Source organism: Stenotrophomonas maltophilia complex sp. Om-AH-Sm3 (assembly GCF_059337855.1).
The window spans coordinates 338934-395546 of record NZ_JBYBLQ010000002.1; the positions used below are offsets into that span (position 1 = coordinate 338934).

General features: G+C 68.2%; 54 protein-coding genes (2 of these 54 running past the window's edge). 11 read left to right on the top strand and 43 right to left on the bottom strand.

Going from position 1 to position 56613, the window contains the following annotated elements:
- On the bottom strand, nucleotides 1-585 hold the 5' portion of the coding sequence (locus AC10QF_RS04240; protein ID WP_494541800.1) for an NAD(P)/FAD-dependent oxidoreductase. The gene continues 321 nt to the left of window position 1, outside the view; the window shows 585 of its 906 coding nt (coding positions 1-585); the start codon lies at nucleotides 583-585; its stop codon lies off the left edge, out of view.
- Entirely contained in the window at nucleotides 575-1030 is a 456-nt protein-coding gene (locus tag AC10QF_RS04245) for an Rrf2 family transcriptional regulator (RefSeq protein WP_065177851.1), read from the bottom strand. The genes AC10QF_RS04240 and AC10QF_RS04245 overlap by 11 nt, the downstream gene beginning before the upstream one ends.
- Before the next feature lie 183 nt (nucleotides 1031-1213).
- Here AC10QF_RS04245 and AC10QF_RS04250 point away from each other — a divergent pair, with 183 nt between their 5' ends.
- Nucleotides 1214-3334: a methyl-accepting chemotaxis protein gene (locus AC10QF_RS04250; RefSeq protein WP_494541801.1), complete on the top strand. Its 2121-nt coding sequence runs from the start codon at nucleotides 1214-1216 to the stop codon at nucleotides 3332-3334.
- A 245-nt stretch (nucleotides 3335-3579) separates the two neighbouring features.
- Nucleotides 3580-4389, top strand: a complete 810-nt coding sequence (dkgB, locus tag AC10QF_RS04255) for a 2,5-didehydrogluconate reductase DkgB (RefSeq protein WP_494541802.1) — start codon at nucleotides 3580-3582, stop codon at nucleotides 4387-4389.
- Between the two features lie 114 nt (nucleotides 4390-4503).
- Here the strand turns inward: dkgB and AC10QF_RS04260 are convergent, their stop codons facing one another.
- A complete protein-coding gene (locus AC10QF_RS04260) occupies nucleotides 4504-5211 on the bottom strand; it encodes an alpha/beta fold hydrolase (RefSeq protein WP_353076081.1) in 708 nt (235 codons plus the stop codon).
- Between the two features lie 136 nt (nucleotides 5212-5347).
- On the opposite strand from AC10QF_RS04260, the gene AC10QF_RS04265 reads away from it, so the two are divergent.
- Nucleotides 5348-5728, top strand: coding sequence for a YbjQ family protein (locus AC10QF_RS04265; protein WP_494541803.1), 381 nt, complete (start codon nucleotides 5348-5350; stop codon nucleotides 5726-5728).
- 55 nt (nucleotides 5729-5783) lie between these two features.
- Here AC10QF_RS04265 and AC10QF_RS04270 read toward each other — a convergent pair whose 3' ends face one another.
- The gene (locus AC10QF_RS04270) at nucleotides 5784-8510 is read right to left on the bottom strand and encodes a bifunctional acetate--CoA ligase family protein/GNAT family N-acetyltransferase (RefSeq protein WP_005420272.1); all 2727 of its coding nucleotides are present in this window, start codon (nucleotides 8508-8510) and stop codon (nucleotides 5784-5786) included.
- 136 nt (nucleotides 8511-8646) lie between these two features.
- Nucleotides 8647-10017 (bottom strand): magnesium transporter, encoded by a 1371-nt coding sequence (gene mgtE, locus AC10QF_RS04275; RefSeq protein WP_005420274.1) that lies wholly within the window; start codon nucleotides 10015-10017, stop codon nucleotides 8647-8649.
- A gap of 343 nt (nucleotides 10018-10360) precedes the next feature.
- Here mgtE and AC10QF_RS04280 point away from each other — a divergent pair, with 343 nt between their 5' ends.
- Nucleotides 10361-12139, top strand: a complete 1779-nt coding sequence (locus tag AC10QF_RS04280; RefSeq protein ID WP_065177846.1) for a monovalent cation:proton antiporter-2 (CPA2) family protein — start codon at nucleotides 10361-10363, stop codon at nucleotides 12137-12139.
- Between the two features lie 132 nt (nucleotides 12140-12271).
- Here the strand turns inward: AC10QF_RS04280 and AC10QF_RS04285 are convergent, their stop codons facing one another.
- The 27 genes from AC10QF_RS04285 to AC10QF_RS04415 form a co-directional block, all read right to left on the bottom strand.
- Nucleotides 12272-15610: an ankyrin repeat domain-containing protein gene (locus AC10QF_RS04285; protein ID WP_005420279.1), complete on the bottom strand. Its 3339-nt coding sequence runs from the start codon at nucleotides 15608-15610 to the stop codon at nucleotides 12272-12274.
- Nucleotides 15603-15863, bottom strand: a complete 261-nt coding sequence (locus AC10QF_RS04290; RefSeq protein WP_065177845.1) for a YcgL domain-containing protein — start codon at nucleotides 15861-15863, stop codon at nucleotides 15603-15605. Before AC10QF_RS04290 ends, AC10QF_RS04285 begins: the two co-directional genes overlap by 8 nt.
- A gap of 160 nt (nucleotides 15864-16023) precedes the next feature.
- Nucleotides 16024-16464: a hypothetical protein gene (locus AC10QF_RS04295; RefSeq protein WP_005420284.1), complete on the bottom strand. Its 441-nt coding sequence runs from the start codon at nucleotides 16462-16464 to the stop codon at nucleotides 16024-16026.
- A 59-nt stretch (nucleotides 16465-16523) separates the two neighbouring features.
- Nucleotides 16524-17762 carry a beta-ketoacyl-ACP synthase gene (locus AC10QF_RS04300; protein ID WP_005420285.1) on the bottom strand — a complete coding sequence of 413 codons (1239 nt, stop codon included), beginning with the start codon at nucleotides 17760-17762 and terminating at the stop codon, nucleotides 16524-16526.
- Nucleotides 17762-18493: a 3-ketoacyl-ACP reductase FabG2 gene (locus AC10QF_RS04305; RefSeq protein ID WP_111174844.1), complete on the bottom strand. Its 732-nt coding sequence runs from the start codon at nucleotides 18491-18493 to the stop codon at nucleotides 17762-17764. Before AC10QF_RS04305 ends, AC10QF_RS04300 begins: the two co-directional genes overlap by 1 nt.
- Nucleotides 18490-18945 carry a hotdog family protein gene (locus AC10QF_RS04310; protein ID WP_005420287.1) on the bottom strand — a complete coding sequence of 152 codons (456 nt, stop codon included), beginning with the start codon at nucleotides 18943-18945 and terminating at the stop codon, nucleotides 18490-18492. Before AC10QF_RS04310 ends, AC10QF_RS04305 begins: the two co-directional genes overlap by 4 nt.
- Nucleotides 18942-20126, bottom strand: a complete 1185-nt coding sequence (locus AC10QF_RS04315; RefSeq protein WP_111176009.1) for a beta-ketoacyl-ACP synthase — start codon at nucleotides 20124-20126, stop codon at nucleotides 18942-18944. The genes AC10QF_RS04310 and AC10QF_RS04315 overlap by 4 nt, the downstream gene beginning before the upstream one ends.
- Nucleotides 20123-20680 carry a DUF3261 domain-containing protein gene (locus tag AC10QF_RS04320; protein ID WP_005420289.1) on the bottom strand — a complete coding sequence of 186 codons (558 nt, stop codon included), beginning with the start codon at nucleotides 20678-20680 and terminating at the stop codon, nucleotides 20123-20125. The genes AC10QF_RS04315 and AC10QF_RS04320 overlap by 4 nt, the downstream gene beginning before the upstream one ends.
- A complete protein-coding gene (locus AC10QF_RS04325; protein ID WP_069138858.1) occupies nucleotides 20668-21918 on the bottom strand; it encodes an NAD(P)/FAD-dependent oxidoreductase in 1251 nt (416 codons plus the stop codon). The genes AC10QF_RS04320 and AC10QF_RS04325 overlap by 13 nt, the downstream gene beginning before the upstream one ends.
- 52 nt (nucleotides 21919-21970) lie before the next feature.
- Nucleotides 21971-24325, bottom strand: a complete 2355-nt coding sequence (locus tag AC10QF_RS04330; RefSeq protein WP_494541804.1) for an MMPL family transporter — start codon at nucleotides 24323-24325, stop codon at nucleotides 21971-21973.
- Nucleotides 24318-24941, bottom strand: coding sequence for a LolA family protein (locus AC10QF_RS04335; protein WP_170944939.1), 624 nt, complete (start codon nucleotides 24939-24941; stop codon nucleotides 24318-24320). The genes AC10QF_RS04330 and AC10QF_RS04335 overlap by 8 nt, the downstream gene beginning before the upstream one ends.
- Before the next feature lie 2 nt (nucleotides 24942-24943).
- Nucleotides 24944-25375, bottom strand: coding sequence for an acyl-CoA thioesterase (locus AC10QF_RS04340; protein ID WP_014038931.1), 432 nt, complete (start codon nucleotides 25373-25375; stop codon nucleotides 24944-24946).
- The gene (locus AC10QF_RS04345; RefSeq protein WP_032954644.1) at nucleotides 25362-26912 is read right to left on the bottom strand and encodes an HAL/PAL/TAL family ammonia-lyase; all 1551 of its coding nucleotides are present in this window, start codon (nucleotides 26910-26912) and stop codon (nucleotides 25362-25364) included. The genes AC10QF_RS04340 and AC10QF_RS04345 overlap by 14 nt, the downstream gene beginning before the upstream one ends.
- Nucleotides 26902-27843: a lysophospholipid acyltransferase family protein gene (locus AC10QF_RS04350; RefSeq protein WP_005420301.1), complete on the bottom strand. Its 942-nt coding sequence runs from the start codon at nucleotides 27841-27843 to the stop codon at nucleotides 26902-26904. The genes AC10QF_RS04345 and AC10QF_RS04350 overlap by 11 nt, the downstream gene beginning before the upstream one ends.
- A 1-nt stretch (nucleotide 27844) precedes the next feature.
- On the bottom strand, nucleotides 27845-28615 hold the full coding sequence (locus AC10QF_RS04355) for a glycosyltransferase family 2 protein (RefSeq protein ID WP_111128546.1): 771 nt from the start codon (nucleotides 28613-28615) through the stop codon (nucleotides 27845-27847).
- Entirely contained in the window at nucleotides 28605-30290 is a 1686-nt protein-coding gene (locus AC10QF_RS04360) for an ApeI family dehydratase (protein ID WP_494541805.1), read from the bottom strand. Before AC10QF_RS04360 ends, AC10QF_RS04355 begins: the two co-directional genes overlap by 11 nt.
- On the bottom strand, nucleotides 30283-30834 hold the full coding sequence (locus AC10QF_RS04365; RefSeq protein ID WP_049416044.1) for a COG4648 family protein: 552 nt from the start codon (nucleotides 30832-30834) through the stop codon (nucleotides 30283-30285). The genes AC10QF_RS04360 and AC10QF_RS04365 overlap by 8 nt, the downstream gene beginning before the upstream one ends.
- A 22-nt stretch (nucleotides 30835-30856) precedes the next feature.
- Nucleotides 30857-31114 (bottom strand): acyl carrier protein, encoded by a 258-nt coding sequence (locus AC10QF_RS04370; RefSeq protein ID WP_005420312.1) that lies wholly within the window; start codon nucleotides 31112-31114, stop codon nucleotides 30857-30859.
- Between the two features lie 17 nt (nucleotides 31115-31131).
- Nucleotides 31132-31389 carry a phosphopantetheine-binding protein gene (locus AC10QF_RS04375; protein WP_005411610.1) on the bottom strand — a complete coding sequence of 86 codons (258 nt, stop codon included), beginning with the start codon at nucleotides 31387-31389 and terminating at the stop codon, nucleotides 31132-31134.
- Nucleotides 31376-32173 carry a lysophospholipid acyltransferase family protein gene (locus AC10QF_RS04380; RefSeq protein WP_005420313.1) on the bottom strand — a complete coding sequence of 266 codons (798 nt, stop codon included), beginning with the start codon at nucleotides 32171-32173 and terminating at the stop codon, nucleotides 31376-31378. The genes AC10QF_RS04375 and AC10QF_RS04380 overlap by 14 nt, the downstream gene beginning before the upstream one ends.
- Nucleotides 32166-32909, bottom strand: a complete 744-nt coding sequence (locus tag AC10QF_RS04385; RefSeq protein ID WP_053498347.1) for a beta-ketoacyl synthase chain length factor — start codon at nucleotides 32907-32909, stop codon at nucleotides 32166-32168. Before AC10QF_RS04385 ends, AC10QF_RS04380 begins: the two co-directional genes overlap by 8 nt.
- Nucleotides 32910-33125: 216 nt before the next feature.
- A complete protein-coding gene (cydB, locus tag AC10QF_RS04390) occupies nucleotides 33126-34139 on the bottom strand; it encodes a cytochrome d ubiquinol oxidase subunit II (RefSeq protein ID WP_065177835.1) in 1014 nt (337 codons plus the stop codon).
- 1 nt (nucleotide 34140) lies between these two features.
- Nucleotides 34141-35538, bottom strand: coding sequence for a cytochrome ubiquinol oxidase subunit I (locus AC10QF_RS04395; RefSeq protein WP_065177834.1), 1398 nt, complete (start codon nucleotides 35536-35538; stop codon nucleotides 34141-34143).
- 209 nt (nucleotides 35539-35747) lie between these two features.
- Nucleotides 35748-35963 carry a hypothetical protein gene (locus AC10QF_RS04400; protein ID WP_494541806.1) on the bottom strand — a complete coding sequence of 72 codons (216 nt, stop codon included), beginning with the start codon at nucleotides 35961-35963 and terminating at the stop codon, nucleotides 35748-35750.
- Nucleotides 35960-36604 (bottom strand): RNA polymerase sigma factor, encoded by a 645-nt coding sequence (locus AC10QF_RS04405; protein WP_065177832.1) that lies wholly within the window; start codon nucleotides 36602-36604, stop codon nucleotides 35960-35962. Before AC10QF_RS04405 ends, AC10QF_RS04400 begins: the two co-directional genes overlap by 4 nt.
- 36 nt (nucleotides 36605-36640) lie before the next feature.
- Nucleotides 36641-36970 carry a hypothetical protein gene (locus AC10QF_RS04410; protein WP_005414880.1) on the bottom strand — a complete coding sequence of 110 codons (330 nt, stop codon included), beginning with the start codon at nucleotides 36968-36970 and terminating at the stop codon, nucleotides 36641-36643.
- Between the two features lie 70 nt (nucleotides 36971-37040).
- Nucleotides 37041-37493: a DUF4279 domain-containing protein gene (locus tag AC10QF_RS04415; RefSeq protein WP_134955931.1), complete on the bottom strand. Its 453-nt coding sequence runs from the start codon at nucleotides 37491-37493 to the stop codon at nucleotides 37041-37043.
- Between the two features lie 161 nt (nucleotides 37494-37654).
- On the opposite strand from AC10QF_RS04415, the gene AC10QF_RS04420 reads away from it, so the two are divergent.
- The 5 genes from AC10QF_RS04420 to hemF all read left to right on the top strand — a co-directional run bounded on the left by AC10QF_RS04420 (nucleotide 37655) and on the right by hemF (nucleotide 43668).
- Complete coding sequence (locus tag AC10QF_RS04420) at nucleotides 37655-40024, top strand: S9 family peptidase (RefSeq protein ID WP_494541807.1); 2370 nt, start codon at nucleotides 37655-37657, stop codon at nucleotides 40022-40024.
- The gene (locus AC10QF_RS04425; protein WP_005420325.1) at nucleotides 40021-40440 is read left to right on the top strand and encodes an NUDIX hydrolase; all 420 of its coding nucleotides are present in this window, start codon (nucleotides 40021-40023) and stop codon (nucleotides 40438-40440) included. Before AC10QF_RS04420 ends, AC10QF_RS04425 begins: the two co-directional genes overlap by 4 nt.
- Nucleotides 40441-40470: 30 nt before the next feature.
- Nucleotides 40471-41031 (top strand): hypothetical protein, encoded by a 561-nt coding sequence (locus tag AC10QF_RS04430; protein ID WP_032954647.1) that lies wholly within the window; start codon nucleotides 40471-40473, stop codon nucleotides 41029-41031.
- A gap of 69 nt (nucleotides 41032-41100) precedes the next feature.
- Entirely contained in the window at nucleotides 41101-42717 is a 1617-nt protein-coding gene (locus AC10QF_RS04435; protein ID WP_494541808.1) for a hypothetical protein, read from the top strand.
- Between the two features lie 54 nt (nucleotides 42718-42771).
- Nucleotides 42772-43668, top strand: coding sequence for an oxygen-dependent coproporphyrinogen oxidase (hemF, locus tag AC10QF_RS04440; protein ID WP_069138869.1), 897 nt, complete (start codon nucleotides 42772-42774; stop codon nucleotides 43666-43668).
- A 36-nt stretch (nucleotides 43669-43704) separates the two neighbouring features.
- Here hemF and AC10QF_RS04445 read toward each other — a convergent pair whose 3' ends face one another.
- Both AC10QF_RS04445 and polA read right to left on the bottom strand, forming a co-directional pair.
- Complete coding sequence (locus AC10QF_RS04445) at nucleotides 43705-44184, bottom strand: DUF421 domain-containing protein (RefSeq protein ID WP_053498330.1); 480 nt, start codon at nucleotides 44182-44184, stop codon at nucleotides 43705-43707.
- A 327-nt stretch (nucleotides 44185-44511) separates the two neighbouring features.
- The gene (gene polA / locus AC10QF_RS04450) at nucleotides 44512-47286 is read right to left on the bottom strand and encodes a DNA polymerase I (RefSeq protein ID WP_164262473.1); all 2775 of its coding nucleotides are present in this window, start codon (nucleotides 47284-47286) and stop codon (nucleotides 44512-44514) included.
- 98 nt (nucleotides 47287-47384) lie between these two features.
- On the opposite strand from polA, the gene AC10QF_RS04455 reads away from it, so the two are divergent.
- The gene (locus AC10QF_RS04455; RefSeq protein ID WP_005420332.1) at nucleotides 47385-47669 is read left to right on the top strand and encodes a DUF2782 domain-containing protein; all 285 of its coding nucleotides are present in this window, start codon (nucleotides 47385-47387) and stop codon (nucleotides 47667-47669) included.
- Between the two features lie 145 nt (nucleotides 47670-47814).
- Here AC10QF_RS04455 and AC10QF_RS04460 read toward each other — a convergent pair whose 3' ends face one another.
- The 9 genes from AC10QF_RS04460 to rpmB form a co-directional block, all read right to left on the bottom strand.
- Nucleotides 47815-48261, bottom strand: coding sequence for a universal stress protein (locus tag AC10QF_RS04460; protein ID WP_005420335.1), 447 nt, complete (start codon nucleotides 48259-48261; stop codon nucleotides 47815-47817).
- A 191-nt stretch (nucleotides 48262-48452) separates the two neighbouring features.
- Complete coding sequence (locus AC10QF_RS04465; protein ID WP_069138874.1) at nucleotides 48453-49007, bottom strand: hypothetical protein; 555 nt, start codon at nucleotides 49005-49007, stop codon at nucleotides 48453-48455.
- 105 nt (nucleotides 49008-49112) lie between these two features.
- Complete coding sequence (locus tag AC10QF_RS04470; RefSeq protein ID WP_494541809.1) at nucleotides 49113-49439, bottom strand: low molecular weight protein tyrosine phosphatase family protein; 327 nt, start codon at nucleotides 49437-49439, stop codon at nucleotides 49113-49115.
- Nucleotides 49440-49556: 117 nt separating this feature from the next.
- Entirely contained in the window at nucleotides 49557-51749 is a 2193-nt protein-coding gene (uvrD, locus tag AC10QF_RS04475; protein ID WP_005420345.1) for a DNA helicase II, read from the bottom strand.
- 9 nt (nucleotides 51750-51758) lie between these two features.
- A complete protein-coding gene (locus tag AC10QF_RS04480) occupies nucleotides 51759-53180 on the bottom strand; it encodes an FAD/NAD(P)-binding protein (protein ID WP_494541810.1) in 1422 nt (473 codons plus the stop codon).
- A 45-nt stretch (nucleotides 53181-53225) separates the two neighbouring features.
- A complete protein-coding gene (gene cls, locus AC10QF_RS04485; protein ID WP_032960652.1) occupies nucleotides 53226-54644 on the bottom strand; it encodes a cardiolipin synthase in 1419 nt (472 codons plus the stop codon).
- Nucleotides 54645-54769: 125 nt separating this feature from the next.
- Nucleotides 54770-55018 carry a hypothetical protein gene (locus AC10QF_RS04490; RefSeq protein ID WP_032960654.1) on the bottom strand — a complete coding sequence of 83 codons (249 nt, stop codon included), beginning with the start codon at nucleotides 55016-55018 and terminating at the stop codon, nucleotides 54770-54772.
- Nucleotides 55019-55533: 515 nt separating this feature from the next.
- On the bottom strand, nucleotides 55534-55701 hold the full coding sequence (gene rpmG, locus AC10QF_RS04495) for a 50S ribosomal protein L33 (protein ID WP_169411268.1): 168 nt from the start codon (nucleotides 55699-55701) through the stop codon (nucleotides 55534-55536).
- A gap of 10 nt (nucleotides 55702-55711) precedes the next feature.
- Entirely contained in the window at nucleotides 55712-55948 is a 237-nt protein-coding gene (gene rpmB, locus AC10QF_RS04500) for a 50S ribosomal protein L28 (RefSeq protein ID WP_005411638.1), read from the bottom strand.
- Between the two features lie 281 nt (nucleotides 55949-56229).
- Between rpmB and AC10QF_RS04505 the strand changes: the two genes are divergently transcribed.
- A protein-coding gene (locus AC10QF_RS04505) for a glycosyltransferase (protein ID WP_494541811.1) crosses the window boundary here: on the top strand, nucleotides 56230-56613 show its beginning. 831 nt of this gene lie beyond the right edge of the window; the window shows 384 of its 1215 coding nt (coding positions 1-384); the start codon lies at nucleotides 56230-56232; its stop codon lies off the right edge, out of view.

Sequence of the window (56613 nt, forward strand, 5' to 3'; positions counted from 1 at the left end):
CACCGGCGACGTCTCGATCCGCACGCCACGCTGCTGCATGGCAGCCCGTTCCTCATCGGTGATCGGCAGGCCCTGGCTGAAGAAGGTGACATTGCCCCAGTCGGCAAACAGCGGCGCCTTGCTGGCGGACATCGGATGCCCGCCAAGCAGCCCGATGGCGCCACCGCCCACTTCGTAACCGTGGCAATAGGGGCAGTGCAGCACGGTGCTGCCCCAGCGCTCGGCCAGCCCGGGCAGCTCCGGCAGCTGGTCGGCGATACCGCTTGCCAGCAGCAGCTTGCGCGCGGCGAGCACCTGCCCATCGGCGGTTCGCACTTCCACACCCTCTGCGCCGGCGGTGGCCTGCACTGCCTCGGCATGCACCCAGCGCACGCTGGGGTAGTCCAGCAGCTGCTGGCGCGCGGCCTTCAGCAGCTCGGCACCGCTGATGCCATCCAGCCCCAGCACCCCGTGCGAATGGCTGGCGAAACGATTGCGCGGCAAACCGGCGTCGATGACGGTGACCGGGCGGCGGGCACGGGCCAGGATCAGGCCCGCAGCAATGCCGGCATAACTGCCGCCGACGATGAGCACATCAGGATTCATGGTGACCTTCCAGGGAGCGGTGATGGGCGAGGTGGCGGGCGAAGTCGGCGCCGAGCTTGTCCAGTGTGGTCGCCCGCAGGCGCTGTTCGAGCAAGCGCTGTGCTTCGCGTGCACCCTCCAGCAAAGCGCTGTTGACCAGCTGCTGGATCGGGCAGCCGCCGCCGGAATCGCGGGCGCCGACCTGCACCAGCGGTGGTGCGCCCACAGCCAGATAGATGTCATGCAGGGTGATCGTTGCAGCATCACGGGCCAGGTGGCTGCCACCGCCATGGCCACGGGCGCTGCGAACCAGGCCCGCCCTGTGCAGCTGCGCCAGCAGACGGCGGATCACCACCGGATGGGTCGGCAGGCAGGACGCCAGCTGCTCGGAGGTGCGCGGGCCGTCCTGGCCGACCAGATGCGCCATCACGTGCAGGGCGTCGGAGAGCGGGTTCGCGGTCTTCATGTAACTACGATAGTTACATTTATATCCCCTGTCCAGGGTCCACATTTGTTCCATACGGACACATTTGTCCTATGAAACAGTTCCTTCACATCACTAAACGAAACGCTAATGTGATTTACGTCGCACTTCAGCGGGAGCTTGGCGGGTCGATACCGCAATGCCCCTTCCCGAGAGTGCTTCCCCATGAATGCGTCTGTCCGTGCTCCGCGCCTGCAGTCCAAGCTGCTCGGCGCGGTGTCTGTTGGCTTGGCCGTGGTCCTGCTGTGCGCGCTGGCTGGCCTGGCCTCCGCCTGGTTCAAGTTGTCCACCGAGGTTCCGCCCGAAGTCACGCACAGCCGCGACGCCGAACGCCTGCAGCGTGAGTTCCGCGGCCAGGTGCAGGAATGGAAGAACGTGCTGCTGCGTGGTCACGACGACGCGTTGCGTCAGCGCCATCTGGACGCCTTCGACAACGAAGGCCGCCTGGTCGAACGGCTGGCCAAGGGCCTGGTGACCAGCCCGGACGCGCGCACGCGTGAACTGGCGCAGGCGTTCATCGGCCTGCACGCGCAGCTGCAGCAGGACTATCACGCGGCGCTGCAGGCATTTGCCGCGGCCGGCTACGATCCCGCCGCCGGCGACACCCTCGTGCGCGGCAAGGACCGCGCGGTGGCGACCGCACTGGATGCATTGAGCACGCATGCCACGCAGGTGGCCGAAGCGGCGCTGGCGGCGCGTTCGCAGCAGGCGCGGCAGACCCTGCTGCTGTGCGCGTCACTGACGGTGCTGGCCGCCGTGCTGTTGCTGATCGGCTTGGCCTGGTGGCTGCGGCGCGCGGTGGTGCAGCCGGTACTGGCGGTGGAAGCCGCTGCACGCGCAGTGGCTGCCGGCGACCTGCAGCACGTGGTGCAGGTGCGCAGCCGCGACGAGATCGGACGCCTCGCCCAGGCGATGCAGGCGTTGCAGTCCACGCTGCGCGGCGTGCTGGATGCACAGGCCGCGATGGCCCAGGCGCACGAGGCCGGCACGATCAGCCATCGCATGGACGCCGCTGCCTTCCCCGGCGCGTTCGGCACCATGGTGGCCGACTGCAACACGCTGGTCGACGCGCACATCCGGGTGAAGATGCGCGCGATCTCGATCATGGGCCGCTACGCCGTCGGCGACCTCAGCCAGGACATGGAACGCCTGCCCGGCGAGAAGGCAGTGATCACCGAAGCGCTGGATGCGGTCAAGCACAACCTCGGTGCGATCAACGGCGAAATCCGCCGCCTGGCCGAAGCGGCGGCCGCCGGTGACTTCAGCCAGCGCGGCGACAGCGCGCGCTTCGAGCATGACTTCCGCGCGATGGTCGATGGCCTGAACCGCCTGATGCAGACCACAGAACTGAACCTGGGCGAAGTCTCAACGATGCTGCGCGCGATCGCCGATGGCCGCCTCGGTGCACGCATGCACGGTGATTTCCAGGGTGTGTTCGCGCGTATCGCCGGCGATGCCAATACCACCGCCACGCAGCTGGCGACCATCGTCAACGACATCAAGCACGCCTCCGGCAACATCCACACCGCCGCCGCGGAGATCGCCGCCGGCAACAATGACCTGTCGCGCCGTACCGAGCAGCAGGCCGCCAATCTGGAAGAGACCGCGGCATCCATGGAAGAGCTGACCTCCACCGTGCGCCAGAACGCCGAACACGCGCGCCAGGCCAACCAGCTGGCGATCGGTGCACAGGGTGTCGCCTCACACGGTGGCAGCGTGGTCGGGCAGGTGGTGGCGACCATGGGTGCGATCGAAACGTCGTCGCGGCAGATCGCCGAGATCATCAGCGTGATCGATGGCATCGCGTTCCAGACCAACATCCTGGCGCTGAACGCTGCGGTGGAAGCGGCACGCGCCGGTGAGCAGGGCCGCGGATTCGCGGTTGTCGCCAGCGAAGTGCGCACCCTGGCGCAGCGCTCTGCGGCGGCGGCAAAGGAGATCAAATCGCTGATCGAGGCGTCGGTGGAACAGGTCGGTGAGGGTGCGCAGCGCGTGCGCGAGGCCGGTGACACCATGGCCGAGATCGTCGCCTCGGTGCAGCGCGTGACCGACATCATGGCCGAGATCTCTGCGGCGTCGCAGGAGCAGAGCGCAGGCATCGAACAGGTCAGCCAGACGGTGATCCAGATGGACGGCACCACCCAGCAGAACGCCGCGCTGGTGGAAGAAGCCAGCGCCGCGGCGCGCAGCCTGGAACAGCAGGCGAACCGGTTGATCGATGCGGTCGATGTGTTCGATCTGTCGGCCACGGCGACAGCGAAGGAGGCGTTGGCGCGCGCGGCCTGAGGGATCCGGTTGCCGGCCAGCGGCCGGCACCACCGTGGAGCGCGGACTGGGGTAGTGCCGGCCGCTGGCCGGCAGCGTCCAACGCTACATGGGTGGCGGCATGAACAGTGCGGACCAACGTTCCGCACTCATTACGGCCTGTGGTCGTACACGGCAGTGCAATGCACCGTTGCCGGCATGCACACGGGCGCTGGCCTACCCTTTCGTGGATATTCCCGTCTCCCTCCCCCCTGCTGGAGCCCCTCATGACAGTCCCCGCCTTCGGTCTTGGCACTTTCCGCCTCAAAGACCAGACCGTGATCGATTCCGTGCGCAACGCGCTGGAGGTCGGCTACCGCGCCATCGATACCGCGCAGATCTACGGCAACGAAGCCGAAGTCGGCCAGGCCATCGCCGACTCCGGCGTGCCGCGCGAAGCGATCTACCTGACCACCAAGGTCTGGATCACCGCGTTCAAGCGCGAAGCGCTGCTGGCCAGCCTGCGTACCAGCCTGGAAAAGCTGCGCACCGACCATGTCGACCTGACACTTATCCACTGGCCATCGCCGAACGACAAGGTCGACGTGCCGATGGAGGAGTACCTGACCGCACTGGCCGAGGCCAAGGCACAGGGCCTGACGAAGGAGATCGGCATCTCCAACTTCACCATCGCGCAGACCCGCAAGGCGATCGGCATCCTGGGTGACGGCGCCATCGCCACCAACCAGATCGAGATCCACCCGTACCTGCAGAACCGCCTGCTGGTGAAATTCCTGCAGGACAACGGCATTCACATCACCGCCTACATGAGCCTGGCCTATGGCGAGGTAATCAAGGACCCGGTGATCCAGGCCATTGCCGGCCGCCACGAGGCCACGCCGGCGCAGATCGCGCTGGCCTGGGCGCTGCAGCAGGGCTTCTCGGTCATTCCGTCCTCGACCAAGCGCGAGAACCTGGCCAGCAACCTGGAGGCAGCAGCGATCCGCCTGACCGACGAAGACATGGCACAGATCGCCAAGCTTGACCGCGGCCATCGCCTGGCCAACCCGGAAGGCATCGCCCCGGCCTGGGATTGATTCCAAGACGGCGCGCAACCGCTCTGGTAGACGCCGACCCTGGTCGGCGCAGACGTCTGACCGATCGATGAAACACCGTGCCGACCAAGGTCGGCACCTACCGGAACGCGGGGATCATCCCCTGCCCTGCAACAACCACCCACGCATCGCCGCACTGACCTCGTCCGGTTTTTCCATCGGCGCCAGGTGTCCGCAATCGGGAACCACCACCAGCTGCGAGTGCGGCACCATCGCGTGCATTTCCTCGCTCACCGCGAGTGGCGTAATGCGGTCGTTCGCGCCGCACACGATCAGCAGCGGATCACGGTAACCGGCCAGCACATCATGACCATCACGGCGTTCCAGCGCGCTCTGGCGCAGGAACACCTCCGCGCCCAGGCGGGTGGTCATGTCGCGCACGCGCTGCACCAGCACGTAGTCGTCCAGCCGCGAGGCATCGATGTAGCTGCGCATCAGCACATCGCCGAAGCCGTGGAACTTCCCCGGCAGGCGCACGCTGGCGCGCTGGCTGCGCCGCTGCTCGGCCCGCTCCGGCGAGTCGGCGTGGATGGAGGTGTCGATCAGCGCCAGCTGCAGCACCCGCTCCGGCGCAATGCGCAGGATCTGCTGGGCCACGAAGCCGCCCAGCGAGAACCCGGCCAGCGCAAAGCGCTCCGGTGCCTGCACCAGCACGTCTTCGGCCACCGCCTGCAGGGTCTCGCCACGGGTCTGGTCGCCCACGGTGCAGTCGGCGATATCGGCCAGGTCGGCCAACTGCGCGCGCCACAGCTCGGCGTCGTTGAGCAGGCCGGGCAGCAGCAACAGGGGGATACGGTCGGTCATGGGGATATTGTCGCGCCAGCACGGTGACGGAACCATGCCGCAACGGGCGATTGCGTTGTAGAGTCGCGCCATGCTCGACTGCACAGCCCGTCGAGCATGGCTCGACTCTACAGAAGGCAGCGACACGGACGCGACCATGGCAGACCCCTACAACAGCGGCACCCTTTCCCCGCCGGCACTGCGCTTCGACGATGCGCTGGTCACCACCGCCTTCGAGCTGCCCGGCCATCGCGTCGTGCGCAACCTCGGCGTGGTGCGCGGTATCACCGTGCGCTCGCGTTCGATCGTCGGCAACTTCCTGGGCGGTATCCAGACGCTCTTCGGCGGCAACATCACCATCTACACCGAGCTGTGCGAACAGGCTCGCGAGGAAACCTACCGCGAGATGGTCAAGCACGCGCGGCAGCTGGGTGCCAACGCGATCATCGGCATGCGTTACGACGCCACTGATGTGATGACCGGGCTGACCGAAGTGCTGTGCTATGGCACGGCGGTGGTGGTAGAGCCGGTGCGGTGATGCAGCCGCCAAGCCTACGCAAAAGCAGCCGAGCGTAGGCTCGGCTCTACAGGAATTACGCCACCGGCGGCACGTCGGGCACCTCGACCTGCTGCACCGGCAAGGTCACCATCATCACCGTCGGGTCGTCCGGGTCCAGCCTGGTCTTGAATCCCAGGCTCTGGCACATCGCCAGCATGGTGCTGTTTTCGCGCAGCACCTGGCCTTCGACCACGTCCAGGCCCAGCCACTTCGCGTACTCGATCATGATCGCCATCAGCCGCCAGCCGATGCCGTGGCCCTTCAGGTCCGAGCGGATCAGGATGCCGTACTCGCCACGGTGGTAATCGGCATCGGCGTGCAGGCGCACTGCGCCCAGCATCTCGCCGCTGCGCGGTTCGATCGCTACCAGCGCGATCGAGCGCGCGTAGTCGAGCTGGGTCAGGCGCGCGATGAACTCGTGGCTGAAGTGCTTCACCGACTGGAAGAAGCGCAGGCGCAGGTCTTCGTCGCTGACGCGGGCGAAGAACGCGCGGAACAGCGCATCGTCTTCCGGCCGCACCGGACGCACGAACGCGCGGCCGCCATCGGACAGTTCGATGGTGCGCTCCCACTCCTTCGGGTACGGGAACACCGAGAAGCGCGGATGGCCACGGCCCTTGTGCAGGATGCGCGACGGTGCCACTGCCACGCGCGCGTCGAGGGCGAGGATGCCCTTGCCGTCGACCAGCAGCGGGTTGATGTCCAGCGTACGCACTTCGGGAATGTCGGCGGCCAGCTGTGCCAGCTTGACCAGTGCCAGCGCCAGTGCGCGCTCGTCGGCGGCGGGCACATCGCCGTAGGCCTTGAGGATGCGCGAAGCACGGGTCTGGCCGATCAGCTCGTGGGCCAGGCGCAGGTCCAGCGGCGGCAGTGCCAGCGCCTTGTCGTTGATCACTTCGACCGCGGTGCCGCCACGACCCACCACGATCACCGGGCCGAACGTCGCGTCATCGGCGATGCCGACAATCAGTTCGCGCGCCTTCGGGCGGACGATGGTCGGCTGTACCAGCAGGCCATCGATGCGCGCATCCGGCCGCAGCTGGCGCGCACGCGACAGGATCGCGTTGGCCGCGCTCTGCACCGCCGGCAGCGTGGACAGATTCAGGCGCACGCCGTCCACTTCGGACTTGTGCGGAATGTCCGGCGACAGGATCTTCAGCGCTACGGACGCACCGCGTTCCAGCAGTGGCTGCGCCAGGTCCATCGCCTCATGCGCATCGCGCGCATGCATCACCGGCGCGGACGGGATGCCGTAGGCCTTGAGCAGCTCGTGCGTGGCCAGCGGGTCCAGCCACTGCTGGCCGTTGGCCAGCGCGGCATCGACCAGTGCGCGCGCGGTGGCCGTGTCGACGCTGAAGTCCTGCGGCAGGCTGGGCGGCGTTTCCATCAACGCGTTCTGCGCTTCGCGGTAGCGCACCAGGTGCTGGAAGCCCCGTACCGCTTCGGCCTCGGTCGGATAGGTCGGCACTCGTGCTGCGTTGAGCGTGGCGGTGGCCTGGTCGTCGTTGCCCAGCCACACCGCGAACACCGGCTTGTCGCGATGATGGCGCGGGCGCAGGCCGAGCGTGCGGGTGAGGGCCTGCGCCGCGTCGGCGGACGAGGTAAACGCGGTTGGCACGTTGACCACCATCACCGCATCGTTCTCGTTGTCGGCCAGCAGTGCTTCGATGGCCGACGCATAGCGGTCACCATCGGCGTCGACCACGATGTCCACCGGATTGCTGCGCGACCAGCCCTGCGGCAGCACCGCATCGAGCTTCTCCACCGTGCTGTCGGAAAGGGTGGCCAGCGTGCCACGCAGCGCGATCAGTTGGTCCACGGCCAGGCGGCCGACACCGCCGCCATTGCTGAGAATGGCCAGGCGGCGACCGGGAAAGGTTCCCAGCCGCCCCAGCGATTCGGCAGCAGTGAACAGTTCGTCCAGCGCACCCACGCGCAGCAGGCCGGCACGATTGAAGGCCGCACCATACACATCATCGGCACGCGCCAGGGCCTGCACATGGGTATCGCGGCTGCCCGGCTGCACGCGCTCGGCGCGACCGGACTTCACCACCACCACCGGCTTGGCGCGGGCGGCGGCACGCGCGGCCGACATGAACTTGCGCGCGTCCTTGATCTGCTCGACATACAGCAGGATGGCGCGGGTGCGGTAGTCCGTGGCGAAGTAGTCGAGCAGGTCGCCGAAGTCGACGTCCATCGTGTCGCCCAGCGAAACCACGGCGGAGAAGCCCACCGAGCGCGCCACGCCCCACTCCACCAGCGCGGCGGCAATGGCCGAGGATTCGGAGATCAGCGCGAGGTCGCCGGCCTGCGGGAAATGTGCGGCGATGCTGGCATTGAGCCGCGCATGCGGCGCGATCACGCCTAGGCAATGCGGCCCGAGGATGCGCAGGCCATGCTTGCGCGCCACCGCCTCTACCTGTGCGGACAACGAACCCGGGCCTTCGCCCAGGTGCGCGGTGAGGATGATCGCCGCCTGCACGCCACGCTCTGCAGCTGTACGCACCACTTGCGGCACGATCGCCGCCGGCGCGGTGATCACCACCAGGTCGGGCACCCAGTCCAGGTCCTTCAAGCGCTTGACCGTGCGGATGCCATCGATCTCGGCGTGCCGCGGGTTGATCCACGCCACCTTGCCGGGGAAGCCGGTGCCGCGCAGGTTGCGCATCACTGCGCGGCCGGCCGAACGCTCACGCGGACTGCCGCCGATCACCGCGACCGACTGCGGACGGAATACGGACTGCAGGTGGTAGGTACTCATGCGCCTACGGTACCCAAAAAAAGGGGACGGAGGGGATTAAGTCGTTTGTGCCACAAACGACTTAATCCCCTCCGTCCCCTTTATTGTTCTGCGTGCCGACCAAGGTCGGCACCTACCAGAGCACGGTGGCTCCCGCTTACAACAGCGTGCCGTGCAGGATCAGCGCGGCGATGCTGAAGTAGATCACCAGGCCGGTCACATCCACCAGGGTGGCCACGAACGGCGCCGAGGCGCTGGCCGGGTCGAAGCCGAGCCGCTTCAGGACGAAGGGCAGCATCGAGCCGGACAGCGAGCCGAAGGTGACGATGCCGACCAGCGCGGCGCCGATGGTGATCGCCAGCAGGATCCAGTGCTCGCCGTAGTCATGCAGGCCGCCCAGCTGCCAGATCACGATGCGCACGATCGCCAGGCAGCCGAGGATGGCACCCAGCACCATGCCGGTCGGAATCTCGCGGATGGCCACCTTCCACCAGTCGCGCAGGCGCAGTTCACGCAGCGCCAGGCTGCGGATCAGCAGCGAGGTGGCCTGCGAACCGGAATTTCCGCCCGAACTCATGATCAACGGGATGAACAGGGTCAGCACCACCGCGCGCGCCAGTTCGTCTTCGTAGTGCTGCATCGCGCTGGCGGTCAGCATCTCGCCCAGGAACAGCACGCTCAGCCAGCCGGCGCGCTTGCGCAGCATCTCGAAGAAGCCGATCTGCATATAGGGCTTGTCCAGCGCTTCCATGCCGCCGAACTTGTGCGCGTCCTCGGTCGATTCCTCGATCAGCGCATCGAGCACGTCGTCCACGGTGACGATGCCGAGCATCTGCTGCTGCGCGTCGACCACCGGAATCGCCAACAGGTCGTGGCGGCGGATCAGACGCGCGACTTCTTCCTGGTCCATCAGCGCGTCCACCGTCACCGGCGGATTGACCTGGGCCACGTCCAGGATCGATTCCTCGGGCAGGCCGGTGATCAGCCGGCGCATGGTCACTACCTGCTGCAGCTGCTGGCTGGCCGGGTCCAGCACGTAGATCGCGTACACCGTTTCACGCGTGCGCTCGACCTGGCGGATGTGCTGCAGGGTCTGCGCCACGGTCCAGCTGGCGGGCACCGCCACGTATTCGGTGGTCATCAGCGCGCCGGCGGTGTTCGGCGGGTAGCTCAGCAGCTTCTGGATGACCTGGCGGGCGTCGGTGCCCAGCAGCGGGATCAGCCGCGCGCGTTCTTCCTCATCCAGCTCGTGGACGATGTCGGTGGCGCGGTCGTCAGCCATCAGCCCGAGCAGGGCAGCGGCGCGTGCCGGCGGCAGCGCGGCCACCAGCTCACCGCTGCGGTGCAGCTCCGGCGCTTCCAGCATCTTCACTGCACGCGGCAACGGCAGCGCGGCCAGCGTTTCCGCCGCGCGGGCCAGTTCCAATGTGTTGAGGAATTCCACCGCATCGGCGGTGTTGTAGTTCGCCAGCGGTGCGGCCAATGCGGCGGCATCGGCCACCGGGCGCAGCAATTGCTTCTGGTTCATCGGTTTTGCCTTGTGGGGGTGCGACCTCGCGCAACGCCAACGCAGGCAAACCGTCCCGATGTCAGGCGGTGGCCATCGCTGGCGTCGAACGAGGTCGACTTCTACTGTCGCTGGACATGGGTTGGGGACTCCGGAATGCGCGTGCCGGCGGTGCGCCGCCAGCGGCGGGCAGTCTGGACCCGCGGGCCATGCAGGTCAACCCGGCATCCCTGCGCCGGGCGCCTGCCGGCCGGTTGTTCTCGTGCATAAACCAACCGGCGCGCATAATGGCCGGGTGGCGCTCGCCACGCTTTCCCCACCCGAACGGACGCACTGCGGGCTTCCCCGATGACCAGGTATTCCCATGCATAGCGGCGGTCTGGAACTGGCCCTGGTGCTGCTGCTGGCGGCGGTCATTGCCGTGCCGGTGTTCAAGAAGTTCGGCTTCGGCGCGGTGCTGGGCTACCTGGCGGCCGGCGTGGTGCTGGGCCCGGACGGGCTGGGCTTCGTGCAGGACGCCGACCGCATCCTCGGCGCGGCCGAGATCGGCGTGGTGATGCTGCTGTTCGTGATCGGCCTGGAGCTGTCGCCGGCACGCCTGAAGGTGATGCGGCGCTCGGTGTTCGGCGCGGGCGCGGCGCAGGTGGCGATGTCCGGGCTGGTGCTGGGCGGCCTGCTGCTGCTCGACCACTTCCAGTGGAAGAGCGCGCTGGTGGTCGGTGTTGCGCTGGCGCTGTCATCCACCGCGGTAGGCCTGCAGCTGCTGTCCGAGCACAAGGCGATCAACAGCGACCATGGCCGGCTGGGTTTTGCCATCCTGCTGTTCCAGGACCTGATCGCGATCCCGCTGCTGGCGGCCATCCCGCTGCTGGGCGGGGCGAAGAACGAGACCCTGCGCTGGGAAGACGCCGCCGTGGCCCTCGGCGCGCTGGCCGTGGTGATCCTGTGCGGGCGACCGGTGCTGCGCAAGGTGTTCAGCATCATCGCGCGCACCCGCAGCCCGGAAGTGTTCACCGCCACCGCCCTGCTGGTGGTGCTGGGCACTGCCTGGTTCATGCAGGAAGCGGGCCTCAGCCCCAGCCTGGGCGCGTTCCTGGCCGGGGTGCTGCTGTCCGATTCGGAGTTCCGGCACGAACTGGAAGCGCAGATCGAGCCGTTCAAGGGCCTGCTGCTGGGGCTGTTCTTCATCGCCGTGGGCATGGGCATCGATCTCGACCGCATCGCCGCAGAGCCGTGGCTGATCGCCGCCGGCGTGGCGATCCTGCTGGTGGTCAAGTTCAGCCTGCTGTATGTGATTGGCCGTATTGCAAAGCTCAGTCCGCGGCAGTCGCTGCTGCTGGGCAGCGTGCTGTGGCTGGGGGGCGAGTTCGCCTTCGTGGTGTTCAACGAAGCGCAGCGCGCGCACCTGCTCGGCAACGCCAATCACGATCGGCTGGTGGCGATCGTCGGCCTGTCGATGGCGATCACGCCACTGCTGATGATCGCGCTGCTCAAGCTGCTCGGCCAGGAGAAGGCTCCACCGCGCGGGACCGCCGAGGCCGACAAGGTGGCACCGGACAACCGGCCCAAGGTGCTGATCGCCGGCATGGGCCGCTTCGGCCAGGTGATCGCACGCCTGCTGACCGCACAGAAGGTGCCGTTCGTGGCGCTGGAAGCGAACCCGGACACGGTGGCCGACCTGCGCCGCTTCGGCAACCAGCTGTACTACGGCGACCCCACCCGCCCGGAGATGCTGCGTGCAGCGGGTGGCGAGCACATCGATGTGTTCGTCATCACCGTGGACGACCCGGAGACCAACCTGCGCGCGGTGCGCATGGTGCGCCGGCTGTACCCGGACGCGAAGGTGCTGGCGCGAGCGCGCAACCGCCAGCATGCGTGGCGCCTGATGGACATGTCGGCCGAGCCGTTCCGCGAAGTGTTCGGCACCAGCCTGGAGATGAGCGGGCGCGTGCTGACGGCGCTGGGCGTGGCACCAGACGTGGCCGAACGCCATGTGCAGCGCTTCCGTGAGCATGATGAGCAGCTGCTGCGTGACCAGTACCTGGTGTACGACGACGAGGCCGCGGTGATCCAGACCTCGCGTGATGCGCGCAACGACCTGATGCACCTGTTCGAGGCCGACGCGGAAAGGGACGACAAATAGGCGTGCCGACCAACGGTCGGCACCCACCACAGATTGAGGTTGCGGATTCCGGCAGTAGATCCACGCCATGCGTGGATGCTTTGGCTTCCGGGCACGATCATCCACGCATGGCGTGGATCTACCGGGTCCCGATCAGCCGTTGTCGCGCAGGAACCGCGCCATCGAGGAAACGCCCGGCACGCGCGGCTCGAACTCGCCGGCCACGTCGATGAAGCCGCGCATCACCGCGATCTCGCGCGGGCTGCGGTTGAGGCTGTCGCGCGCTTCAGGATCGGCGCCGGCGCGCAGCAGGCGCTGCACCAGCAGCGGCAGGCCATGCAGCGCGGCCAGATGCAGCGGGCCGAAGCCACGCGGGTCGCGTACGTCCAGGCTTACGTCCTCGTCCAGCAGGCGCTCCACCGCGGCCATCACCACCTGCTCGTCGCAGGCGGTACCCGGCTCGGCGCGCGCGCCCAGCAGCAGCAGCAGCGGCGTGACAGAACCAGCGGCGGCCTGGTCCGGTTCAGCACCGGCCAGCAGCAGGGTGTCGAGCAGGGCCAGCAGGCGCGAGCGGTCGCGGGCACTGAAACCGTACAGCGCGGCACAGTGCAGCGGACCCAGCTGCTGCGCGTCACCGGCATGCACGTCGGCACCCGCCGTGAGCAGGCGCGCGACGATGTCCGGAAGGCCCAGCGCGGAGGCCAGCATCAGCACCGTCACGCCACCCGGCAGGCGGTGTTCCAGCTTGGCGCCAGCGTCGAGCAGGGCCGAAACGATGTCCACCTGGCGCATGCTGACCGCCGCCGACAGCGGCGTCGCGCCACTGGCCGCCGCGTGCTGCGGATCGGCGCCGCGCGCCAGCAGCAGGTCGGTTACCGCCAGGTGGCCGCCACCGGCAGCACGCAGCAGCGCGGTGCAGCCCTGTGCGTCGACCGCGTCGACGGCGAAGCCCAGATCGATCAGGCGGCGCACTGCATCGACGTCACCGGCCATTGCGGCGGCCGGCAGATCGGCCTCGCGCAGGGTGCGGCGCGGCAACGGCCACACCCGCCAATCGAGCCAGTCGGCCAGATCGCGGCGACCGATCGACAGCGCCACGCCCAGCGGTGTCTGGCCGTCGGCGGCACGTGCTTCCGGCGAGGCACCATGCTGCACCAGCAGCTTAAGCGCGCCTTCGCGGGCCAATGCGGTGGCCAGGTGCAGTGCGGTCATGCCGTGGCTGTCGCGTGCTTCGCGATCAACGCCGGCCTTGAGCAGGGCCTGCTGCAGCCGCAGCCACCCCAGGCGCACCGCCAGCGACAGCGGCGGATCGCCCGCCGGCGAGGCGGCGAACGGATCGGCGCCACGCTCAAGCAGTTCCAGTGCCAGCTGTTCCAGGCCACGCGCGGCCTGGTCGTGCTGTGCGCAGGCAGCAAGGAAGCGCGCCAGGCCACCGCGGCCGGCCGGCGACAGGCCACGCTGCAGCATCACCTGCAACGCCGGCACCGCATCGATGCCGCGCGACAACAGCGCGAACATCGGCGTGTCGGAGCAGGCATCACGCACATAGGGATCGGCGCCGTGGCCCAGCAGCCAGTCCACCGCACGCGGTTCCAGCGCCAACTCCGGATCGAGCAGCAGCCCGCCCAGTTCCTCCGGCTGGCACAGCCTGGCCAGCGCCGCCATGCCGTCGGTATTGCCGAAGCCCAGGGCCTCGCGCAGCAGGGTCAGCGGCGGACGGTCCGGCAGCAGGCCGCTGGCACTGGCCGCTTCGCCACGATCGGCCAGGCCATCACTGACCGCGGCCGGCAACGGATAGGACGGGTCCAGCAGGGCTACGATCGCCCAGCGGCCGGCCTCGGCGGCGTAGTCCACCGCACGGCGGCCGACCGGATCGGTGGCATCGGCCGCGATGCCCAGTTCGACCAGGCGCTTGATCAGCAGCGGCGAGACATCCTCGGCCATCGCCGCCAGCTGCACCGCATTGCGGCCTTCGCCGTCCACCGCGACCAGGTCCGGCTTGTGCGGCAGCAGGTGCTCGATCACGGCGGCACGACCGGCACGGGCCGCTTCCAGCCACGGCGTACGCCCCAGTGCATCGCGCGCCTCCAGATTGGCGCCCGCGCCGAGCAGCACGCCGATGATCTCGACATGGCCGGCCAGGGCCGCCTCATGCAACGCACTGCGGCGCTGGCGATCGCGGGCGTCGGCCCGTGCCTTGTGCTTGAGCAGCAGCTGCACGCCCGCCGGATCATCATCCTCGGTGGCGGCGGCGGCCAGCAGCACCGGGGTGCCATCGGCCGGTTCGCAGCGTGCACCGCGTTCGAGCAGGAAGCGGGCCAGACGCCAGTTGCCCACCTGGCAGGCCACCGCCAGCGGCGACCAGCCATCACGGTTCAGCGCATCGACTTCGGCAGCGGCATCGCGCAGCAGCGCGGCCACCCCCGGGTCGGAACTGCGTGCGGCATGGTGCAGCGGGGTGTTGCCATCACTGTCGGTGGCACGCGAGTCGGCGCCGTTGGCGAGCAGGGTCATCACCGCTTCGGGGCGGCCATGCCAGCTGTCGCGGGTCGCCGCCAGCAGCGGGGTCATGCCCCGGTGCGGCGCATTCACATCGACGCCGCGGGCAATCAGTTCGCGCAGCAGGCGCAGGTCCGGCAGTACCGCGGCCAGCACCGCCAGGCTGCGCTGGTCACGCCAGTTCGGGTCCGGCAGCGCATACGGATCGGCACCGGCCTGCAGCAGCTGCAGGCCCCGGTCGATGCGGCCCTGGCGGGCGGCTTCATACAGCGCCGGTGTCAGTTCCTGCGGCGCCATCGCCTCCAGCGGCAGGGCGTCGGCCGCCGCTGCGAACATCGGTTCGGGTTCAGCGCTGGACGCCACCAACGGGCTGGAGCGCAACGACACCAGCGGCGCAGGCGCGACCCGCTGCAGCAGCAGGTGCAGCACCGGCGACAGCAGTACGACCGCCAGCGCGGCGGGCCAGCGCGCGCTTTCCGGCAACAGGCCCGGCCAGGCCGGCAGCACCACCAGCGCGGCCAGCGCAATGACCAGCGCGGCCACGCCGAGGCCACGCCAAGCAGTCAGGTCGCGCCCCGCCAGCGCCTGCCAGTGCTGGGCCAGGCTGCCATCCAGGCGTTCGACATCGTTCCACAATGGCCAGGTGCGCCAGGCCGCCAGCAGGCCGGCACTGACCAGTACGCTCAGGCCAAGCACTGCCGCCAGGCTGCCGCTGTCACGCAGCGCTGCGAGCGGCCAGGCCAGCAACAGCGCCAGCAACAGCGGGGCGGCTGCCCACAATGCCAGCAGCGCCGGCAGGTCCTGGCGTGCGACCACCTTCAGCGGCAGCAGCGCGCGGCTGCGGCGCCACCACGATATCGCCAACGCGAACGCGGGCTGCGCCAGTGCGGCAAGGACCGCACCCGGAACGCCGCCCACGGCGGCGCCCAGCGCCAGCACCGCGCCCGCGGCGAAGGCAATTGACAGAATGCGCGGACGGGAGGCGTCAGTCATAGTGGCGCGGCATCAGGCTGGCCACCGACGGCGGCACCTGCAGGTAGAACCCGCGCTCGCTCATTTCGCTGCGGACCTTTTCCGGGTCAGCCTGCGCCAGGCGGCGCTGGGCATCCAGGACCACCTCCAGCACGAAGGCGAGCGTCCCCAGCGAGGTGAGCAGCGGCGCGGGCAGCGCGCTGAAATCATCGCGTCGGGGAACGTAGACGTAGGTGTCCGGCTTGAGTTGGCTTTTATAGACGTAGGCGTGCATGTCCGCGGGACGATAACCCGGGAAGAGCCATGATTGTGTCGGAAAGCCGACACCGGGGAAAGCCGTCAGCCGACGATGGCGGCGCGATCGGCGGCGTTTCGCCTGTGGGGTTCAGCAATGTGGCGGCGACGTTCAGGCTGCGCCGCCGCCACACGGGCGCTTACTTGACCTTGGCGTAGGTGCCCTTCAGCGCGACACCCGCGAGGATGGCACCGGCGTAGCACTCGTAGTTGGTGCTGCTCTTGAACTCGTTCTTCTTGTAATAGCTGACGATGTCGACCACGGCGTTGGCGCCGCGCGACTTGGCACCGTCCTGCAGCGCGCGCAGTGCCGACAGCGCAACCCAGCGGCAGGCCTCGGCATCGCTCTTGTTGGCGGCGTTGGTCTTCTTGTTGGTCACGTCTTCGCCCAGGCGCTGCTGCACGCTGACCGGCTGGCCGGCCAGATAGAAACGCACGCTGCCGTCGATGCCGGCGTCCTTGGCGGCCTGCGAATTGACCAGTTCCTGCAGGGACTGTTCGACACGCGTGTCGCGGGCGGAAGCGGTGGAAGTCAGGGCCAGCAGCGCGGTAGCCGTGGCGATCATGAGAGTGCGGCGCATCGGAACATCTCCTTGTCGAGGGTGCGGGGGTAACGGGAACGGTGTGTTGGCGCAGTGGATCACTCGCTCCAGCGGCGGAACACCAGCGAGGTGTTGATGCCGCCGAAGGCGAAGTTGTTGCTCATCACGTACTCGGCCTGCAGTTCGCGGCCCTGCCCGGTGATGAAGTCGAGCTGGCCACAGCGCGGGTCGACCGCAGCCAGGTTCAGGGTGGGCGCGAACCAGCCGGCACGCATCATCTGGATGCTCACCCAGGCCTCGAACGCGCCACAGGCACCCAGCATGTGGCCGACGTAGCTCTTCAGCGAGCTGATCGGCACGCGGCTGCCGAACACCTGTGCGGTGGCCTGGGTCTCGGCGATGTCGCCGTGGTCGGTGGCGGTGCCATGGGCGTTGACGTAGTCGATCTGCGCCGCGTCCAGGCCGGCGTCCTCCAATGCCAGGCGCATGGCCTGGGCCATGGTGTCGGCGCTGGGCTGGGTGACGTGCTGGCCATCGCTGTTGGTGCCGTAGCCGACCACCTCGGCAAGGATGGTGGCGCCGCGCGCCTGCGCGTGTTCCAGGTCTTCCAGGATCAGCGTGCAGGCGCCCTCGCCCAGCACCAGGCCATCGCGGCCGGCATCGAACGGGCGAGGCGTGGTCTGCGGCGCGTCGTTGCGCACGCTGGTGGCGAACAGCGTGTCGAACACCGCTGCAGCGGTGGCATCGAGCTGCTCGGCACCGCCGGCCACCATCACCGTCTGCTTGCCGCTGCGGATGGCTTCATAGGCCGCGCCCACACCCTGACTGCCCGACGTGCAGGCGCTGGAGGTGGTGTACACGCGCCCGGACAGGCCGAAGAACACGCCGATGTTGACCGGCGCGGTGTGGCTCATCATCTTCAGATAGGTCGTGGCGCTGATGCCATCGGTGGTGAATTCGTTGAGCATGCGCCCGAATTCGCCGGTGGCCTCGTGGCTGCCGGACGAGGAGCCATAGGCCACGCCGGTACGGCCACTGCGCAGCACCGGATGCTCATTCAGGCCGGCCTCGCGCAGCGCCACCTCGGTGGCGCGCACCGACATGATCGCGACCTTGCCCATCGAGCGGGTGGTCTTGCGGTTGTAGTTCGGCGGCAGCTCGAAGTCCTGCGCCGGCGCGGCCAGCTTGGTGTTCAGCCCGGCATAGACATCCCACTCGGGCATCGCACGCACCGCGTTGCGGCAGCTGCGCAGGTGCGCTTCGATGGTCGGCCAGTCGTGGCCGAGTGGACTGATGGCAGCGGCGCCGGTAACCACCACGCGACGATCGGCGGCCATCAGAGCATGCCTCCGTTCACCGAGATCACCTGGCGGGTGATGTAGCCGGCCGGTTCGGACAGCAGGAACGCCACGGTAGCCGCCACTTCGTCCGGGCGGCCAACGCGGCCGGCGGGAATCAGCTTGAGCGCGTGTTCAACCACTTCGTCGTTGAGCATTTCGGTCTCGATCAGGCCCGGGGCCACGCAGTTGACGGTGATCTGGCGGCTGGCCAGTTCCAGCGCCAGGGCCTTGGTGGCGCCGATGATGCCGGCCTTGGCGGCACTGTAGTTGACCTGCCCGCGGTTGCCGGCCAGTCCGGAGACCGACGACAGGGTGACGATGCGGCCCGGCTTGCGCCGCCGCACCATCGGCATGATCAGCGGATGCAGCACGTTGTAGAAGCCATCCAGGTTGGTGTGGATGACCTGGTCCCAATCGTCCGCTGACAGCGCCGGGAAGGCGCCATCGCGGGCGATGCCGGCATTGCAGACCACGCCGTAGTAAGCGCCGTGCGCTTCGACATCGGCCTCCAGAGCGGCCCGCGCAGACGCGCGGTCGGCCACGTCGAACACCAGCACGCGGCCCTGCTGGCCCAGTGCCTGGATCTCGGCGACCACCGCCTGTGCTTCATCCACGCGGCTGCGGCAATGCACCACCACGTCGAAGCCATCGCGCGCGATGCGCAGCGCGATGGCCCGGCCGATGCCCCGGCTGGCGCCGGTCACCAGCACGCTTCGATTCCCTGTCATGCCTGTCCACTCTCCAGATAGGCCATCGCGTCGGCCGGTTCGAACACCGACACGTTGGCTGTCGCCCATTCTTCCTCGCCTGCCAGGATGCGGCAGGCGAACATCCCCAATCCATTGTCACCCAACAGCTCGCAGCGCGCCTGTACGCGCAGCCGCGAACCGCTGGGGAAGCTGCTGCGCGCGCTGCTGTAGCGGCGGCTGCCGAGCAGGAAGCCCAGCTGCGGTGGCCTGCCGGCCGCACGCGCTCGGCAACCGGCCCAGGCCGCGATGGCCTGCGCCATGTACTCGATGCCGACCCATGCCGGCACCTGGTCATCCTCGACGAACAGGCCGGCCTCGGGCACCACCAGTTCGGCCTCGATGGCGTCCTGGTCCCACTGCGTGATGCGCTCCAGCAGGCACATGTCCTGGCGGTGCGGCACCACGTCTTCGATCGCGTACAGCGTGTTCATCGACGCTCCAGTGCCAGCACGGCATTGCTGCCGCCGAAGGCGAACGAATTGCTCAGCACCCGCCGTGGCGGCCGCGCAAGGCGCGTGCCCGGTGCGACCAGCGGCAGCACCGGCAGTGCCGGGTCGGCCACGCCGTCCCACCAGTGCGGCGGCAGCAGCTGCTGCGGGTTCTCGGCCAGCACGATCCAGCACAGCGCCGCCTCGATGGCACCCGAGGCACCCAGCGTATGGCCGGTCAACGGCTTGGTCGAACTGGCCGGCACGTGGCTGCCCAGCACCTGCGACACGGCCAGGCTTTCCATCGCATCGTTGTGGCCGGTCGCGGTCCCATGCAGGTTCACATAGTCCACTTCGCCGGCGGCCCAGCCAGCACGCTGCAGCGCCTGCTGCAGGGCGTCGATGGCGCCCAGGCCCTGCGGGTCCGGGGCGGACATGTGGTGGGCGTCGGCCGACTCGCCCCACCCCGCCAGGCATACCGGGCCGGGTTCGCGAGTGAGCAGGAACAGCGCGGCGCCTTCGCCGATGTTGATACCAGTACGATGCTGCGAGAACGGATTGCAACGTTGGGCCGAGACCGATTCCAGCGCGCTGAAGCCGGCTACGGTGAAGCGGCACAGCGAATCGGCGCCACCGGCGATCACTGCATCGACGATGCCGGCGCGCAGCATGCGTGCGGCCGACATCAGCGCCTTGGCACTGGACGAGCAGGCAGTGGACAGGGTCCATGCCGGCCCCTGTGCGCCACTGCGCTGGCGCACGAACTGCGCGGCGGTGCCCATTTCCTGCTGGGCGTAATCAAAGCCCTGCGGCCACTGGCCCTGTTCGGCGTGGCTGCGCAATGCCTGCTCGGATTCACCAATGCCCGAGGTGCTGGTGCCCAGCACCACCGCTACGCGCTCGGCGCCATGGCGGGCGATCGCCGCGGCCACTGCCGGCGCGATCTGAGCCAATGCCACGTCCAGCAGGGCATTGTTGCGCCCGCGCAGGGCCACCGGCAGATCATCCAGCGCCGGCAGCGGCGTGCGTACTTCTCCCAGCGCCAGGGTGCGCCCCGGCAACAGGCTGTCGTTGTCGCTGAGCCCGCCCGGCGCGTCGGCGAACAGTGCCGACGTCACTGCGGCGCGGCCAGCGCCGAGTGCACAGACCACACCCAGGTCGTTCAGGTAGATCGGTGCGCTCATCGGTCCGGCCCGGCCATGTCGATCGATTCGATGCGCAGCGCATAGCCTTCGGCGCGGTTGTCCAGCTGCACGCTGCCATCGTCCAGCCGCTGCAGGTGCAGCCACACGGTGCCCTCACGCGACAGGCTGCGCTGATGGCCATCATCACTGACCTGCCAGCCCGCCGGCAGCACGGCGGCAATGGCCGCGGTCGGCCACAACGCGAACTGCAGGTCATCCAGCACGCGCTCGGCGCGCACCTGCGGTGGCAGCCATGGCGCGCGCTGCTGGGTCAGCTGCTGGCCGTCCCATTGCAGGCGCACGCCGGTCTGGCCCATCGCCTGCACGGCCAGCTGCACCTGCTGGGCGTCGGCTTCCAGCAGCGCGTCGAGATCGCGCTCATGCGTGCCGAAGCGGAAATGCAGCTGCTGCTGCAGCGCCAGCGGCGCCGGCAGGCTGGCCGGCGCCAGGCGCAGCGGCGGCAGTTCCACCTGCGGTTTCGGCATGCGGCCGGCACAGGCGGCCAGCAGCAGGCACAGCAGCAGCACCGCAGTACGGGCAATCACGCGCCGCACAGCTGCTCCAGCACGCGCATGCGGCGGCCGCTGTCGTCGGCCACGTAAGGGTTGTTGGTGTCCCAGGCGTAGCCGGCCAGGATGGAGCTGATCATGTCGCGCACTTCGGGCTGCTGTTGCGGGTGGTAGATGATCTTCTGGAAACCGCCCTCGTACCAGCTTTCGACGAAGCGCCGGAAGGTCTTCACGCCGGCACGCAGCGGGATCGAGAACTCGGCCTCCCAGTCCACGGCCTGGCCGGCATAGCGGCGCTTGAGGCATTCACTGGCCAGCTGCGCGGACTTGAAGGCAATGGTCACGCCGGAGGAGAACACCGGATCGAGGAACTCGCCGGCGTTGCCCAGCAACGCGTAGCCGGGCCCCCACAGCGAGCTGACGTTGGCCGAATAGCCGGTGATGCGGCGCACCGGCAGCACCGCCCATTCGGCATTGGCCAGCAGGCGGGTCAGGTTGGGGTCCTCGCCGACGATGGCCTGCAGCTTCTGCAGGTCGTCACCCTCGTAGCGCTCGAAGAACGACGGCTCGGCGACCACGCCCAGCGAACAGCAGCCGTTGGAGAACGGAATCGTCCAGTACCAGACGTCGATGTGCTCGGGGTGGGTGGTGATCAGGATCTTGTTGCGGTCGAAGTCCGCTTCGGCCGGAATGTTGTCGCGCACGTGGCAGAAGATCGCGCCGCGCACCGGGAAGTTGGACGGCGACTCCAGCTGCAGCAACCGCGGCAGCAGCCGCGCGAAACCGGAGGCATCGAGGATGAAATCGGCCTCGATGCGGTATTCACTGCCGTCCGGGCGGCGCACCGTCACCGCCGGTTGCTCGCCCGGCTCGACCGCAAGCACTTCGTCGCCGAAGCGCAGCGTGGTGCCCATGCGCTCGGCACCGCGTGCCAGCACGTTGTCGAAGTCGGCGCGCTGCACCTGGTAGGTGGTGCCCCAACCCGGCGAGAACTTCTTCCTGAAGTCGAATGCAGTGCGCGCCTCGCCGTGCACGAAGGCGGCACCGTTCTTGTACTGGAAGCCCGCCTCGACCACATCCTGGAGCAGGCCGGCCGCCTCGATGTACTCCATGCTCTGCGGCAGCAGGCTTTCGCCGATGGAGAAGCGTGGGAACTGCTGGCGTTCCAGCATCAGCACCTGGCGGCCCTGCTGGCGCAGCATCGCCGCAGCCACCGAACCGGCCGGGCCCGCGCCGATGATCAGGATTTCAGTACGTTCGACAGCATCCACAGCAGTGTTCATCGGTGCGTCCTTGTTGCTCGATCAAGTGGAAAGAAGGAAGTCGGAAACAGGTTCAGGCCGGCGGCAGATCGTGCGGCGGCGGGCGGAACAGCGGCGAGATCAGCCAGACCAGGCCGATGCCGAACAGCAGGGTCAGGCCGAACGCGCGCAACGCCGGGGTCTGCGACAGGCCCAGCAGGCCGAACGACAGCCAAGTGCTGGCCGCGCCCACGCACACGGCCAGCCAGGCACTGGCGTCGCCGCGGTGCTCGATCAGGAAAATGCCGTAGTCGATGCCCATGCCCAGCAACAGCATCAGTGCCAGCACGTTGAACAGCTGCAGTGGCTGGCCGAACAGGCCCAGCAGGCCCAGGGTCAGCGCACCGGCAATCAGGGTCGGCGCGAACACGCGCCAGGCCTGGCGGCGATAGCGCAGCGACAGCGCGCCGAACACCAGCACGATGCCGACCAGCAGCAGCCCGCCCATCAGCTTGCGGTAGTGGCCCAGCAGCTGCGAGAAGTCGGCGGTGCGGTCCACCCAGCGCACACCCGGCAGGCCTTCGGCCGCCCCGCGCAGGGTGGCCAGCGCATCGGCGCGCGACAGGTCATCGACCATCACCACGCTGATCATCTGCCCGCCGACCTCGCCCACCCACAGGTGGCGGAACGGCTGCGAGGCCGGCGAGGCCAGGAACGCCTCCGCGGTCAGCGGCGTAGCGGCGAAATCCGGGCGCGGCAGCGGTTCGCCGACCGCCTCGGACACCGCGTCCAGCACGCCCGGTTCCACCTTGGCGGTCAGCGCGGCATCGGCCTGCTGGCGCGACGGCGACGGCAGCCAGTCGCTGATCGCACGGTAGCCACCAATGCGCTTGTCGTTGGCCAGTACACGCAGGCGTTCGGTCAGCGCTTCTTCGCGCTGCAGCAGCTGTGCGGCGTCACTGCCCTGCACCAGGTAGAACTGCGCCGGGCTGGGCATGCCCAGCAGCTGGCTCAGGCGGATCTGCTGGGCCATCAACGCCGGCGGCGAGGACTGCAGGCTGCGCAGGTCGTCGTTGCTGTTCAGGCGGGCAATGCCGATGGCAGACAGCGCCAGCGTGATCACCACGAACACCGTCACCGGCCGGCGGCCATGCAACCGCGGGAAGCGCTCCAGCGTGTTGCCCAGCCACTGCGAGAAACGGGTCTGGCAGATCTCACCGCCATCCAGCCACGGGAACCAGAAAATCACCGTAAGGAAGGCGGCGGCCAGGCCGACCACCGAGAACAATGCCATCTGGCGCAGGCCCGGGAACGGGGCCAGGCCCAGTGCCAGGTAGGCCAGCGCGCTGGTCAGCAGGGCCAGCCACAGGCCGGGCAGCAGGTGCCGCAGCAGCTTCCAGCGACGATCGGCCGGTTCGGCCTGGCGCGAGGCGAACCAATGGATGCCGTAGTCCTCGGCCACGCCCACCAGCGACGCGCCGAACACCAGGGTGAGCACGTGCACCTTGCCGAACACCAGTACGGTCACCGCCAGCGCCACGCCGCAGCCGATCAGCAGTGAGGCGGCAACCAGCAGGATCGGCCGCAGCGAACGGAACGCCAGCCACACCAGCAGCAGCACCGCGGCCAGCGAGCCCCAGCCGATCGTGTTGATCTCCTGGTTGGCCTGCACCGCCGCCGCTTCGGCGTGCAGCGGCACACCCGCATGCAGGATTTCCAGCTCGGGCGCCGCCGCCCTGGCGGCCAGCCCGGCACGTTCCAGCAGGCCGTCGAGATGGCGCTCGCCGTCAAGCTGGAACGCCGACCCCGGCGTATCGAACTGCAGTACGGCCCAATGCCTGCCCTCGGCTTCGAGCAGGCCGTCATCGCCCAGCCGCAACCCCGACCCCTGCGCCTGCTGCTGCCACCATTGCGGCCACAGCGAGAGCGGGTCTTGTCGCCAATCGGTCAGGCGCGGTGCGCCCATCGGACCGTACAGCGCAGCCAACGCCTGCTCGGCCAACGCGCCCGGCTCGCTGCCCTGCAGCTGCTCGCGCTGGGCCGGGGTCAGCAGGCGGTCGCGGTACGGCGCGTAGAACGCGCGCGCCTCGTCGAACCAGCCTTCGATCGAACCGCTGGGCACCAGCAACGCGCTGTCGGCATCCGCCGCCATCGCCGCAGCGAACGCCGCCTGTGCGCGCTTGGCGGCGGCGCCATCCTTGCTGCCCAGCAGCACCACCACCTGGCGCGAGCTGCCGTCGGCGATGCGCCGGGTGACGTCACTCAACAGGCGGTCATGCGCGTCCTGCGGCAGCAGGGCGAGGATGTCGGTGTCGATCCGCGACTGCTGGCTCCACAGGCGCCATTGCTGCGCACCCAACACCAGCAGGAGCACCAGCCAGGCGATGCCCAGCCAGTGCCACCAGCGCCGCAACCGGTCCGGCCCGTTCGATGCTGCCCCCTCACTCAAAGCGGCGTGCCTCGTCGGCGGTGAGCGTGGCCGGCGCTTCGCTCAGTGCACTGAACTGGATCTGCGTGCGGTCCTTGTTGGCCTCGACGATCTCGACCTGGCGCACGTAGCGGTCACCTTGCAGGGTCAGCGACTGGAACGCCTTGGCCAGCATCGCCGACTTCGGCGTCAGCCGCAGCCGCCAGCCCTGCCCTTCACGGCTGGCCGCCACGTTGAACTGGCCGGACAGCGCCTGCACGTCGCCACTCATCAGCGCGAACATGATCGCGTTCACCGAACGCATCGCCGGCTGCTGCCGTGCATCGAGCTCGACACGGGTGCTGCCATCGCGCTGGCGGCTGAGGATGCGGTCGGCGGTGACCACCACTTCGGAGGGGAACGGCTTGAGCGTGGTCCAGATCACGCCGTGCTGGCGCGCGACCACGAACTGGCCCTGCGAGCGCAGCGGGTTCTTGAAGCCGCTGACCTGCTTTTCCTGGCTGAACTGGCCACGCAGCACGTCCGGCCGCGCCACCGCCTGGGTGATCGCATCGATGGCGGGGTCGGCGGCCTGCACCTGCGGTGCGGCAATGAACATCAGCGCGCACAGCAGCACACTGGAAAGACGGGCAAGCATGTTCACGGCGCAGGCACTCCCAGGCGTTCCCACAGTACCGGCGGGCACTGGTACAGCATTTCCTTGCTGGCCGCGTCCACCGCGACCTGGATGGTCATCGCGCGGGTCAGTACCTGGCCGCTCTGCGCATCGACGATTTCGTACTCGATCTTCAGCCGGTTCTCCCATTCCACGATGCGCGCAATCACGCGCAAGGCCTGGTTGAACAGCAGCGGGCGCACGTACTTCACCCGGGCATCGACCACCGGCCACAGGTAGCCCGATTCGAGCATCTGCGGGTAGTCGTAGTCATAGCGCCCGAGCAGCGCGCAGCGCGCGATCTCGAAGTACTTGAAGTAGTTGCCATGCCAGACCACGTTCATCGGATCGCAGTCATGGAAGGCGGGGGTCAGCGCAATCTCGCCGACCCGTTCGATGGCCTCATTCACCGGCATACAGCTCCCAACGTTGCGCGCGGATCTCCACCAGCAGTTCCCGCAGTTCGCGATCCAGCGCGCGGTCTTCTTCAACCAGGGCGATGCGCTGCCCCAGGTCGGCGTACATGTCGGCCAGACTGCCATGCAGCTGCGCGTTCAGGCCAACCCGTTCGCGCAGCGCCAGGCCCTGGCGGGCGGCGATCAGCATCGCGGCCACCACTTGCTCGGTCAGCTCGATCACGCGCAGGCAGTCGCGCGCGGCGATGGTGCCCATGCTGACCTTGTCCTGGTTGTGGCACTCGGTGGAGCGCGAAAACACGCTGGCCGGCAGGGTCTGCTTCAGCGCTTCGGCCGTCCAGGCCGACACGCTGATCTGCAGCGCCTTCAGGCCGTGGTTGATGGCCGCGCGCGGGCCCGTGGCCGCCGACAGGTTGGCCGGCAGGCCATGGTTGTAACGGGCATCCACCACCAGCGCCAGCTGCCGGTCGAGCAGATCGGCCACGTTGGCTACGGTGTTCTTCAGGGTGTCCATCGCCAGCGCGATGTGGCCGCCGTAGAAGTGGCCGCCATGCAGGATGCGCTCGCCGTCGGCATCGATCAGCGGATTGTCGTTGGCGCTGTTCAGTTCGGTTTCGATCAGCTGGCGCAGGAACGGCAGGCTGTCCTCCAGCACGCCGATCACATGCGGCGCGCAGCGCAGCGAATAGCGGTCCTGCAGGCGCTGTTCATTGCGCGGCGGACGCTCGCTGTGCAGGTCGCTGCGCAGACGCGCGGCGATGCGGCCCTGGCCCGGATGCGGCTTGGCCGCGAACAGGGTTTCGTCGAAGTGGTGCGCGTTGCCGTCACTGGCCAGCACGTTGAACGCGGTCAGGCGCGTGGCCATGCGCGCCAGGTAGTCGGCGCGCTGCCAGGCCAGGCAGGCCAGGCCGGTCATCACCGCTGTGCCGTTCATGATCGCCAGGCCTTCCTTCGGCCGCAGCTTCAGCGGGGTCATGCCGATCTTCGCCAGCACCTCGGCCGCCGGCTGCACGCGGCCGTCGTGCAGCACCTCGCGCTCGCCGCACAGCACCGCCGCCACGTAGGACAGCGGGGTCAGGTCGCCGCTGGCACCGACCGAGCCTTCGGCCGGAATCATCGGCAGCACATCGTGCTGCAGCAGCGTGGCCAGGCCTTCCAGCAGCGGCACGCTGACACCGGACATGCCGCGCACCAGCGATGCCAGGCGCGCGGCCAGCACCGCACGGGTCTCGACCGGGTCCAGGTAGCGGCCCAGGCCGCAGCCATGGTAGGTGTACAGGTGGTGCGGCAGTTCAGCCACCAGCGCCGGCGGGATGTTCACCGTGCACGAATCGCCATAGCCGGTGGTCACACCGTAGATCACGCCATCCTCGCGCAGCAGGCGGTCAAGGAAGTCGGCACCGCGCTGGATGTGTGCGCGGAACGCCGGCGCGTCGCTCAGTGCGGCCTCGCACTGGCGCTGGGCCAGGGCAACCACGTCTTCGATGGTCAACGGTGCATCGCCAAAGCGGCACACGGGTACGGCGTCAGTCGTCATGCGGAGCCTGATCCCAGAAGGGGAAGAAATTGAACCAGTCCAACGGGGACTGGATGACCTGGAGTTCCAGCCAGCGCGCGAAGCGCTGTGCCTGTTCGGCAAGTGCCGCGTCGCGCGAGCCACGCGGCAGCACGATGCGTTCGGCGAATTGTTCAAATGCCACGCGATAGCCCTCGCCCTGGTGCAGGCAGGCCATGGTGTAGACCGGGCAGCCGAGCGCGGCGGCCAGCACATAGGCGCCGATCGGGAATGGCGCGCGGTGGCCGAGGAAATCGGCGGTGACGCTGCGGCCGCCCTGCACCGGCGTGCGGTCGCCGACGATGGCGACGAAGCCACCGGCCGCCACGCGCTCGGCCAGCATCACCGCGGTGGCCGGCCCCATTTCGGTGACCTGCACCAGCTCCACCGCCGCCAGCGGGTCCAGCCGCTGCAGCAGGCGGTTGAAGCGCTGCGCATGCGCGGTGTGCACCAGCACGGTGATGCGGAACCCCGGCACCTGTTCGGCCAGCACCTGGCACAGTTCCAGGCAGCCGATGTGCGCGGTGAGGATCAGACCGCCTTCGCGGCGCGCGATCTTCTGCAGCACCAGGTCGCGGTGCAGGTGAATACGGTTGGCCGGGTAGCGCCCGCCCAGGCCGAGGATCTTGTCCAGCATCGTGTCGGCGAAGGCGAAGAAGTGGCGCAGGCTGTCGCGCCGGGTCGGCGCGCGGCCGAGCACACCGCTGTATGCCTGCAGCCGCTGCAGGTACTGCATCGAGGCCTGTCGCCCCACACGGTTGCCCAGCCAATGGCAGGCCACCACCGGCCACGCGCACAGGCGGAATGGCCAGCGCCCGAACCAGCGGTGCACCCAGCACAGGAACAGCACGCCGGCCACCGACGTCGATTCGCCGATATCGGCCCAGTGCGGGGCATCCTGCGCGGTCGCCATCTCAGCGCTGCCCCTGCAGGCGGCGCCACAGCAGCCGCGGTGCGCGCCAGAGCATGCCGAAGAACAGGCGGGTGTGCATGCGGCTGATGCGCACGTTGTCGCGCCACACATCGAAGTGCGACACGCCATCGGCGGGATAGGTCACTCGCGTGGCCAGGTGCTCGACCGGCAGCTGGCGCCAGTACAGGCGCACCATCACTTCAGTATCGAAATCCATGCGCCGGCCGATGGTCTCTTCACCGATCAGGCGCAGCACCGGTGGCAGTGGATACACCCGGAAGCCGCACATGGTGTCGCGCAGGTGCAGCGACAGCGTGTTGATCCAGACCCAGACGTGGGTGGCATAGCGGCCATACAGGCGTGCCTTGGGAACACTGGCGTCGTAGGCCGGAATGCCGCAGATCACCGCGTCGGGATGCACACGCGCGGCCTCGATGAAGCGTGGCAGGTCAGCGGTATCGTGCTGGCCGTCTGCGTCGATCTGCAGCACGTGGCTGTAGCCACGCGCGCCGGCTTCAGCAAAACCGGCCAGCATCGCCCCACCCTTGCCCTGGTTGGCGTCCAGGCGCAGCAGGTCGACGCCCTGGCGCTGTGCCAGCGTGCGCAGCACCGCCGCGCACGCATCATGCGAACCATCGTCGACCAGCAGGCAAGGCAAGCCAGCGGCCTGCACATCGTCGACCACCGCCACGATGGCGTGCTCGTGGTCGTAGACGGGAATCACCACCAGTGGCGCAAACGCGGCACCGGCAACGGCCGGGTCAGTCCGCATCGGCGAACACCACCCTGCCGCTGGCATGTACACCGTGGCTGGAGGTATAGCGGAAGGCCAGCACGTTGCGTGCGGCATCCCAGTCCAGCTGCAGGGTCAACTCATCGCCGGGGCGGGCCACGTGCTGGAACTTCACCGCGTCCATGCGCAGGAACGCGCGCGGCATCGCAAATGCCTGGCGGCCGAAACGCATCGCCCAGTCCAACTGCGCAACACCGGGCAGGATCGCCGCCTGCGGGAAGTGGCCCTGGAACGGCCGCAGCGCCGGGTCGAGGGTCATGCGCAGCGTGGCGCTGGCGGCGTCGCGGCGGTCCCAGACCGGCGCCGGCATCAGTGGCTGGAACAGCGCCGCCAATGCCGCCTGGGTCACCTTGCCCTGCGCGTTGATCGGCAACGCCTGCACAAGGCGCCAACGGCGCGGCCGGGTCACCGCGTCATGCGCATGCGCCAGACGCGCGCCCAGGCGTTGGCCCAGCGCACGGCGCGCGGCGTCGCCGCCCTCCAGCAGCGCCGGATCGGCCGGAACCACCACGGCGGCCAGCTGCTCGCGCTGCCCGGGCAGCACCAGCACGCGCACGTCATCCACTTCGGCGTCTTCGCGCAGCGCGCGTTCCAGCGCATCCAGCGAGACGCGGCGCTCTTCGATCTTGACGATGCGGTCGGCGCGGCCCAGCAGCCGGAAACGGCCATCGGCCAGGGCTTCCACGCGGTCCTGGGTGCGCCACCAGCCGGGGGTTTCCAGATGCGCCGAGGCCACCGCCAGGCAGCCGTCGTCGATCCGCCACTGCACACCCGGCAGCGGCTGCCACGGCGGCAGGTCGGTGTCCCAGCGGCGCCAGGCGATACCGCCGGTCTCGCTGCTGCCATAGACCTCGGTCGGGGCCACGCCCAACCACTGCCGCACGTGTCGCGCCGCGTCCTCCGGCAGCGGGCCACCGGAGGAGAACACCGCGCGCAGGCGGCCATGCAGGCTGGCCCAGTCGAGCTGCTCGGGCAGGCGCTTGAGATGGGCCGGCGTCGCCACCAGCACCGTGTCGGTACCGGCCAGCGCACCCACCAGGTCTTCGTGGAAGAACCGGCGCGGATGGATCAGGCGGCCGGCGGCCAGCGGCCACAGCACCCGGAACAGCAGCCCGTAGATGTGCTGGTGGGACACCGTGCCGTGCACCTGCGCGCCATCCAGCTGCGCACCGAACGCGGCCTGCAGCGCTTCCACCTCGCGCGCCAGCTGGTCCAGGCGCTTGCCGATCGCACTGGGCTGGCCGGTGCTGCCGGAGGTGAACACGCACAGCTCGCAGGCGCGCTCGTCCAGCGCCTGCAGTTCGTCGTCCAGTGTGGCGTCCAGCGCCGCCAGCGGGCGGTAGTCGGCCGGTACGTCGCCCGCGAAACCGCTCACCTGCGGCTGTAGCGCCTGCAGCGTGGCCGGCAGGTTGTCAGCGGCCAGGAACACCCGCTTGCCGGCATGCCAGGCGCCGAACAGCGCCGCAGCGAAGGCTACGGCGTCATCGAAATACAGGGCCCAGTCGCGGCCTTCAGCCGCCGCAAAGGCGGCGCGCCAGCCCCGTACGCGCTGGCGGAAGCAGGCGTGGTCAACCATGTCTCCGTCGCACAGGCCGACGCTGCGCTGCGGCCGCGCCTCCAGCAGCAGCCGGTCCAGGGCAATCCACTCAGCCATGCGCGTGCGCCGCCTTCACCCGCCGCCGCACCAGCCACTCACCTGCGAACAACACGCCCATCATCACGTACGCCAACAATCCGTTGTAGAGCATCCAGGCCCGGTCCGACGCGTACAGCGCGGTCAGCAGGGCCAGGCTGCCGTTGAGAACGAAGAAGCCGCACCACACCTGGGTGACGCGGCGGGTATAGGCCACCGCGAACGGGGGCAGGTCCGGCTCCTGCAGCCGCGCCAGGCGCTCCACCAACGGCGGCCCGAAGCGCAGGCTGGTGCCGAACACCGCCAGCATCACCGCATTGACCAGCGCCGGGTACAGCTTCAGCGGCAGGGCCTGGTTGAGCACGGTGGCCAGCACCGCCAGCAGGCCGGTGCCGGCGGCGGCGGCCCACCACAACGGCTGGCGCGTGCTCAGCGCACGCAGCAGGGCCAGGGTGAACAGCAGCAGCGACAGCCAGCGCGGCTCGAAGCGGCCCATCGCCAGGTACACCAGCAGCGGGTAGGCAAGCGAAATCGCTGCCACCACGACGGTACGTGCGCGAGCCATGGCGAAGCCGCCGGCGCTGCGGTCAGGCGGCTGCCTGGTCCGGCAGCAGTCCATACACGACATCAACGATGTCCTGCACGGTGCGCACGGCCTTGAACGCTTCCGGCTGCAGGTTGCGGCCGAGCAGTGGCTTGAGCTGCACGATCAGGTCGACCGCATCGATGCTGTCGATGTCCAGGTCGTCGTAGAGCCGGGCCTCGGGGGTGATCCGGGCGGTTTCAATCTCGAAGCTGTCGGTCAGGATGCTGACGATGCGTTCGAACAGTTCATTCTTGGTCATGGCTATTCCTGGCGCCGTTACGACTGGCGGGCGGCGACGAACTCGCCGAGCGCGCGCACGCTGGAGAAATGGCGACGGGTTTCTTCCGAATCGGCCGAGAGGCTGACACCGTACTTCTTCTGCAGCGCCAGGCCCAGCTCCAGCGCGTCGATCGAATCCAGGCCGAGGCCCTCGACGAACAGCGGCGCGGTCGGATCGATGTCCTCCGGCGTGATGTCCTCCAGCGAAAGGGAGGAAATGATCAATTCCTTGATCTCGTGCTCAAGTGCTTGCACGGGGCGGATCTCCAGACAGGTCGAAATAACGAGAAAGGTGCTCGGTGACGCGGCGGGCTGCCAAGGCATCCCCCCTTGGCGAGTCGTCATCGGCCAGGAAGGGCGCGATCGGGATATCTTCGCCGATCTGCAGCCGAACGTGAAAGCGACGTGAGGGGACACGATACCACTTCTGTCCCTTGGTCAACGTGGGCGGGGTGCAGGTGATCCGCACCGGGGTGATGTCCAGCCGGCCACGGACGGCGATGTTGGCGGCCCCGCGCTGCAGCCGCGGCGGCTGGCCCGGCACGCTGCGGGTGCCTTCGGGGAAGATCACCAGGGTGCCGCCGGCGTGCACCGCCGCCACGCAGTCATCGACCAGGCCAGCGCCATCGTCATTGGAGATGTAGCCGGCCGCCCGCACCGGACCGCGCATGAACGGGTTGCAGGCCACGGCCCGTTTCACCACGCAATCGGCGTTGGGCAGCAGCGAGATCAGGCAGACCACGTCGATCAAGGTCGGGTGATTGGCCAGCACCAGCAAACCGTCGCGCTGCAGGCGTTCACCGCCCTCGATCTGGTAGGTCATCACCCCCAGCGCGCGCATCAGGCGCAGATGGCTGGCAAAGGCAACCTGAACCACGCGGCGGGCCCGGCGGCGACGGACCACCGGGTCGCGCATCAGCAGCAGCACCGGCATCACCAGCACGCCCAGCAGCAGGCCGCCCATGCCGAATGCGGCAAAGCTCAGGCCGGTGCCGAGCACCCGCCAGGCATGATCGAGACGGCGCAGCGCCTCAGCCACGGCGCCCCCAGCGCCAGCGCTGGCCCTGGGCCACGTGCTCAAGCGCCGGCGCACCGGACAGCAGGAAGCGGTGCAGGTCCAGCGCGTGCGGCAGCGCGCCCGGGGCGGTGGCAGGAGCCTCCGGCGCCGCCTCCCACTGCAGGGAGAGGGTCGGCTGGCCCGGCATCGGCGCCGTCAAACGCCAACACCAGGCAAAGAACGGGTCGGGTTCGTCGGCGAACGTCGAGTAAATCTCGGGAAGGCGCGACTCATACACCACGACCCGCACTTCGCGGGCGCCATCGGCGAGCAGACCGGCCGCTTCCAGGCAGGCGGTCTCGACCGTGGCCTGGCCGGCGGCCAGCGCCAGGTAGTTGCCACGGTGGCCGCGCGCGATCGAGTACAACGCCGCGATCGCGTTGTGCACCGACAGGCCGAACCCCGTCGGTGACAGGGGCTGATCACTGGCCAGCGCCCCCAGCAGCTCCATCGAACGGGCCACGTCGCCGTGGCGGCTGGCGAACACCAGCGGGACCTGGTTGTCCGCCCCCTGCCCATCCTCGCACCAGCAGGCAGCCTGGATCGCCATCCGGCCCAGCCGCTCGATGCGGCGGCGCTGCATTGCCGGGATCTCGGCCAGCGCCGGCGTGTCTTCGCCAACCGGCGGATACGGCGCATCGGCCCAGCCCAGCCACTGGCTACGCTCGCTCAGGCCGGGCGCCCAGGCAGCCCAGTCGACGATGGAGAATTCGATCATTTAGCGAAGGTGCTTCAACGGGAGAACAATAGGCACGAGCCATTACGGCGACGCGCGGCGGCCCCCCATTCCTGCAGCCGTGCGTCCGTCCAGGACGTCGCCGGCCGCCCCCCTGGCTGCCGGAAAGGAGCGCACGCTAGCACGTCCTGCACGGGGTGTGCAGGTTTCACATTCCCCAACACGGGAGCCGGCACCGGCGGCCCCCGCTTCAATCGATCAGTGGTAACCGGTATCGGCGTGCACCTTGCCGCGGAACACCCGGTACGACCACGCCGTGTAGCCGAGGATGACCGGCAGCAGAATGACCAGCCCGACCAGGGTGAAGCCCAGCGAGGAGGCCGGCGCGGCGGCCTGCCACAGGGTCATCGACGGTGGCAGCAGGTAGGGCCACATGCCCAGCACCAGGCCGAGGAAGCCGAGCACGAACAGGGCCAGGCTGAGCAGGAACGGCGGCAGGTCACGGCGCGGGTGGGTGGCACTGCGCCACAGCGCAGCGGCTACCGCCAGGGTCAGCAGCGGCACCGGCGACAGCCACCAGAAGTTGCCGTCGCTGAACCAGCGCGCCATCAACCGCGAATCGAGGAACGGCAGCCAGCTGCTGACCAGGCCCATCGCCGCGATCACCGCCACCACCAGCGGCCGGGTCATCTGCCGCGCCAGCGCCTGCACGCGCCCTTCGGTCTTCAGAATCAGCCAGGTGCTGCCCAGCAGCGCATAGCCGGCCACCAGCGCGGCACCGGTCAGCATCGCGAACGGGCTGAACCAGGCGAACGGCCCGCCCTGATAGACACCGTCCACCAGCGGGATGCCCTGCACCAGGGTGCCCAGGATCACGCCCTGGGCGAACGTCGCCAGCAGCGAACCGAGGCCGAAGGCCACGCTCCACAGCCGGCGTGACCGATGTGCCTTGAAGCGGAATTCAAAGGCCACGCCACGGAACACCAGCGCCACCACCAGCACCAGCACCGGCAGGTACAGCGCCGACAACAGCACCGCATAGGCCCTGGGGAAGGCCGCCAGCAGGCCGGCACCCCCCAGCACCAGCCAGGTCTCGTTGCCGTCCCAGATCGGCGCGGCGGTGTTCATCATCAGGTCCAGCTGCTCCTCGTCCTCGGCGAAGGGGGCGAGGATGCCGATGCCAAGCACGAAGCCGTCCAGCACCACGTACATCAGCACGCCGAAGCCGATCACCGCGAACCACGCCACCGGCAGCCAGGTCATCAGGTCCATGTCAGCGCTCCTCCAGCGGTTCGTCGGCTGCCGACAGCGGGCGCGCCGGGGTGTGGCTGCCGTGGTCCAGCGACGGCCCTTCGGCGTAGGGCTGCGGTCCGTGGCGCAGGATCTTCACCAGGTACCAGATGCCCCAGCCGAACACGAAGGCATAGCCAACCACGTAGACACCCAGCGACAGCGCGGTCATCCACGCGCTCTGCGGGCCGACCGCATCGGCGGTGCGCAGCAGGCCATACACCACCCATGGCTGGCGCCCCATCTCGGTGACGAACCACCCCGACAGCAGCGCGATGAAACCGCTGGGCAGCATCCAGTTCCAGCCGCGCAGCAGCCATGGCGAATCGAGCAGCTTGTTGCGCCACAGCTGGAAGGCCGACACCCAGGCCAGCAGCAGCATCAGCGTGCCCAGTCCGACCATGATGCGGAAGGCAAAGAACACCGGCGTCACCGGCGGCCGCTCGCTGGCCGGTACCGCGGTCAGCGGGTCGAAAGTGCCGTCCAGGCTGTGGGTCAGGATCACGCTGCCCAGCTTCGGGATGGCCACTTCGAAATCGTTGCGCTCCTCCTTCTCGTTGGGCAGCGCGAACACCACCAGCGGTACACCCTCGCCTTCCCGGGTCTCATGCCAATGCGCTTCCACCGCCGCGATCTTCATCGGCTGGTGCTTGAGCGTGTTCAGGCCATGCATGTCGCCGACGAAGATCTGCACCGGCACGGTCAGCGCGGCGAATGCCACAGCGGCGATCAGCATGCGCCGGCCCGCTTCCACGTGCGTGCCCCTGCGCAGGTACCACGCACCCACGCCACCAATCACGAAACAGGTGGTGATGAACGAGCCCAGCGCCATGTGCGCGAGGCGGTAGGGGAACGAGGGATTGAACACCACCTGCCACCAGTCCACCGGATGCACGATGCCGTTGACCATCTCGTAGCCGGCCGGCGTGTGCAGCCAGCTGTTGGACGACAGGATCCAGAACGTGGAGAACAGCGTGCCCAGCGCAACCATGCAGGTGGACAGGAAATGCAGGCGCGGCGAGACCCGGCCCCAGCCGAACATCATCACGCCGAGGAAGCTGGCTTCGAGGAAGAACGCGGTCAGCACCTCGTAGGTCAGCAGCGGGCCGATGACCGTGCCGGCCACCTCGCTCAGCCGCGGCCAGTTGGTGCCGAACTGGAACGCCATGACGATGCCGCTGACCACGCCCATGCCGAACGACACCGCGAAGATCTTCTGCCAGAAGAAGTACAGCTCGCGCCACACGGGCAGCCTCGTGCGCAGCCAGCGCCACTCGATGAAGGCCAGCCAGCTGGCCGTACCGATGGTGAAGGCGGGGAACAGCACGTGGAAACTGATGACGAATCCGAACTGGATCCGGGACAACAACAACGCGTCCAAGGGACGCCTCCTGCCTGCGACCGGTGGGATACCGGACCACTTTAGGAGGATTTCGTTAAGACGGGATGCGACCGGGTGACGCGCTGCTTCACTTTGTCGCAGGGGTCAACCGTTCTGGTAGCTGCCAACCTTGGTTGGCACACACGCCCAAACGCCGACCCAGGTCGGCCTCTACCCACCGCGATTGGAGCGGCCCCTTGGCGGGTGCCTCAGTGCCAGAAATACCAGGCCGCCGCAGCCAGCAGGGCGCCAAACAACAGCACCTGCACCACCACATAACCCACGCCACCGTCGCGCGACTCAGCGGCAATGCGCTTCTGCAGCGCCTCGCTCACATCCGGCGTTTCTTCCTGCTGCGCGTGCTCACGCAACGCCTGTGCCAGCGCGCGCGCTTCCGCATCGCGAGGGTCGGTCGGTGGATTCACAGCAGCTCTCCGGCGGTGGCATGCCGCGTCAGTTCCTGCTTCAGGATCTGGCGCGCGCGGTGCAGGTGGCTCTTGATGGTACCGCGCGCCAGCCCGGTCACCTGTTCGATCTCGGCCAGATCGAAATCCTCCAGGTAATGCAGGCCGACGATCAGGCGCTGCGGCGGACTCAGCCGTTCCAGTGCCGCGCTGAGCTGGCGCCCGGCCTGCAGCGCCTCGCTCAACTCGGCCGGCCCGGGGCCTTCATCGCCGATGCCCAGTTCCTCCGGCGCCTCCACCGCCACCATCCACTGCGCCTCCAGTCGCCGCCGGCGCAGGTGCTGCAACGCCGTGGTGTAGGCCACCCTTGAGACCCAGGTGCGCAGTGAGGATTCAAAGCGGAACCGGTGCAGCTGGCGGAATACCGCCAGGAAGGTTTCCTGCAGCAGGTCGGCCACCTGGTCGCGGTCGCCGACCATCCGCCCGATCAGATGCGCGCAGGTACGTTGATGGGCCTGCACCAGCTGCGCGAACGCCGGTTGCGAGCCGTCGATGATGGCGATGACCAGGGCGCGGTCGTCGCCCGCGTCCAGCGAGGGCTCAACGCGGACATCGCGGCGGCGTCCCCGCCATGCAGCCAATGCTCCGCCCAGCAGGCTCATGCGCGGGGCGCCCCCTGTGCCCGTGGCATGCCTGCCTCAGCCCTTGCGCGCGGCAGGCCGGGTGAAGTGCCAGGCCAGCAGCTGGCCGAGGCCGGCACTGCCGACCAGCGCGGCAGCGGCACCAAAGGTCAGGTCGCGGGCCCCGATGGCTTCCAGCAGGGCCATGGCCAGGGCCAGGCAGACCAGGCTGATGCCCCAGCGCAACGCACCCTGTCGGCGGCGCTCTTCTTCCAGCACGGCCAGCGAGCGGATCACTTCCTCCGGTACGTGCGGGGCCACCAGCTTGCTGCGCGCGCGCGCATCGGCAATGGCATGGATCGCGTAGGCGATGCAGATGAATAGGGTGATCGGGATCAGTTCCTGCATGGTCGGGCTCCTGTTCGATGGATGATGCGGGTTCAGGAGAATGGATGCGCGACCACGGCAACCGGTTGCACTAGCTGTCCACCGACGTTTCGCTGGCGCCGGTCGTGTCCGCCGGGTCGGGGAAATAGGTCTCCACCTGAAAATCCAGCTGCAGGTCCGCCATCAGCCGCAGCAACTGCGGATCCAGCTCGAAACCCGCCCATGCCGTCTTTCCAAAGATGCCAACACGCAGGCCGATCCCGGCCCCCTCCTGCAGCAGTTCCCTGATCACGTCGGCGCGTGCCCGCAGGAGATCGATCAACGCCGGCCAGGCATCCATCAGCCAACCGTCCTTTCCCCTCTGCAGTACGAACACCACGCGGGTCGCCGCATGAACCCGGATCAAGGTACCGTCGCGATCCCGATATCCGGTCCCGACATCACGGGAAAACGCCGGTTCCAGATCCAGCCGGGCGGCAATTCCGGCGCCGGCCTCTGTCGGGTGCTGCACGCCCAGAGAGATCCTGTAGTCGTAGCAGTACATATCGGTTCCATCCGAACGGAATGACCATCATGCCGCACACGCCGTCGCAGCGACCCGGGTGGTGCCGTTTTGCCGATTCCGCTGCCATGACCTGTGGCCCCTGCCCCCGGCCCGGACGGCTGCTACCCTTGCCCGGTTTCCTCTTCTGGTGCCGTCCGCCCATGTCCCGAGTGCTGCCCCTGTCCCTCCTGCTGTCGGCCGTGCTGGCCGCACCGGCCGCGCATGCCGCGCCGACGCCGATCACCATCGAACAGGCCATGGCCGACCCGGACTGGATCGGTCCGCCGGTCGAGAAGGCCTGGTGGTCGTGGAACAGCCAGCAGGTGGAATACCAGCTCAAGCGCAATGGCAGCCCGGTGCGCGACACCTTCCGCCAGCCGGTGGCCGGCGGCGTGGCCGCGCAGGTGGCGGATGACCAGCGCGGTACCCTGGACGTGGCCGAGCCGGTCTACGACCGCAGCCGCAGCCGCAGCGCCTTCGTGCGCAATGGCGATGTGTTCGTGCGCGACCTGCGCAGTGGCGCGCTGACCCAGCTGACCCGCAGCAACGAGCGCGCGGGCAATGTGAACTTCGCGGCCGACAACGGCGTGATCTGGCGCGTCGGCCAGAACTGGTTCCACTGGACCGCCGCCAGCGGCGTGCAACAGGTGGCCAGCCTGAAGGCCGAGAAGGACCCGCGCACGCCGCCGAAGGCCGACGTGCTCCGCGACCAGCAGCTGCGCACGCTGGAAACCCTGCGCCGCGACCGCGAGCAGCGCGAGGCATTGAAGGACCAGGACCAGCGCTGGCGCCAGGCGGATCCGACCCGCGCACCGGGCCCGGTCTACCTGGGCGCCGACATCGAGATCGGTGACAGCGTGCTGTCGCCGGACCTGACCCACCTGATCGTGGTGACCAAGCCGAAGGACTTCGACGACGGCCGCACCAGCAAGATGCCGCTGTACGTGACCGAGTCGGGCTACGAGGAAACCGAGGACACCCGCACCCGCGTCGGCCGCAACGGCTTCGAGCCACACACCCTGTGGTACGTGGACGTGCGCACCGGCAAGGCCGAGAAAGTCTCGCTGTCCGGCCTGCCGGGCATCAGCACCGACCCGCTGGCCGAACTGCGCCGCAAGGCCGGCAAGGATGCACTGAAGGGCGAGCGCAGCGTGCAGGTGATGAGCGACTTCATGGGCGGCGGCATCCGCTGGAGCGCCGACGGCCAGCAGGCCGCGGTGATGCTGCGTGCCAACGACAACAAGGACCGCTGGATCATCAGCGTCAACGCCGCCGACGGCCGCGTTCAGAACCGCCACCGCCTGACCGACAACGCCTGGATCAACTGGGGCTTCAACGATTTCGGCTGGATGGCCGATGGCCGCACGCTGTGGCTGTTGTCCGAGGAATCGGGCTTCTCGCACCTGTACACCCAGGCCGGCACCGCCAAGCCGCAGGCGCTGACCAGCGGCAAGTGGGAAACCTCGGCACCGGTGCCGTCGGCCGATGGCAAGGGCTTCTACTTCCTGTGCAACCAGCAGGCGCCGCATGATTACGAAGTCTGCGCGGTCGACACCGGCAACCGCCAGGTGCGCGAGCTGACCAGCCTCAACGGCGTGGAAGACTTCTCGCTGTCGCCGGACGGCCAGCAGCTGCTGGTGCGTTACTCCGGCGCCTACCTGCCGCCGCAGTTGGCGGTGCTGCCCAGTGCCGGTGGCCAGGCGCGCGTGCTGACCGACACCCGCACCGCCGACTACAAGGCACGCCAGTGGATCCAGCCGAAGCTGGTGGCAGTGCCGTCCAAGCATGGTGCCGGCGTGGTCTGGGCCAAGTACTACGAACCGGAGAACAAGGAACCGGGCCGCAAGTACCCGATCGTGATGTTCGTGCACGGCGCCGGCTACCTGCAGAACGTGCACCAGCGCTACCCGGCCTATTTCCGCGAGCAGATGTTCCACAACCTGCTGGTGCAGAAGGGCTACATCGTGCTGGACATGGACTACCGCGGCAGCGAGGGCTACGGCCGCGACTGGCGCACGGCGATCTACCGCAACATGGGCCACCCGGAACTGGAAGACTACAAGGACGGCCTGGACTGGCTGGTCGACACCCAGCAGGGTGACCGCGACCACGCCGGCATCTACGGCGGTTCCTATGGCGGCTTCATGACCTTCATGGCGCTGTTCCGTGCGCCGGGCACCTTCAAGGCCGGCGCCGCGCTGCGCCCGGTGGTGGACTGGCACAACTACAACCACGGCTACACCAGCAACATCCTCAACACCCCGGACATCGACCCGGAGGCGTACCGCGTGTCCTCGCCGATCGAGTACGCACAGAACCTGCAGGACAACCTGCTGATCGCCCACGGCATGATGGATGACAACGTGTTCTTCCAGGACTCGGTGAACCTCACCCAGCGCCTGATCGAACTGCACAAGGACAACTGGTCGATCGCCCCGTACCCGCTGGAACGCCACGGCTATGTGCGTGCCGATTCCTGGCTGGACCAGTACAAGCGCATCCTCAAGCTGTTCGAGCAGAACCTGAAGTGAGCAATGCCGCAGCCACGATCCGGATCGTGGCTGCGGTCATCCTGGATGACCGCGGCCGGGCGCTGGTGGTGCGCAAGCAGGGTGCGCGCCGCTTCATCCAGCCCGGTGGCAAGCCCGAACCCGGCGAGGCGCCCCTGCAGGCGCTGGCCCGCGAGCTGGACGAGGAACTGGGCGTGCAGCTGCGCGCCGATGCCGCCATCGCGCTGGGCACGTTCGAGGACTGGGCTGTGAACGAGCCCGGCCATCGCGTGCAGGCACAGGCGTGGTGGGTACAGGTCGACGGTGCGCCGCAGGCGCGCGCCGAAATTGCCGAACTGGCCTGGGTGCCGCTGCAACCGCCGCATGGCCTGCCCTTGGCACCCTTGAGCGAACACCATATCCTGCCGGCCGTCGCCACCCGGGCGACGGCCCGCTGAGCAGGCGGGCGCCGACTGCAAGGACATCGGATGTCAATGTCGATCCCGTCGATCCCCTCGCCGCTTTCCCCGGCGTATCACGCCTGGGTGCGCCCGGTCGCACAGGCTTCGTTCTGGCTGTCACTGCTGCTGACGATCTACTTCGTGCTGCAGGGACTGGTGCTGTGGCCGCTGCAGAACCTCAGGCTGTGGCGCCTGGTGGAAAGCGAAGTGCAGCAACAGCAGCTGCACAGCCTGGTCTGGCTGCTGGCGCACCCGGTGGCCGCGTCAATGGTCGTCGCGCTGTTGTGCCTGGCCTCGACCGTGTCCAGCTGGGGCCTGCTGCGTGAACGTCGCTGGGGCCTGTGGAGCTTCGTGGTACTGCTGCTGCTGAGTGCCCTGACCAACTTCGCAGCCGCCTGGTGGCTGGACCTGTTCATGGGCGACTTCATTCCGCTGCTGGCCGATGACCCGGCCCTGCTGCAGGAGCTGCAGCTGAAACGCTGGCTGATCACGCTGACCGTGGTCGGCATGTCATTCGTGCTTCTCGGCCTGCAGGGCTGGCTGGCCTGGCGACTGCTGCGCCCCGACGTGCGCGCGCGCTTCCACTGAGTTCTGCCGGGCGTGGGCCAGGGCCTCCGGCAGCACCCGGCGTTTGCCTTTGATCGTCAAGGAGACGACATGCTCTCACTCGCACCGTACCGCCACTGGCTGGCCTGGGCGTTGCTGCTGGCCACGCCGGTGGCCGCGGCACAGTCACCGCAATGCGGCCTGTTCGAGGCCGACGAAGGCAGCAGCACGCTGCGCATCAGCTCATCCAACCGTGGCGAGCAGAAGCACTTCGGCAGCGCACCGACCCCGGTCGCGTTCCAGCAGATCGAAGGAAAGCTGCAGCTGGTGAACCTGGAGTACGGCCTGCCCAGCGTGCTGCAAGTGCGCGATCGGGGCCGCACGGTCGAGGTGGATGGCACGGTCTACACCCTGCAAGCCCCCGCACAATGCGCCGCAGCCGCCACCCCGGCTGAAGGCAGCTGCCTGGCCGATGCGGCGGCGTGCCTGGACAACCGTCGCGAAGCGACCCCGACCGTGCTGGCAGCGGCTTGCCGGGAGGGCGTGCCCGGCATGTGCCTGCAGTTGGCCGATCGCTGGCATGACGAGGCCAGGGCGCCGGCCACGCCGGATGAGGCGCAGCAACAGGCCATCCTCGATACCGCACTGGCCGGCATCGAACTGCCTGTGCCGTGCCGGAATGGCGGCTTCAGCAACGAGACACCGGCCTGTGCAGCGGCGCTGGAAGCGGATCCGGCGCTGCAGGAGCAGATCGTCAAGGCCGCGATGGGTGCGGCGATGGTCGAAGCGCTGCGCTCCGTGCAGTCACCCTCCACGCCGGTGGTGGTGCCGGCCGCGCAGCGCCAGCAGCTGTTGCAGTTGTGCCAGCAGGTCGGCCATGGCGGCTTCTGCAGCCGCGTGGCCGAGCTCTCGTGGGAATCCGGCGACCCCTTGCAGGCGGTGCAGGCACTGGCCACAGCGTGCGCGCCCGGCAAGGACAGCGCCGCCTGTGAGCGCCTGCCTGCGTTGCAGGCGCTGGGCGCCTCGTTGCGGCCGCAGCCGGCTACGGCGCTGCCCTGCGGCACCTTCCGCGCCGCGGGTGGCCTGATGGATACGCTGGACTTCGGCGATGCAGGACGGGTCGGCATCGGCTGGGACAGCCAGCTGCGCGCCCGTGTCGAAGACGGCGACGTCCGCATCCGCCACGACAAGGGCGGCGACTTCGTGCTGCGGCCGTTGCCCGGGGGCCAGCTGCTGGGCCTGGACACGTGGACACGCTTCCAGGTGTTCGTGCCGACCGGCGAGGGCGCGAGCACCTGCAGCCCGCCGAAACACTACACGGTGCTGCCGCTGCCGCAGGACTGCCCACTGGCGCTGGCCAACGAGGACGGCGCCGACGCCTGCTGTGCGCAGGGCAAGCTGCAGGGCTGCAACATACTCGGCAACCGGCTGGCGCTGTCCGGGCACTGGCTGCAGGCCGCAGAGCACTACACCACGGTCTGCCGCGCCGGCGTCCGCGAAGGGTGCGAGAACCTGGTCACCACGCAGGGCAATGGGGCGGACGTGGATGCACGCGCCATCCTGGGGCAACTGTGCGAGGCCGACCGCAGCGGCCTGCATGTGGCCTGCGATGTGCTCGGAACCCAGAACTGGGAGCTGATCATGCTGGGCGGTGCCCTGCAGAAGGCGGTTGATGAAGCGGCCGTGGACGACGCTCCGGCGCCGCGAACTACCAACCGCAAGCGCTGAGCCTGCCAGGGCCTGTCCGCGGCGTTGGCCGGGCCCTGCGGTAAAGTACGCGCCATGAACGAATTCGAGCGCGTTCGCGCCTACCTCACCGAGCTGCAGGACCGCATCTGTGCGGCGATCGAGGCCGTCGATGGCCGGGCCCGCTTCCAGGAAGACCTGTGGCAGCGTGCCGAGGGCGGTGGCGGGCGTACCCGCGTGCTGCGCGACGGTGCGGTGTTCGAGCAGGCCGGCATCGGCTTCTCCGACGTGGCTGGCAGCCGCCTGCCACCGTCAGCCTCGGCCAACCGCCCGGAACTGGCGGGCGCCTCCTGGCGCGCCACCGGCGTGTCGCTGGTGTTCCACCCGCTCAACCCGTACGTGCCGACCACCCATGCCAACGTGCGCTTCTTCCAGGCGCAGCGCGACGGCGAAGTGGTGGCCAGCTGGTTCGGCGGCGGCTTCGACCTGACCCCGTTCTACCCGTTCGACGAGGACGTGCAGCATTGGCACCGGGTCGCACGCGACCTGTGCACGCCGTTCGGCGAAGAACGCTATGCCGCGCACAAGCGCTGGTGCGACGAATACTTCTTCCTGCGCCACCGCAATGAAACGCGCGGCGTCGGCGGCCTGTTCTTCGATGACCTGCACGGCGACTTCGAGCGCGATTTCGCTTATCTGCGTGCGGTCGGCGATGGCTTCCTCGATGCGTACCTGCCGATCGTGCAGCAGCGCAAGGACGCCCTCTACGGCGAGCGCGAACGCGAGTTCCAGCTGTACCGCCGCGGCCGCTACGTGGAATTCAACCTGGTCTACGACCGCGGTACCCTGTTCGGGCTGCAGAGCGGTGGCCGCAGCGAAAGCATCCTGATGAGCCTGCCACCGCGGGTGCGCTGGGAATACGGCTTCTCGCCCGAACCGGGCAGCCCCGAATCGCGCCTGGCCGACTATCTGGTGCCGCGCGACTGGCTCTGAGGGGTGCCGTCGCGCGGGGCGTGGGCTCGGCGCTGGTCAGCTGCCCTTCCGCGCGATGATGGTGATGTGCCCGGTGGTCTCCAGCAGGGCAATCTGCACGTCTTCAATCTGCAGCCCGCCCTGCTGGCGCAGCGCGGCATCGAAGTCGGCGCGGCTGATCAGCTCGCGGCGAAGTACCGCCTCGAACAGGCGACCATCGCGCGCGATTACGGTGGGTTCTCCTTCGATCAACCGCTCCATCCGCCGGTTCCGGGTGGTCAGCCAGCCCACCCCGTAGTTCAGCAGGATCAGGGTCGCCGCCAGCAGCAGGCCGCCGCCCAGCGAGGTGTCAGCGCCCAGCAGCGCGTTCTGCACCGCGTTGCCCAGCAGCACGATCAGCAGCACGTCGAAGGGCGTGATCTGCCCCAGGGCCCGCTTGCCGCCCAGCCGGACCATGCCCAGCACCACGACATACACCACCACCGCGCGCAGGATGAATTCCCACCACGGCATGGCCAGGGCGAACAGGTCGGGCATGGTCTTCACCTGCGGAACGGTGGCCCAGCGTGGCGCAGGCGATGGCGTCTGGCAACGGCACAAATAAAAAGCCCCGCTGACCAGGGGGAGGTCAACGGGGCCGGGGAACGGGCACTTGGGGAGGAGTCCCCGTTCCGAGATCTGCTCCAGGGGATGGGAGAGATCCACAACAGGCATTGCGCCTGTCGGGAGTTATAGAAGCACTCCGAACACTAACGGTTCGTGAAGGGGCCCCATTTAATGAATTTCAATCGGGGCAACATTCATGGTCGAGTCAGAAACCCCCCACTCATGAACACATTCACGTCGTTTTCGGCCTGAATTCCGTCAGTGCGCCTCATCCCAGTTGCTGCCGACGCCGGTATCGACCACCAGCGGCACTCGCAGTTTGGCCGCTTGCGACATGCGCTCCACCACCTGCAAACGCAGGTCTTCAACGAAACTGCTTTCGGTTTCGAAGACCAGTTCATCGTGTACCTGCAGGATCATCCGCGCTGGTGCCCCGCTGTCGCGCAGCCACTGGTCCACATCCACCATCGCGCGCTTGATGATGTCGGCGGCGGTGCCCTGCATCGGCGCGTTGATCGCGGCGCGCTCGGCACCGGCACGCAGGCCCTGGTTGCGGGCGTGGATGTCGTTCAGGTACAGGCGGCGGCCGAACAGGGTTTCCACGTAGCCCTGGTCACGGGCCTGCTGGCGCATCCGCTCCATGAAGTCGCGCACGCCCGGATAGCGGCTGAAGTACAGCGCCACGTAGTCCTGTGCCTGGCCCCGGTCGATGCCCAGATTGCGGGCCAGGCCGAAGGCGCTCATGCCGTACATCAGGCCGAAGTTGATCGCCTTGGCGGCGCGGCGCTCGTTCGGGGTCACTTCCTCCAGCGTGCGCCCGAACACCTCGGCGGCGGTGGCGCGGTGCACGTCGGCGCCCTGCTCGAAGGCGCGCACCAGGCCCGGATCCTCGGACAGGTGCGCCATGATCCGCAGCTCGATCTGCGAATAGTCGGCGGCCAGCAGCTGGAAGCCTTCCGGCGCCACGAACGCGCGGCGGATGCGGCGGCCGTCCTCGGTGCGGATCGGGATGTTCTGCAGGTTCGGGTCCGACGAGGACAGGCGGCCGGTGGCGGCACCGGACTGGTGGTAACTGGTATGCACCCGGCCGGTGTCCGGGTTGACCATCTCCGGCAGCTTGTCGGTGTAGGTGCTGCGCAGCTTGGCCAACCCGCGGTAGTCGAGGATCACCCGCGGCAGTTCGTGCTGGTCGGCAATCGCCTCCAGCGCCTCTTCGTTGGTGCTGGGCTGGCCCTTCGGGGTCTTCACCACCGCCGGCAGCTTCAGCTCGTCGAACAGCACCGCCTGCAGCTGCTTGGGCGAATCCAGGTTGAAGCTGCGGCCGGCCAGCTCGGTGGCCTTCTGCTGCGCGGCCAGCATGCGCGAGGACAGGTCCTGGCTCTGGCGGCGCAGTTCGTCGGTGTCGATCCGCACGCCGTTGGCTTCAATGCTGGTCAGCACCGGCACCAGCGGCATCTCGATGTCGCGGTACACGCTGTCCAGCGCCGGCTCGGCCAGCAGCTGCGGCTGCAGCGCGCGATGCAGGCGCAGGGTAATGTCGGCGTCCTCGGCCGCATAGCGGCTGGCTTCGTCGATGCCCACCTGCGAGAACGGAATCTGCTTGGCGCCCTTGCCGGCCACGTCCTCGAACTTGAGGGTGGTGTAGCCCAGGTAACGCAGGGCCAGCGAATCCATGTCGTGGCGGGTGGCGGTGGAGTTGAGCACGAAGCTCTCGAGCATGGTGTCGTCGTGGTAGCCCTGCACCTCCACGCCGTGGCGGCGCAGTACGTGCAGGTCGTACTTGCCATGCTGGCCCAGCTTCTTCTTCGCCGGGTCCTGCAGCACCGGCCGCAGCGCATCCAGCACCTGCTGCATCGGCAGCTGGGCCGGCGCACCCGGGTAATCGTGGCCGACCGGAATGTAGGCCGCCCTGCCCGGCTCGACAGCCAGGCTGACGCCGACCAGGCGCGCGCGCATCGCGTCCAGCGCATCGGTTTCAGTATCGAAGCTGATCAGCTCGGCCTGCTGCAGGCGCTCGACCCAGGCCTGCAGCTGCCCGCTGGTCAGCACGGTCTCGTATTCACCCGGCGCGGACAGTGCCGGATCCAGCGTGCCGGCGGCGGGCGCCTCGACGCTGCCACGCGCGAAGCCGGCCGCAGTGCCGCGCAGGCTCGGGGTCGCCTCGCTGGCGGCCACCGGTGCCGGCACAGGCGCGCCCAGCTCCTTCAGCGCCTGGGTGAAACCATAGCGCGTATACAGCTCGGTCAGCGCCGGAACATCCTGCTCGCGCAGCGCCAGCGTGGTCGGGCTGGCCTCCAGTTCCACATCGGTGCGGATCGTCACCAATTCGCGGTTCAGCGGCAGGCGTTCCAGCGCAGCGCGCAGGTTCTCGCCGATCTTGCCCTTCATGGCCGGCGCGGCCGCCATCACCCCGTCCAGGTGCTGGTACTCGGCCAGCCACTTGGCAGCGGTCTTCGGCCCGCACTTCTCCACGCCCGGCACGTTGTCGACCGCGTCGCCCATCAGCGCCAGCAGGTCGATGATCTGATCGGCGCGCACGCCGAACTTGTCCATCACCGCCGCGTCGGAATCCATGCGGCTGCCGGTCATGGTGTTGACCAGTTCGATGCCCGGCCGCACCAGCTGGGCAAAGTCCTTGTCACCGGTGGAAATGGTCACCTTCAGATCCTGCGCCAGGCCCTGCAGCGCAAGCGTGCCGATCACATCGTCGGCTTCCACGCCGGGGATGCGCAGGATGCTGATGCCCAGCGCTTCGACGATGCGGCACATCGGCTCGACCTGGCTGCGCAGTTCATCGGGCATCGGCGGGCGGTTGGCCTTGTACTGGTCGTACAGGTCATCACGGAAGGTCTTGCCGGGCGCATCGACCACGAACGCGACGTAGGCCGGGCGCTCCTTCAGCGTCGAACGCAGCATGTTGACCACGCCGAACAGCGCGCCGGTGGGTTCACCCTGTGCATTGGACAGGGGCGGCAGCGCGTGGAACGCGCGGTACAGGTAACTGGACCCGTCGATCAGGACTAATCTGCTCATGCGCCGATTCTACGCGCCCGTGCCTGCACCGCGGCGACACGGCGCGCACACCGCGATGGGGCATAATCAGGGCTCTTTCCAGGCAAAGGCCCCCGCCGATGAAGACCCTGATGCTGGCTTCCCTGCTCCTGCTCGCTGGCTGCGCCAGCATGGGTGGCGCGGGTGCTCCCCCGGTGGACGTCAAGGGCGCGGATGTGTCCAGGCGCACCATGGACAACGGTGACACCATCGAGGAATACCGTGTGTCCGGCCAGCTGCGCATGGTCAAGGTGACCCCGTCGCGCGGTGCCCCGTTCTACATGTATGACAAGAACGGCGACGGCCGCATGGACAACGACAAGGACGGTGTCTCGCCGGTCTACTGGAAGCTGTACAGCTGGTGAGGTGACCGGGTCGGATCCCTGCGATCCAGTAGATCCACGCCACGCGTGGATTCACCCCAGCCCCCTACAAAAAACAACGCCGGCACGCATCCTGCGCACCGGCGTCGGGTCCCTCCCCGGGAACGCTTGAATCTGCGGGTATGGATCAGCGGATGACCAGTACCGGCAGCGTGCTGCGTGCCAGCACCTCGGCAGTCTGGCTGCCCAGCAGCACGCGGGTCACGCCACGGCGGCCGTGCGAGGTCATCACGATCAGGTCGCTGTTGCGCTCGGCCGCCGTCTCGATGATGCCGTCGGCCGCGTAGCGGTCCAGCACGTGCACCGGGTTGGCGGTGATGCCCTGCTCGGCAGCCTTGGCCAGCGCCGGCTGCAGCACCTTCTGCGCGCCTTCCTCGCGGTCAGCCTTGTATTCCGGGCTGTTCATGTAGCCCACGCTCCAGCCCATGGCGTCGTACATGCCGACGGCCCACGGCTCGGAGACAGTCACGATATCGACCTCGGCGTTGAGGTCCTTGGCCAGCTCCAGGCCCTTGGCCAGGCCCTTGTCGGCCAGCTCGGACCCGTCGGTGGCAATCAGGATGCGCTTGTACATGGTGGGGCTCCGTGGCGGTCTGCCAGATGGGAACGCCACCATTGCACACCGGATGTGGAGGCGGCGCCTTGAGCAGGATCAATCCGGCGCTGTGCAGGGGCCCGTGCGCACCGTCGCGTGGTCCGAGGGACGCGCTCGGCCGGCCCCCTTCTGTAGAGCCGAGCCCATGCTCGGCTCCACAACAATGTCGCTCAGGCGATCTGCACCACGCGTGCGTTCTGGCACAGCGGATAACTGGACACGAATTCGGCAATCGCATCACGCATCGCCTCGAACGATTCGCCGTACATGTACAGTGCGGTTTCGGTCGGGCCCTGCCACCAACTGCAGATCTCGCCCAGGCCATCGATGTTCCCGGACAGCTGCTCGAATACGTGGTTGGAATCGCACTGTTCGTAGACCTCGTCCGGCAGGTTCAGGCCATCCAGGTAGATGCCCAGGCCCTCGGTCACGCCGAAGCTGCGATCAGCTTCGCCTGCCCCCTGGATCTTCGACCCCTTCGGCGCACCCAGCTGCTCCAGCAGGTCGATCAGCTTGGGCACCCCGGCCACGTCGACCAGTGCCACTTCGATATCGCCGTATTCGACCTCGCCGTCGTCGGACATCGCGGTGCCGCCACCGGTGATCTCGCCGACATTGGCCGCCTGCAGCAGCGCATCGAGCGGGTCTTCGAACAGCTCGTGGCGATGCTCCGGCTGCAGCCGGGCATTCAAGGTCACGGTGACGTGCAGCGTAGGTTCGGTCATGGGGCGTTCCTGGAAGATGTGGAGCCTATTGTAGAGCCGAGCCCATGCTCGGCTGCTTTTCCCGCCAGAAGCAGCCGAGCATGGGCTCGGCTCTACAACAGCCCGTCAACGCAGGAACGGCGTCACCTTGTGCTTGAGCAGCTCGATCAGCGCCGGGTCCATGTACTCGTAGTCGTCCGGAATATCCAGGCAGATCACTCGCTTGCCGTTCAACCACGCCTTGTAGCGGCTGGACAGCCGGTTGCGGTGGGCGCGCTCCATCACGAACACCAGGTCGGCCCACTGCAGCAGCTCGGGGCTGAGCACTTCCTCGGCATCGGCCAGCAACCCGGCCGAGGCGGTCTCGATACCCGGCCAATCGGCGAATACCTGCTCGGCCGTCGGGCTGCGCAGGCGGTTCTGACTGCAGAGGAAGAGCACGTTGCGGGTCATGAGCGCAGCCTAATCGGGGTCGGATCCCTTTTCCAACGGAAAGGGATCCGACCCCATACGTGTACCGCGTTGGGGTCAGCGCCCTCCCTGCGGGAGGGATCCGCCCCTCGACGGTGATCAGATCACCGTCAGGTTGGCGTAGGCCATCACCAGCCACTTGCTGCCGGCGTCGGCAAACTCGACCTGCACGCGGGCGTGGGCGCCGTTGCCTTCGTAGTCGGTCACCATGCCTTCGCCGAACTTGGGATGGGTGACCAGTGCGCCGAGCTTGATCGGTGGCAACTCGATGGAGGCATGGCCCATCACCCGGCTGCTGCCCAGCGAGGCCGGACGCGAGACCTGCACCTTCGGGCGCACTTCGTGCAGCAGCTCGCGCGGAATCTCGCGCAGGAAGCGCGATGGCAGGCTGTAGTTGTCCTGGCCGTGGATGCGGCGCGATTCGGCATAGCTCAGCACCAGTTTCTGGCGCGCGCGGGTAATGCCCACGTAAGCCAGCCGACGCTCTTCTTCCAGACGCCCACTTTCCTCCAGCGAACGTGCGCTGGGGAACAGGCCTTCCTCCAGGCCGGCCAGGAACACCAGCGGGAATTCCAGGCCCTTGGCCGAGTGCAGGGTCATCAGCTGCACGCCGTCCTCGCCCGCCTGCGCCTGGCCTTCACCGGCCTCCAGCGCGGCGTAAGCCAGGAACGCGACCAGCTCGTCCATGTCCTCGCCCACTTCCTCGATGTCGTCGGCGCGGCGCACGAAGCGCGAAGCGACCGAGACCAGTTCGTCGAGGTTGTCGGTGCGCGATTCCGAATCCAGCGAATTGCGGCTTTCCTTGCTCCAGTGCTCGCGCAGCTGCGAGCGGGCCAGCACGTGGTCCACGCGCTCGGCCAGGGTCATGTGCACGGTCTGCGCCTGCAGCTCGTTGACCAGCCCCAGGAAGCCGGCCAGTGCATTGCGCGCGCGTGCGGCCAGCGCGTTGCCCTGGGTGACCAGCATCGTTGCTTCCCACAGCGAGATGCCCTGGGCGCGCGCCTCGCGGCGCACTTCGTCCAGCGTGCGGTCGCCGATGCCCCGGGTAGGCGTGTTGACCGCGCGCTCGAAGGCCGCGTCGTCGTTGCGGTTGGACAGCAGGCGCAGGTAGGCCAGCGCGTCCTTGATTTCGGCACGCTCGAAGAAGCGCATGCCGCCATACACGCGGTACGGCACCTGTTCGCTCAGCAGCGCTTCTTCCAGCGCGCGCGATTGCGCGTTGCTACGGTAGAGCACGGCCACTTCGGTGTAGCTGCCACCGTCACGCACCCACTGGCGGGCGCGCTCGACGATGTAGCGCGCCTCGTCCATCTCGTTGTACGCCGCATACAGGTCGATCGGCTCGCCGTCGCCGCTGTCGGTCCACAGCTGCTTGCCGATGCGATCCGGGTTGTGCGCGATCACCGCGTTGGCGGCGCCGAGGATGTTGGCGGTGGAGCGGTAGTTCTGCTCCAGGCGGATGGTCTGCGCACCCGGGAAGTCGCGCAGGAAGCCCTGCACGTTCTCGACCTTGGCACCGCGCCAGCCGTAGATGGCCTGGTCATCGTCGCCGACCACGAACACGTGGCCGGAATCGCCGGCCAGCACGCGCACGAAGGCGTACTGGATGGCATTGGTGTCCTGGAACTCGTCCACCAGGATTTCGCGGAAGCGGGCGCGGTAATGCGACAGCAACGCCGGGTTGTCGCGCAGCAGTTCATGCGCGCGCAGCAGCAGCTCGGCGAAGTCGACCAGGCCGGCGCGGTCGCAGCGCGCCTGATACTCGATGTAGGCCTGGCGCATGGTTTCCAGCCACGCATCGTGCGGTTCGGGCTGGATGTGCTGCGGGCGGCGGCCTTCGTCCTTCTGCGCGTTGATCCACCACGCGATCTGCTTGGGCGGGTACTTGCCGTCGTCCAGCTCCAGCGCCTGCACCACGCGCTTGACCAGCCGCAGCTGGTCGTCCGAGTCCATCACCTGGAAGCCTTCTGGCAGCTTGGCGTCCTGCCAGTGCAGGCGCAGCAGGCGGTTGGCCAGTCCGTGGAAGGTACCGATCCACATGCCACGGCTGCCATGGGGCAGCTGGGCGTCGATGCGGTGGCGCATTTCGCCGGCCGCCTTGTTGGTGAAGGTCACCGCGAAAATGCCGTGGGTCGGCACGCCATCGACTTCATGCAGCCAGGCGATGCGGTGGGTGAGTACGCGGGTCTTGCCGGAACCGGCACCGGCCAGCACCAGGTGGTGGCCGGGGGGAGCGGAGACGGCTTCGCGCTGGGCCGGGTTCAGGCCATCAAGCAGGTGGGAGACATCCATGCCTCCATTTTACGGCATCGCCGTCGCGGCTCCTGCGACCACCTGGCTGGCCAGTGCCTGCGCCTGCTGGCGCAGTTCAGGCACCGCCAGGCTTTCCCACAGGCTGCCGATGCGCAGGCTGCCGAGCACGCCCAGCCGTGCCTGCGGCTGGCCACCGGCAGCACGCAGGCGGTCGCCCGGCACCGTGCTGTCCAGGCCCAGCCCATGCGGGCCGGGGCGTGCCAGGCCCTCGGCCTGCAGCTGCTGCAGCAACGGATTGCGCAGCGCACTGGCGCGGGTTTCCACGCCGGTGGCGTTGACCACGCCGCCGATCGTCCAGTGCTGTTCATTGCCGTTGGCATCGCGACCCGACAGCCGCAGGGCATCGCCTTCGCGGCCGACGCGTTGCAGGCGGGACCGGTGAATGCGCAGTTGGCCGCTTTCGATCAGCGCCTGCAGCTTTGCGTCGACCTCTTCGGCGATGCGGTGGCGATGCACGTCCCAGTAGCGCACCACATGGCGCAGGAAGCGGCGCTGGTCGGCCGCGTCGAGGCTGCACCACAGCGCCTGTCCATGCGGACGGATGCGGTCCATCACGCCCTGCCACGGCAGCCCGTCGGCCTGCGCCTGGCGAGCGAACCCGCGCAATGCGCGCAGGCGCTGGCGCAGGCGCATCGGCAGCAGCGTGGCCGGGTCGAACGTGGGCAGGCCGCCATGCGCATGCGGTAGCGGCAGCAGGCCATGGCGCGAGATCACGTGCAGCGGGCCGGTGTGGCCGGCGGCAACCAGCGCCAGCACGGTGTCGGCCATGCTCAGGCCGGAGCCGACGATGGCCACGGCCTGCTCACCGGCCAGGGTACGCACGCCGTCGTAGTCCCAGGCTTCGATCACATCATCGGCGGGCAGTGCCTCGGCACCGGCCACCGGCAGCGGCCGCATGCTGTTGCCGGTGGCGAGCACCGCCTGCACGGCGTGCAGCGTCTGGGCATCGCCAAGTGTCAGCCGGTAGCCATGGTCATCCGGCTGCAGGCCCAGCACCGGCTGCGCGATCATCTGCAGCTGCGCCGGGCTGGCCGCAGCGGCCTCCTGCAGGCGCTGCTGCAGGTAGGCCGCAAAGTAGTGGCGGCATACGTAACGCTCGCCCAGCACCTCGCGCGCCTCGCCCGGGTAGGCGTTGGCGGCCATCAGGTAGTCGAGGAAATCGCCGGGCTGGTCGGCAAACGCACTCATCTTCGCCGCCGGCACGTTCAGCAGGTGCTCCGGCCACGGCGTGGCATAGGCGATGCCCTGGGCCAGCTGCGAAGCCGGTTCGAGAATGGCCAACGCCAGTGGTGCCTTGGCTTGGCGCAGCACCTGGATCGCCACCAGCACCCCGGCCGCACCACCACCGATGATTGCCAGGTCCAGTTCGCCATTACGCGGTGAATCAGTCATGCGCCGATTGTAGGCCATCGGCGATGACGGGCCGGGTTGCCGAAGCGGGCGATTGCCGCCGCCTCACATCAACGCATCGGCCAGCCGTGCGATGCCTTCTCGGCTGCGCCGCCACGTGGGGCGGCTGCGCCACTGCTGCAGGTCCAGCTGCCGCGACTCGCGCAGGTAGCCATCCTCGATCGCACACAGCTGCTGCACCAGCGTGCGGTCGTAGCAGACCAGGCCGATCTCGGCATTCAGCGCGAACGAGCGGATGTCCATGTTGATCGAGCCGAGCACGGCGATGTCCTCGTCCACGCTCATGTGCTTGGCATGCAGGAACTGCGGCTCGTACAGCGCGATGCGCACGCCACAGCGCAGCAGCTCGTCGTAGTACGCCTCCTGCGCCCACGAGGTCAGCCGCTGGTTGTTGCTGGCCGAGAGGATCAGCTGCACCTGCACACCGGACAAGGCCGCAATGCGCAATGCGCTGAGCGTAGCTTCGTCAGGCACGAAATACGGCGTGACCATCACCAGCCGTCGCCGTGCCAGGTGGATCAGCGCCGCCACCGCATCACGCGCGTTGCTGTACGGATAGGCCGGGCCGCTGGGCAGCAGCTGGGTGGCGATGTCGTCGCTGCACTCGGGCACATCGGCGATGACGTCCAGGCGCTGGCCGGTTTCCATGTACCAGTCGCTGGCGAACACCGCTTCCAGGTGCGCCACTGCCGGGCCACGCACGCGCGCCACCAGCTCGCGGTTCGGGTGGCCGGGCACGAACTGCGGGCCGGCCAGGTTCTGCGAACCGACATAGGCCACTTCGTTGTCGATCACCGCGATCTTGCGATGGTTGCGCAGGTCCATGCGCCCGCTGCGGCGCCAGCGCAGGCCACCGGGCAGCATCGCGCGTACCTCGATGTCGCGCGCCTGCAGGCGCTTGCGATAGGCGCGCAGGCCGCGCTTGGCGCCCACCGCGTCGAGCAGCACGCGGCACTGCACGCCGCGTGCAGCCGCTCGCTGCAGGGCCTCGACAATGGCCTCGCCGACCGCGTCATCGAACATCAGGTAGTACAGCAGGTGCACGCGGTCTTCGGCCTGGTCGATGTCGGCAATCAGCGTGTGCAGCGATTCGTCGTAGTCGGTCAGCAGGTCGACGGCGTTGCCGTGCACCGGCATGAAATCGCCCTGGCGCTGCACCAGCGGCACGATTTCGGCGCTGGCGGTGTCCGGCTGCGGTGTCCAGCGCAGGCGATGCTGCAGCGCCTGTTCCTCGCGGATGACCTGCGAGGCCTCGGCCTGGCGCCGGATGCGCTCGCGCGACAGCCATGGGTGGCCGAACAGCAGGTACAGCGGCAGGCCCAGCAGCGGCACGAAGCCGACCAGCAGCAGCCAACTGCGCGCCGCCCCCGGCGTGGTGCGGGTGGGGATCCAGCACAGCGCGACCAGCCGGATCAGCCAGTCGATCAGCAGCAGGTACGAACCCAGCAACCACTCGAACAGCATCGTGTCGCCCGTCGGGAGGTGATGGGCCATTCTGCCCAGCGGGATTTGTAGAGTCGAGCCATGCTCGACTGCCTTTCGGCCCGACCGCAGAGCAGCCGAGCGTGGGCTCCGCTCTACAGGATGGATCAATGCCGCACCGGCACCTCGCACAGCTGCCGCACCGCGTCGGCATGGCGGCGGCCGTTGAGCGCCATGCAGGCGATCGCCTGTGCGGCCCGCTCCAGCTGCGCCTCCGGCAGCGGCGACGGCGCGCCGTTGGCCAGTGCCAGATGGTGGTCGCACAGCAGCAGCGCCATGCCCTCGATGCCTTGCAACATGCGCTGCAGGCGCAGCCAGCCCAGTTCCAGGTCCTGGCGGTGTGATGGGGTGTTCATGCAACCTCCTTCAACGGATCTGGCCACCGGTGAAGGTGGCGGACGATGCGTGGTTGCAATACCGGGAAGCAATCAATCAGCAAACGAACCGGCGGGCGCAAGGCCCCCTCGCACCGTCCGCCATAGAGGCGGATAGGTCACCAACCGTCGCCGGAGGGATCTCCGGCGACGGCGGGCGAGTCTACTGATTGATTGACTTCACGGGATTGCAAGCCCGGCCACTGCAACCGCAGCGGCTCGCCATCATGGGCACGGCAAGGCCCGTCGTTCCAATCGATTTGAACCGTGCGAGGCGCCGGAACCGGTAGGAACAATCACTTATCGCATTCAGCCCTTCGCTCCAGACACGGCGCCATTGGCGACAGCGTGCGCAGGGACTGCCCAGTGCCGACCAACGGTCGGCACCCACCCAAAGGGGAATGCCCGAACGGTCGGAACCCACCACCTGGATGCCAGACATGAAAAAACCCGCCACAGGGGCGGGTTTCTTCGCGGGGATCAGCAATCCGTGCGGATTACTTGATCTTGCCTTCCTTGTACAGGACGTGCTTGCGCACGACCGGATCGTACTTCAGGAATTCCATCTTCCCCGGGGTGTTCTTCTTGTTCTTGTCGGTCGTGTAGAAGTGGCCGGTACCGGCCGAGGAAATCATACGGACCTTATCGCGCTTGCCTGCCATGATGCTTTACTCCTCAGACCTTTTCGCCGCGCGCACGCAGCTCAGCCAGAACGGAATCAATGCCGTTCTTGTCGATGGTGCGCAGTGCATGCGCGGAAACACGAAGCTTGACCCAGCGGTTCTCGCTGGCCACCCAGAAACGGCGCTCGTGCAGATTCGGCAGGAAACGACGACGGGTCTTGTTGTTGGCGTGCGAGACGTTGTTACCCGTCTGCACTCGCTTGCCGGAAACCTGGCATACGCGGGACATTGCGCACCTCGATAGTAGTAGTTGTCAGCCCGTAGCCCGGGAGACGGCGGCCTCGATGGTTGCCCACCACACGTCAAGAGAATCAAAGGGTTACGCTGGCGTTGGGCGGCCGGGGACGTGCTCCCGGGGACGCCGCCCGGTAGAAAACCGGACACAGCGAGCCGCGCATTATGCACCGGTTCAAGCACTTGCGCAAGTTACCCACAGGCGGGGACTGAACCGGCAGGACCGGGGGCACTCCGCCAACCGGCATACTGGCCCGGACCACTGCGGAGCTTGCCATGCGGCTGCTGGCCCTGACCTACGGAACCGAAGGCGACACACGTCCCCTGGCCATGCTCTGCCATGGGCTGATCGGCGCAGGCCACACGGTGACACTGCTGGCCGATGGCGGCACCCTGGGCAGCGCGCAGGCCCTGGATGTGCCCCACGCGGCCCTTGAGGGTGACATCCATGACGAAGTGGTCGCCCTTGTCTCGCGGGGCAACGGTGTTGCCGCCGCCAGTTCCGGTCTGGCACGGATGGCACTGCAGCATGTCAGCGGCTGGATGCGCCAGGCCGATGCGGCCGCAGAAGGCTGCGATGCGATTCTGACCGGCGGACTGGCAGCCTTCGTCGGCATGAGCGTGGGCGAGCGCCGGGGTCTGCCGGTCATCGGCACCGGC

Bases quoted from the DNA above. Each gene is read 5' to 3' on its own strand.
- AC10QF_RS04245 (WP_065177851.1), bottom strand. From the start codon at position 1,030: ATGAAGACCGCGAACCCGCTCTCCGACGCCCTGCACGTGATGGCGCAT.
- AC10QF_RS04250 (WP_494541801.1), top strand. From the start codon at position 1,214: ATGAATGCGTCTGTCCGTGCTCCGCGCCTGCAGTCCAAGCTGCTCGGC.
- dkgB (WP_494541802.1), top strand. From the start codon at position 3,580: ATGACAGTCCCCGCCTTCGGTCTTGGCACTTTCCGCCTCAAAGACCAG.
- AC10QF_RS04260 (WP_353076081.1), bottom strand. From the start codon at position 5,211: ATGACCGACCGTATCCCCCTGTTGCTGCTGCCCGGCCTGCTCAACGAC.
- AC10QF_RS04265 (WP_494541803.1), top strand. From the start codon at position 5,348: ATGGCAGACCCCTACAACAGCGGCACCCTTTCCCCGCCGGCACTGCGC.
- AC10QF_RS04270 (WP_005420272.1), bottom strand. From the start codon at position 8,510: ATGAGTACCTACCACCTGCAGTCCGTATTCCGTCCGCAGTCGGTCGCG.
- mgtE (WP_005420274.1), bottom strand. From the start codon at position 10,017: ATGAACCAGAAGCAATTGCTGCGCCCGGTGGCCGATGCCGCCGCATTG.
- AC10QF_RS04280 (WP_065177846.1), top strand. From the start codon at position 10,361: ATGCATAGCGGCGGTCTGGAACTGGCCCTGGTGCTGCTGCTGGCGGCG.
- AC10QF_RS04285 (WP_005420279.1), bottom strand. From the start codon at position 15,610: ATGACTGACGCCTCCCGTCCGCGCATTCTGTCAATTGCCTTCGCCGCG.
- AC10QF_RS04290 (WP_065177845.1), bottom strand. From the start codon at position 15,863: ATGCACGCCTACGTCTATAAAAGCCAACTCAAGCCGGACACCTACGTC.
- AC10QF_RS04295 (WP_005420284.1), bottom strand. From the start codon at position 16,464: ATGCGCCGCACTCTCATGATCGCCACGGCTACCGCGCTGCTGGCCCTG.
- AC10QF_RS04300 (WP_005420285.1), bottom strand. From the start codon at position 17,762: ATGGCCGCCGATCGTCGCGTGGTGGTTACCGGCGCCGCTGCCATCAGT.
- AC10QF_RS04305 (WP_111174844.1), bottom strand. From the start codon at position 18,493: ATGACAGGGAATCGAAGCGTGCTGGTGACCGGCGCCAGCCGGGGCATC.
- AC10QF_RS04310 (WP_005420287.1), bottom strand. From the start codon at position 18,945: ATGAACACGCTGTACGCGATCGAAGACGTGGTGCCGCACCGCCAGGAC.
- AC10QF_RS04315 (WP_111176009.1), bottom strand. From the start codon at position 20,126: ATGAGCGCACCGATCTACCTGAACGACCTGGGTGTGGTCTGTGCACTC.
- AC10QF_RS04325 (WP_069138858.1), bottom strand. From the start codon at position 21,918: ATGAACACTGCTGTGGATGCTGTCGAACGTACTGAAATCCTGATCATC.
- AC10QF_RS04335 (WP_170944939.1), bottom strand. From the start codon at position 24,941: ATGCTTGCCCGTCTTTCCAGTGTGCTGCTGTGCGCGCTGATGTTCATT.
- AC10QF_RS04340 (WP_014038931.1), bottom strand. From the start codon at position 25,375: ATGCCGGTGAATGAGGCCATCGAACGGGTCGGCGAGATTGCGCTGACC.
- AC10QF_RS04345 (WP_032954644.1), bottom strand. From the start codon at position 26,912: ATGACGACTGACGCCGTACCCGTGTGCCGCTTTGGCGATGCACCGTTG.
- AC10QF_RS04350 (WP_005420301.1), bottom strand. From the start codon at position 27,843: ATGGCGACCGCGCAGGATGCCCCGCACTGGGCCGATATCGGCGAATCG.
- AC10QF_RS04355 (WP_111128546.1), bottom strand. From the start codon at position 28,615: ATGCGGACTGACCCGGCCGTTGCCGGTGCCGCGTTTGCGCCACTGGTG.
- AC10QF_RS04360 (WP_494541805.1), bottom strand. From the start codon at position 30,290: ATGGCTGAGTGGATTGCCCTGGACCGGCTGCTGCTGGAGGCGCGGCCG.
- AC10QF_RS04365 (WP_049416044.1), bottom strand. From the start codon at position 30,834: ATGGCTCGCGCACGTACCGTCGTGGTGGCAGCGATTTCGCTTGCCTAC.
- AC10QF_RS04370 (WP_005420312.1), bottom strand. From the start codon at position 31,114: ATGACCAAGAATGAACTGTTCGAACGCATCGTCAGCATCCTGACCGAC.
- AC10QF_RS04385 (WP_053498347.1), bottom strand. From the start codon at position 32,909: ATGATCGAATTCTCCATCGTCGACTGGGCTGCCTGGGCGCCCGGCCTG.
- cydB (WP_065177835.1), bottom strand. From the start codon at position 34,139: ATGGACCTGATGACCTGGCTGCCGGTGGCGTGGTTCGCGGTGATCGGC.
- AC10QF_RS04405 (WP_065177832.1), bottom strand. From the start codon at position 36,604: ATGAGCCTGCTGGGCGGAGCATTGGCTGCATGGCGGGGACGCCGCCGC.
- AC10QF_RS04410 (WP_005414880.1), bottom strand. From the start codon at position 36,970: ATGCAGGAACTGATCCCGATCACCCTATTCATCTGCATCGCCTACGCG.
- AC10QF_RS04415 (WP_134955931.1), bottom strand. From the start codon at position 37,493: ATGTACTGCTACGACTACAGGATCTCTCTGGGCGTGCAGCACCCGACA.
- AC10QF_RS04420 (WP_494541807.1), top strand. From the start codon at position 37,655: ATGTCCCGAGTGCTGCCCCTGTCCCTCCTGCTGTCGGCCGTGCTGGCC.
- AC10QF_RS04430 (WP_032954647.1), top strand. From the start codon at position 40,471: ATGTCAATGTCGATCCCGTCGATCCCCTCGCCGCTTTCCCCGGCGTAT.
- AC10QF_RS04435 (WP_494541808.1), top strand. From the start codon at position 41,101: ATGCTCTCACTCGCACCGTACCGCCACTGGCTGGCCTGGGCGTTGCTG.
- hemF (WP_069138869.1), top strand. From the start codon at position 42,772: ATGAACGAATTCGAGCGCGTTCGCGCCTACCTCACCGAGCTGCAGGAC.
- AC10QF_RS04445 (WP_053498330.1), bottom strand. From the start codon at position 44,184: ATGCCCGACCTGTTCGCCCTGGCCATGCCGTGGTGGGAATTCATCCTG.
- polA (WP_164262473.1), bottom strand. From the start codon at position 47,286: ATGAGCAGATTAGTCCTGATCGACGGGTCCAGTTACCTGTACCGCGCG.
- AC10QF_RS04455 (WP_005420332.1), top strand. From the start codon at position 47,385: ATGAAGACCCTGATGCTGGCTTCCCTGCTCCTGCTCGCTGGCTGCGCC.
- AC10QF_RS04460 (WP_005420335.1), bottom strand. From the start codon at position 48,261: ATGTACAAGCGCATCCTGATTGCCACCGACGGGTCCGAGCTGGCCGAC.
- AC10QF_RS04465 (WP_069138874.1), bottom strand. From the start codon at position 49,007: ATGACCGAACCTACGCTGCACGTCACCGTGACCTTGAATGCCCGGCTG.
- AC10QF_RS04470 (WP_494541809.1), bottom strand. From the start codon at position 49,439: ATGACCCGCAACGTGCTCTTCCTCTGCAGTCAGAACCGCCTGCGCAGC.
- uvrD (WP_005420345.1), bottom strand. From the start codon at position 51,749: ATGGATGTCTCCCACCTGCTTGATGGCCTGAACCCGGCCCAGCGCGAA.
- AC10QF_RS04480 (WP_494541810.1), bottom strand. From the start codon at position 53,180: ATGGCCTACAATCGGCGCATGACTGATTCACCGCGTAATGGCGAACTG.
- cls (WP_032960652.1), bottom strand. From the start codon at position 54,644: ATGCTGTTCGAGTGGTTGCTGGGTTCGTACCTGCTGCTGATCGACTGG.
- AC10QF_RS04490 (WP_032960654.1), bottom strand. From the start codon at position 55,018: ATGAACACCCCATCACACCGCCAGGACCTGGAACTGGGCTGGCTGCGC.
- rpmB (WP_005411638.1), bottom strand. From the start codon at position 55,948: ATGTCCCGCGTATGCCAGGTTTCCGGCAAGCGAGTGCAGACGGGTAAC.